Below are 57,231 nucleotides of genomic sequence, written 5' to 3' on the forward strand. Positions count from 1 at the left end.
CAAAGCAAAGCAAAGCAAAGCAAAGCAAAGCAAAGCAAAGCAAAGCAAAGCAAAGCAAAGCAAAGCAAAGCAAAGCAAAGCAAAGCAAAGCCAGGATCCTGCCCATAAAAAAACCCCGCACAAGGCGGGGTTCTTTTATGGGGTACAGCTAGGGGGTGAAGCTGGCTTACATCATGCCGCCCATACCACCCATGCCGCCCATGTCTGGCATACCGCCGCCAGCTGGTGCTTTGTCGTCCGGAGCGTCAGCGATCATGGCTTCGGTGGTGATCATCAGACTGGCGATAGAGGACGCAGCCTGCAGAGCAGAGCGAGTCACTTTAGCCGGGTCCAGGATGCCCATTTCGATCATGTCGCCGTATTCGCCGGTAGCAGCGTTGTAACCGAAGTTACCCGAACCCTGCTTGACCTTGTCGACTACAACGCTTGGCTCGTCACCGGAGTTGGCAACGATCTGACGCAGTGGAGCTTCTACAGCGCGACGCAGCAGAGCGATACCAACGTTCTGATCAGCGTTGTCGCCTTTCAGTTCGGCGATTGCTTGCAGGGAGCGAACCAGAGCCACGCCACCGCCAGGTACCACGCCTTCTTCAACGGCTGCACGAGTAGCGTGCAGGGCGTCTTCAACGCGGGCTTTCTTCTCTTTCATTTCAACTTCGGAACCAGCGCCGACTTTGATAACTGCAACGCCGCCGGACAGCTTGGCCAGACGCTCTTGCAGTTTCTCTTTGTCGTAGTCCGAAGTGGTGTCACCGATCTGCTGACGAATCTGCGAGATACGACCGTCGATGTCAGTGCGAACGCCAGCACCGTCGATGATGGTGGTGTTTTCTTTGTTCAGCACAACGCGCTTGGCATTACCCAGGTGTTCCAGGGTAGTGGTTTCCAGGCTCAGGCCGATTTCTTCGGAGATAACGGTACCGCCAGTCAGGACAGCGATGTCCTGCAGCATTGCCTTGCGACGGTCGCCGAAGCCTGGAGCCTTGACGGCTGCAACTTTGACGATGCCACGCATGTTGTTCACAACCAGAGTCGCCAGGGCTTCGCCTTCAACGTCTTCAGCAACGATCAACAGCGGACGGCCAGCTTTGGCCACTGCTTCCAGAACTGGCAGCATTTCGCGGATGTTCGAGATTTTCTTGTCGACCAGCAGGATCAGCGGGCTGTCCAGCTCGGCAACCATGGTGTCTGGCTTGTTGATGAAGTACGGGGACAGGTAGCCACGGTCGAACTGCATGCCTTCAACAACGGACAGTTCGTTTTCCAGACCAGTGCCTTCTTCAACGGTGATAACGCCGTCTTTGGTCACTTTTTCCATGGCTTCAGCAATGATGTCGCCGATGGAATTGTCGGAGTTCGCGGAGATAGTACCTACCTGAGCGATAGCCTTGGTGTCGGTGCAAGGCTTGGACAGTTTTTTCAGTTCAGCAACGATGGCGATGGTCGCCTTGTCGATGCCGCGCTTGAGGTCCATCGGGTTCATGCCAGCAGCGACGGCTTTCAGGCCTTCGTTGACGATAGCCTGAGCCAGAACGGTTGCAGTGGTAGTACCGTCACCAGCGTCATCGTTTGCACGGGAAGCAACGTCTTTGACCAGCTGCGCGCCCATGTTTTCGAAACGGTCTTTCAGTTCGATTTCTTTAGCAACCGAAACACCGTCTTTGGTGATCAGAGGAGCACCGAAGCTCTTCTCGATGATGACGTTACGGCCTTTTGGGCCCAGAGTTGCTTTTACTGCGTCAGCCAGGACGTTGACACCGGCGAGCATTTTTTTACGGCCAGAATCGCCGAATTTAACTTCTTTAGCAGCCATGATCGATCTTCCTTAAATACTTTGAGTAGTAACGGAAACTAGTGGGGTGACTCAGGCTTCGACGACCGCGAGAATTTCGTTCTCGCTCATCACCAGCAGGTCTTCGCCATCTACTTTCACAGTGTTGCTGCCGGAGTACGGGCCAAACACCACTTTGTCACCCACTTTCACGGCCAGCGCACGTACTTCGCCGTTGTCCAGCACGCGGCCGGTACCTACAGCAATGATCTCGCCACGGTTTGGCTTTTCAGCAGCCGAACCTGGCAGAACGATACCGCCAGCAGTTTTGGATTCTTCTTCGCTGCGACGGATTACGACGCGGTCATGCAGAGGACGAAGCTTCATTGTCGATCTCCTAATTATGGTTTTTGAACGGCCAGTGAAGACACCGGCGGGTTAAAACATCCGGCGCTGCCGGTTGCGGTTCGACGAGCGAACCGCAGAATACGGTCTGGCGAAATGGCCAGAAACCTTGCGGTGACCCATACATAAGGGCGGGCATGGTGATTACAAGGCCAGCCGTTGAATTTTTTTGTTGAAAGTTACCGCGTCATAAAACGCACGCGGCACCCTGAGGTGCCGCGCAGCGGGGCTATGGAGGCGATTATTTGTCGCGATGTTCGAACTCGCCTTCGATCACATCCGGCTCGCGAGTCGGAGGGTGGATCGCTCCCGGACGACCCGGATCGTTGCTCGCTGGCATGTCTTCTGCGAAGGCACGCTGACGGATAGCCTGTTCTTCAGCACGTTTGCGCATGGTGTTGACCAGCACCCGACGTGTAACAGGCAACAGGCAGATCACACCAAGAATGTCGCTGATGAAGCCCGGCAACAGAAGAAGCCCGCCACCGACGGCAATCATCAAGCCTTCAAGCATCTGCTGGGCAGGCAGTTCGCCACGCGACAGGCTTTCACGCGCGCGCATGGCAGTAGCAAACCCGGCAACCCGGATAACGAACAGGCCCAACAGCGAGGTTGCGACCACCATCAGGAATGTCGGAAAGAAGCCGATCGACATGCCCACCCGCACCAGAACGAACAGTTCCAGTACCGGAAAAAGAAGGAACAGCAGTAGAAAAACACGCATCAATTGAATTCCTCAACGCAAGAATGCCTTGCAGTAGACCCTACGTGACGTCATCAAAGCGTGAATTCAAGCCTCCTGACTATCACGAGTGGGCCATTTTTCCGCGTGAGCCAGCTGAACCAAGGCTTCGCGGACTTGTTTCGGTGTATTACAGGGCTCACTGAAAGCCAGCCAGTATAGGCTCTGACCGATGCGCAAGTGCATGCCTTCGCTGTCGATACCTGCCAACTGTGCCGTCTCACCTTGTGGCAGCCCCGTGAGCTGTACATAGTGCGCAATGGCATTGGCGTGATCAGCATTCATGTGCTCGACCATGCCGGCTTCAGCGGAGCCCGCAAACGGGTTCGCCAGCTCAACGTGATCCAGCCAGTGAATTGCACCGAAGCCGCCGATAAAACGATAGCGCACCGGCGCCAACACCCAGAAATCGAAGTCATGGGCGCTGTGATAGCTCTGCGACTCAGGAAAAAAACGGTAATAGCGCTGAGCAGCGCTCTCGATGGCGTCCGGTTCAACAAGCTTTTGGGCTTCAGCCATGACCGTCACGCGTCCAGTCGCCTGAACGTCGTCAGCTTCGCGCTCGCCCACCAACAGCGAGCATTTAGCGTCTTTGCCCAGGTTGTGGGTGTGCTGAGCGATGCGACTGATCAGAATCAGAGGTCGCCCCTGGTCATCAAGGCAATACGGTACCGAAGAACCAAAAGGGAAACCCGGCATGGATTTGGAGTGCGTGGACAGCACACCTCTGTATTCCTTGAGCAGCAGCTCCCGCGCTTGCTTGATAGCCTTCACACTCATCCAGTGACTCCTCGTAACGAACTCGTCGACGGTCGACGCACGTATAAATAAAGCTGAACAATAATCAGCAGTGATTGGGCACGTGCACGGCTTCGGAAGACAAGTTAAAAATTATTACGATCAGCTTTTTTGCAGCGCTTGGGGGGAGTTGCGTGTCGAGGCTGGCGTTGACGTGGGACCGGGTTTATTCGGGAAGAGCGTATTTCAAACAGGCTGAGGATATACCGGCCCTTTCGCGAATGAATTCGCTCCCACGGGGTTTGTAACGCACCCCACAATTTCTCTCCCGCCGAATAACGAATGCAGCGGGAGATACCTGAAAACAGGCTAGCCAGCCGTTTACCAGGTCACACCAAAGCCTGCGGTGTAGCGGGTTTTGTCCAGATCGCCATCGTCGGAGCCGCTGATAACGTTCTTCTCGGCTTTCAGGTTCAACGAAGCCCAGTCAGTGACTTTGTAACGCAGCCCGACTTCTGCATCGAGTGCGTAATCAGCAACGTTGCTCAACGGCCTGCCTAGCTCACCGTTGGTAAAGAATTCAACTTTTTTACCGATCAGGAAGCGGTTGTAGTCCCACGTACCCGCCACGGAGTAGAAGTTTTCCTTACCGCCGTTGGAGAACTCGTAATCAGTGCGGTTAAGCAGAGCGCCGAGCTTGAAAGCGCCCAACTCGTCATCCCAGAACTGGTAGCCAGGACCCGTACCCACAACACGCTGACGGCTCAGGTCTTCCACTTTGTCGCGCTTGTAGCTGATCCGGCCATCCCAGAAAAATTTCTCGGTCAGGAAGCGGTCGATGGAGTACTCGGCACTCCAGTTGTCGGTGCTGACCACATCATCCTGAGTTTCGCGGTTGTAATCGCCTTTGGCGTTATGCCGCCATTGACCATGCCGAGCCGAAGTCTTGAAGGCCAGGTTGTAGTCGTCGGTATCGTTCTCGGCCTTCTGGAAGTCCATTGCCAGATCGACATTGCCTTTCCATACCAGATCAGTGATGACCGGTTTGGGCTTGAGGATCTGCTGAATGCTGGCCAACTCGACGGTTTTTGGCGCTTCGCCGTTGGTCAGCGTGACTTTGCCGTCATCCGACGCTTTCAACGATTTGGCAATTTCACCCTGATACTGATCCTGCTTGACCATCAACTGCTGGTCACTCTCCAGGGTCTTGACCTGTTTCCAGTCCACAGGGATTGCGCCCCCATAGGAGGTCTCGATCAGCAGCTTGCCGCCGTCGAACAGCTTGATGGTACCGGTGATCTTGTCGCCGTTCTTCAACCAGACGGTGTCGGCGAGCAACGGAGTGGCGGCGATGGAGGCAGCGAGGAACAGCAGAGTTCTGGTCAGCATAAGCAACTAGGAGGCTCAGTTAGCGGAAAATCGGGCATCATCTGCGAAGATGACGTCAAGGCAATCGAAGACCGCCGCGGGCACAGAAAACACAGACCGTGGGATTTTTCTGTAGTTCAAAACCCGGACAGCCGCCCATCTATAAAAAGCTATAAACAGATCTATAAACAGGAGGGAAATGGTGACCAGCGAGCAACGGCACTGCGCGGACCCGACAGGTATGGACCCGGCCCAGGCGCGGCGTACTGCGCTGTACCTTACGCTCAATCAGGTACCGGAAGGAAAAGTTGTCACTTACGGGCAACTGGCTCAACTGGCAGGCCTGGGCCGCGCTGCTCGCTGGGTCGGAAGAACCCTGAGCCAGTTGCCAGACGGCAGTTCACTGCCGTGGCACCGGGTGATAGGCGCTGGTGGCAAGGTCAGCTTGTCGGTCGGAACGACCTCAGGCGACGAACAACGCGCCCGTTTACGCGCTGAAGGCGTCCTTGTGGAGAACAATCGGGTAGATATCCGGCGTCATGGCTGGCGTCCGATAGAGCACAGCGGTTAGAGTGCGCCCTTTGTTTTCGTAACCTGAGGCAGACTCCAGCCCATGCCCCGTAAAACCTGGCGCGCCGCGCTCGCCGCATATGCCAGCCCCTCGACGTTAGTGCTGTTGTTGCTCGGATTCGCTGCGGGCATGCCCTACATGTTGGTGTTCTCTACTCTGTCGGTCTGGTTGCGTGAAGCCGGTGTCGCCCGTGAAACCATCGGCTATGCCAGCCTGATCGGGCTCGCCTATGCCTTTAAATGGGTATGGTCACCCTTGCTCGACCAATGGCGCCTGCCGCTGCTGGGCAAGCTGGGTCGACGTCGTTCCTGGCTGGTCCTGTCGCAGAGTCTGGTAATCCTGGGCTTGATCGGCATGGGCTTCTGCGATCCGCAGCAGCACCTTTCATGGCTGATCGCAATTGCCGTCGTCGTAGCGTTTTCCTCAGCGACTCAAGACATCGCCATCGATGCTTATCGCCTGGAAATCGCCAACGACACTCAGCAAGCAGCCCTCGCGGCCAGCTACATGTCTGGCTACCGTGTTGCGGCGCTGCTAGCCACGGCGGGCGCGCTGTATTTCGCTGAAGGATTTGGGTCTACGGGCTTCGCCTACAAACACTCTGCATGGACAGGCACGTATGTGCTGTTCGGTCTGCTGATGCTGCCAGCCTTGATCACAACCCTGATCATGCGCGAGCCACCTGTGGCATTGCGCACTCAGCTGTCGGCGGCTCGCTACGGCTTTGCGCACCAACTGGCATCTGTTTTCGTCTTGATCGTGCTGTTGGTGTCGGTCCCGGCGATGTTCACCCAGCTCTACAACACAGACTTCGCCAGCGTGTTGTTTCAGAACTCCAGCTGGACTGACTTGCTGATGGAAGACCGCGCCTTCCTGCGCGCCATCCTCTATATCGTACTAACTGTCGCGTGCCTGTCTTCAATGGGCCGACGCGGCCTGGCGCCGGTACTGACGCCCATCAACGACTTCATCCTGCGCTATCGCTGGCAAGCATTTCTGTTGCTCGGACTGATCGCTACCTATCGCATGTCAGACACGGTCATGGGCGTAATGGCCAACGTGTTTTATATCGATCAGGGTTTTACCAAGGATCAGATCGCCAGTGTCAGCAAGATCTTTGGCCTGATCATGACGCTGCTGGGCGCGGGCTTTGGCGGGTTGCTGATCGTGCGTTTTGGCATCATGCCGATTCTGTTCATTGGCGGCCTGAGTTCAGCTGCCACCAACCTGCTATTCCTGATGCTGGCCGACATGGGACCGAACCTGAAGATGCTGGTGCTGACCATTTCGCTGGACAATTTCAGCTCTGGATTGGCGACTTCAGCGTTTGTGGCGTATCTATCCAGCCTGACCAACCTCAAGTTCTCGGCAACACAATATGCGCTGCTCAGCTCGATCATGCTTCTGCTGCCGCGTTTGTTGGGAGGCTATTCGGGGGTCGTCGTGGAGAAGTATGGCTATCACAACTTCTTCCTGATCACGGCGCTGTTGGGCGTGCCGACGCTGATCATGATCATCTTGCAGTGGAGCAAGGAGGCGCGCCAGGACAAGGCGGCTGAGGTGCTTGAGGCAGAGAAACCCTCGCAAGAACAACTTTAACGCTGCAACGCTGAATCTGTAGGAGCTGCCGAAGGCTGCGATGGCGGCGTGTCAGCCAGAATGCTTTCGCAGCCTTCGGCAGCTCCTACAAAGTCATATGTTAATTACTGCGGTGCCGGAGAATCCTGAACCACGCGAATCACTCTCTGCGGGAACGGGATATCGATATTGGCAGCACGCAGGCGGTCGCGGGCTTCAGCATTGAAGCGGTTCGACACATCGCCAAAATCGCCGGTCTTGACCCATACCCGCAACGAAACAGTGATCGAGCTATCACCCAGCGCAGCCACCACGGCCTGCGGCGCAGGATCCTGCAACACCCGAGGATCGTCTGCCATGTCCATCAGGACTTGCAGCGCCTGTTTAAGGTCAGCCTCGTAATCAACGCCCACATCAAAGGTGATCTTGCGGGTTGGCTGACGATTGGTGTTGGTGATAATCCCGTTGGACAGATTGCCGTTGGGCAGGATCACCGTCTTGTTGTCACCGGTGCGCACTACGGTATGGAATATCTGGATATTGTCTACAGTGCCGGCGATACCCTGGGCTTCGATCCAGTCACCAATGCGGAATGGGCGAAACAGCAGAATCAGTACGCCACCGGCGAAATTCGCCAGACTGCCTTGCAATGCAAGACCAATCGCCAGACCCGCAGCACCGATAGCAGCCACGAACGAGGTGGTTTCAATCCCGATCATCGACGCAACGCTGACGATCAGCAGAATCTTCAGAATGATGTTGGCCAGACTGCTGATAAAGCCCTGCAATGCGAGGTCCGCATTGCGCAGCGCCAATAGCGCGCCCACTTTGGTGGTCAGGCGGTTGATCAACCACCAACCGATGGTCAGGGTAACCAACGCCAACAGCACGCGGCTGCCGTATTGCATGATCATTGGAATCCAGGCCTGGGAGGCCTTTATCAGATGATCCATTTCGGCATTCAAATCCATATTTATCTCCTTGCGATTCGCGAAACTGGCGGCTGAAGCATTGGATCCGGCCCAATGCGCTCAGCCGCTTGCACTGGCCCCGCGTTCGGGGATAAGTGGCTCCCCCCGCGCAAAGGCCGAGTGATCAGTCACGGAAGTTATTGAACTGCAGCGGCATACCAAACTCATTGGCACGTAATACAGCCATGGCTTCTTGCAGGTCATCACGCTTCTTGCCGGTGACGCGTACTTGCTCACCTTGAATGGCAGCCTGAACCTTGAGCTTGGCGTCCTTAATGTGCGCGACGATTTTCTTCGCCAACTCTTTGTCGATGCCTTCTTTGAGCACCGCGTCCTGCTTCATCAACTTGCCGGATGCAAACGCGTCTTTGACCTCAAGGCATTTGACGTCGATCTTGCGTTTGACCAGGCAGAGCTTGAGGATTTCGATCATCGCTTCAAGCTGGAACTCAGCCTCGGCAGTCAGATTGACCGTCAGGTCCTTTTCCTTGAACTCGAACTCACCTTTACCTTTCAAGTCGTAGCGACGGTCCAGCTCTTTGATAGCGTTATCGACGGCATTAGTGACTTCGTGTTTATCCAGTTCGGACACTACGTCGAACGAGGGCATGTCATTTCTCCAATGGATGGCGTGTCGGAACGCCTGTCTTTGATGTGAATAAAACCCGGTTATTATAACGAGACTTTCCCGCGTTCACTGCGAGCCTTCCATGTCGACAGCCGTTTTCTCGCTCCTGCACAGTTTTCTTCGCTTCGCAGTGACTCGTTGATGAGCGTCGTCTGGCATGTGCTAGGGGCCGGAAGCCTGGGTAGCCTGTGGGCGGCGCGCCTGGCGAGGGCTGGTTTGCCCGTGCGTCTGCTACTGCGTGATGCCACGCGTCTGGCAGATTACGAGGCCAATGGCGCGACCCTGACGCTGGTTGAGCACGGTGTCGAAAGTCGGCTGGCGATCAGCGCACAGCTCGTCAGCAGCGCAGAACCTATCCAACGGCTGTTGCTGGCATGCAAGGCTTACGATACCGAGCAGGCAGTGGCTGCTCTGGCGCAGCGGCTGGTACCTGACGCGGAAATCATCCTGCTGCAAAACGGTTTGGGCAGTCAGGACGCGGTGGCCGCAAAAGTCCCTAAAGCCCGTTGCATCTGCGCCTCCAGTACCGAAGGAGCGTTTCGCGAACGCGACTGGCGAGTGGTGTTTGCCGGGCATGGTTACAACTGGCTGGGCGATCCTGCTGATCCTGGCCCTCCCGGCTGGTTGAGTGAACTGCAACAGGCCGGCATCCCCCATGAATGGACGCCAGAGATTCTCACCCGGCTATGGCGCAAGCTGGCCCTGAACTGCGCGATCAATCCACTGACGGTACTTTACGACTGCCGCAACGGCGACTTGACGCAGCATCACTGTGAAGTGGCGACGCTGTGCGAGGAGTTAAGCGAACTGCTCCAGTGTTGCGGCCAACCCGAAGCTGCCGTGGATTTACATCGCGATGTGCAACGAGTCATTCAGGCAACAGCAGCCAATTACTCATCAATGCATCAGGATGTCGTGCAACGACGCCGCACAGAAATCAGTTATCTGTTGGGTTACGCCTGCGCAGCGGCTGATCGGCATCATTGTTCTGTTCCACATTTGCAACAGCTCAAAAAACGACTGGTTCAGCACCTGACAATAAACGGCCTGCCCATAGATTAGGCTTCAGGCAAAGGCTCGCCCGGTTTGCTCAAGGGCCAGAGTGCGCGCTACCCTGAACATTCCTCATCCGTATGTGATTCGTCTCATGCCATTGCGCCAACGCCTGGAAAACCTGCCGGTCGGCCAGAAGCTACTGGCAGCCCTGCTGGTCTTGCTGACTACCGTCCTGCTGGTCGCCAATCTGACATTCATCGGTGCTGCCTATTACATCTCCCAGGAGGCCATGGCCCCTCAGGCACTGCAGACCATTGGCCGCCTGATCAGCAACCCGAACCTTGCCGAACAAGCGCTCAACTCTTCGACGAATGCCGAATCGTTGCTCAAGGAGCTGAAAAACTATGGCCCGCTGCGCGCTGCTGCGCTTTACGACACAAATGGCGAGCGCCTCGGCCAATTGCAGCAGGGCGAAAAGCTCAAATTGCCCGAGCGTTTCAAAGAGATCGAAGGCTGGCGCATCACGGAGTTTCGTAACACTCAGTTGATCCCGGTACCAAAAGCCGGGCAAGCTCCCGGCCACCTGCTGCTGGTAGCCAGTAGCGAATTACCCACCGCGTTCTACACCGGCACCCTGACTGCAAGCCTGGGCATTCTGATCTTCAGCGTGCTGCTCTGGCTGGTTATTGCCCGGCAGATTCGCCGGTTGATTACCGAACCCATTTATCAACTGGAAGAGCTGTCACGCCAGGTCACCCACGAAGAGAGTTATGCGTTGCGCGCCGCGCCGGGCAACAAGGATGAAATCGGCAGTCTCGCTGAAGCTTTCAACACCATGCTGTCGCGTATCGAGGCCCGGGAGCAGCAACTCAAACGAGCCCGGGATGACTCCCAGGAAGCTTACGATCAGGCTCAGGGGCTGGCCGAAGAAACCCGGAACACCAACCGCAAGCTGGAGCTTGAGGTGAAGGTGCGCAGCAAGATCGAGAAGAAGCTCACCGGCTTCCAGAACTATCTGAACAGCATTATTGACTCGATGCCCTCGGCGCTGATCGCGCTTGATGAGCAGCTCTACGTGACTCAATGGAATCAGGAGGCCAGCGCACTCTCCGGGACACCGCTGGATGAGGCACTCAATCAGCCGATCTTCCTGGCCTTCCCGCCGATGAAAACCTTTCTGCCGCAGCTCAAACAGACGGTAGAGCAGCACAGCGTCACCAAGATCGAGCGGGTGACCTGGATCAAGGATGAGGAACGCCGTCATTACGCGCTGACGTTCTATCCGTTGACCGGCGGCGCAGGCCAGGGCGTGGTGATCCGGGTGGACGACATCACCCAGCGTTTGTCGCTGGAGGAGATGATGGTGCAATCCGAGAAGATGCTTTCCGTCGGCGGCCTCGCCGCAGGTATGGCCCATGAGATCAACAATCCGCTGGGCGCCATTCTGCATAACGTCCAGAACATCCGGCGGCGCCTGTCCGTCGACTTGCAAAAAAATATCGAGCAGGCCGAAGCTGAAGGCATCGAACTGGAAACGGTGAATCGCTATCTGGTCAGCCGGGAAGTACCGCAGCTACTCGACGGGATCCAGCAGGCCGGAGCCCGCGCAGCAAAAATCGTCAGCCATATGCTCAGTTTCAGTCGCCTCAGCACTCGGCAGATGGCGCCCTGCGACCTTCCTGCATTGATTGATCAAGCCGTAGAGATCGCCAGCAATGACTTTGATCTGACGATCGGTTTCGACTTCAAGGGTCAAGCTATCATTCGTCAGTTCGACCCGGAACTGGGTCCGGTACCGGGGACCGCCAACGAGTTGGAGCAGGTGTTGCTGAATCTGCTCAAAAACGCCGCGCAGGCTATTCATCAGCGCCCCGAGGATGCCGAGCCGGGTCGGATCATCCTGCGTACAAAACTCAATCCCCCTTGGGCTGAGATTCAGGTCGAAGATAACGGCATTGGTATGTCTGAACAGGTGCGCAAGCGTACGTTCGAACCGTTCTTCACCACCAAGGAAATCGGTCAGGGCACCGGCCTTGGGCTCTCGGTCTCATATTTCATTATCACCAACAATCACAAAGGCCAGATGGAGGTGCACTCCTCTGTCGGCCAGGGCACTTGCTTCACCTTGCGCCTGCCTTTGGCAGGTAGCCAGGTGACCGTGCCTGAGGCGGTTATTTCACCGCTATGACGGAGCATTGAGAATGGGCTTTCGCTTGTCGAAAATTTACACACGCACGGGTGACACCGGCGAAACAGGCCTGGGTGATGGCCGACGCGTGCCGAAGGATCATCCCCGGGTCGAGGCTATCGGCGAAGTCGATACGCTGAACAGCCAGTTGGGATTGCTCCTCGCCGGGCTTGCCGAGCAGTTGTCGCACACCCCTGCTCTCGCTGAGGTCATCGACGTGCTTGCGCCTTGTCAGCATCGGTTGTTCGACTTGGGTGGTGAGCTGGCGATGCCGGTTTATCAGGCCCTGGATCAGGCAGAAATTGATCGTCTGGAAACGGCCATTGATCTGTGGAATGAAGAGTTGGGGCCGCTGGAGAATTTCATTCTGCCCGGAGGTTCGGCGCTGATCGCCCAAGCCCATGTATGCCGCAGCCTTGCCCGCAGCGCCGAGCGCCGCTGTCAGCATCTGAATGCGGTGGAACCACTGGCCGGAGTTGGGCTGGCGTACATCAATCGGTTGTCGGATTTGTTATTCGTCGCGGCCAGACTGATTGCCAAGCGGCAGGGTATTGCGGAGATATTGTGGGAGGCGGCGAAAAAGCCTCAGGTTTGATGCAAAACCCTGTGGGAGCGGTGCTTGCCCGCGAAATCTTTGCTCGGGTGTATCAGGCACACCGAGTTATCGTTCTTCGCGGGCAAGCCTCGCTCCCACATAGACCGCGCTATTCCGTCGACCGGCGGGTCCTACGTGGGAGCATTACTCCCCCGGCCAGAACGCTCTGATCCCCGCCACGCCTTGTGCGCCGCTCTCCCAGGCTTGTTGCTGATCGTCCGGGCCAACGCCACCCAGCAGATACACCGGCTTGCTAAAGCCTGCAATCAGCTCCCGGGCCTGCTCCCAACCCAGTGGCTGAGCGTCAGGATGAGTCTGAGTGGGCTGGACCGGTGACAAGGTCACGAAATCAACGTCCATCAGTTCGGCCAGGGCCAGCTCTTCAGCATTGTGGCAGGAAGCTGCCAGCCAGCGATCCTTCGGAAACGGGCGCCCGTTCGGGGCGAGTTTGCGCAGTTGCGCCGAAGTCAGGTGCCAGCCCGCTGCCGGAAAGTCGCCCAGCCACTCCAGCGGCCCCTTGAGCATCAACTGCGCCTTGCCGGCACACAAACCCACGGCGTCCACTGCAAGATCGCGGTACTGCGGATCATAGCCATTCGGCGCACGTAGCTGGACCAGCTTGATACCGCCAGCAATCGCCTTTTGCATGCCGCGAAGCAGCTGCGGAGTTTCCAGTTCACCGGGGGTAATCAGGTATTCGCCGGGCAAACGCGCCGCCGCAACAATAGGCTGATTGGCAGCCGGGAATTCATAACTCGCCAGTTCTCGATTGGACACCCAGGCCAACGGCTGCCCTTCGACGCCGTGAGGTTCACCGGTAAACGCCGACACCTCCCAGACATCCAGCAAGACTTGCTTGTCCGGATAGTCATGCTGAATCTTGATCAGCGGCCTTGCCTGGGTGACGGCGATGTTCAGTTCTTCCTGTAGTTCGCGAGCAAGCGCTGCCTCGACGGCCTCTCCCGGCTCGACCTTTCCTCCAGGAAACTCCCACAAACCGCCCTGATGCTGTGTGTCGGCACGCCGGGCGATAAGAATTCTGCCGTCAACGCCGCGGATCACCGCCGCAGCTACATGAATACGTTTCACCCTTCGACTTCCTCTAAAGCAGCCTTCTGCCAACGCTGGAACAATGGCCATTGGTAGATGGTTTCGATGTACGCCAGCGCTTCGGCTGGCAGTTCGACCCGATAAGCGCGCAGGCGGATCACCACGGGGGCGAAGAATGCGTCAGCAGCGCTGACCTTGCCGAACAGAAACGGCCCGCTTTCAGTCGCGACAGCACGGCATTCAGCCCAGAGCTGAACGATACGTTCGATGTCACCCTGTGTATCCACAGGAATGACTTCCAGCGCTTCGTCGCGGCGCAAATCCATAGGCATGCTTGAACGCAAGGCAGTAAAGCCGCTGTGCATCTGCGCACATGCCGAACGGGCCTGAGCACGCGCAGCTGTATCGCTTGGCCACAAACCTGCGTCGGGAAATTGTTCGGCAAGGTATTCAATAATTGCCAACGAGTCGGCAATTGCACCGTGTTGGGTTTTCAGCAGCGGGACTTTGCCGGTTGGCGAGTGCTCGAGAATCAGCTGGCGGGTGTTGTTCTGATTCAGGCGAATCAGTTGTTCGGTGTATGGCGCCCCCGTCATGTAGAGCGCCAGTGCCGGGCGCAGAGACCAGGAGGAAAAGCGTTTGTCGCCGATGATCAGGTGCAGGGTCATTTCAGGTGTCCTTGCTTGGATGAATAGCTATACAGACTGCGTAGCCGCGCCCTTATCAAACAACATACATTTTCTGAGTTGATACCTATCCTGTAGGAGCTCACCGAGGTTACGAGGCCAGCGATGGCGGAGTGTCAGGCAAACCGCTATCGCTGGCCTCGTAACCTCAGTGAGCTCCTACAGTCCAATGTTGCCGCGACAAAGCGCGGTGTCATGGCCGCCGAGGCCGTACCTGCAGAAACACCGCACCATCATCGTGAAACAACTTACGTGCGGTATTCCGCGTTGATCTTCACGTACTCATGGGACAGGTCGGTGGTCCAGATAGTCTCGCTGCAATCACCACGGCCCAGCTCAATGCGAATAGTGATTTCAGCTTCAGCCATTACCGCCGAACCTTGCTCTTCAGTGTAGGTAGTCGCGCGGCAGCCCTTGCTGGCGATACAGACGGAACCGAGGTAAACGTCGATCTTGCTCACGTCCAGATCCGGTACGCCAGCACGGCCTACAGCCGCCAGAATACGACCCCAGTTCGGGTCGGAGGCGAACAGCGCGGTTTTGATCAATGGCGAGTGAGCCACTGCATAGCCGACGTCCAGACATTCCTGATGATTGCCACCGCCGTTGACTTCAACGGTCACGAACTTGGTAGCGCCTTCGCCGTCGCGCACGATGGCCTGAGCCACTTCCATACACACGTCGAATACGGCTGTTTTCAACGCATCGAACAGCGGACCTTTGGCCTCGGTCACTTCCGGCAGATTGGCCTGGCCGGTTGCGATCAGCATGCAGCAGTCGTTTGTCGAAGTGTCGCCATCAATAGTGATGCGGTTGAACGACTTGTTGGCGCCGTCACGAATCAGGTCCTGCAGGACACTTTGCGAAACTTTAGCGTCGGTAGCGATATAGCCCAGCATGGTTGCCATGTTCGGGCGAATCATGCCCGCGCCCTTACTGATGCCGGTCACAGTGACGGTCACGCCGTCGATCTGGAACTGACGGCTGGCGCCTTTTGGCAACGTGTCGGTGGTCATGATGCCGGTTGCCGCAGCAGCCCAGTTATCCACAGACAGGTCGTCCAGAGCGGCTTGCAATGCGCCCTCGATCTTTTCCACAGGTAGCGGCTCGCCAATCACGCCGGTCGAGTACGGCAGCACGGCATTGGCGTCGACGCCGGTCAGCTCGGCGAGCTTGGCGCAAGTGCGCGCAGCATTGACCAGTCCTGGCTCGCCGGTGCCGGCATTGGCGTTACCGGTATTGGTCAGCAAATAACGGACAGGGCCGTTTACACGCTGCTTTGCGAGGATCACCGGTGCCGCGCAGAACGCGTTGAGGGTGAAGACACCGGCGACACTGGAGCCTTCTGCGCAGCGCATGACCACGACGTCCTTGCGGCCCGGACGTTTGATGCCGGCAGATGAAATGCCCAGTTCAAAACCTGGAACCGGGTGCAATGTCGGCAAAGGACCAAGACCAACAGCCATGAGGTGCGCTCCTTGAAAGATATCTGTGCCGCCCGCATCGGTACGGCAATCGATTGAAAAACGCCGCGACAGGTAAGCCGGTCGCGGCGTTAATACTTTTTGTTGCTCAAAACACGCTACGGGTTCAAATCAGTATCAGTTGATTTGACCGTGGCAGTGTTTGTACTTCTTGCCCGAACCACACCAGCACAGCTCGTTGCGACCCTGCTTCTGGTCATTACGGACCGGTATGGAGGCGACATCAACACCCTCTTCAACCAGAGCTTCCGGCTGCTCAAGGCCTGGCGCTTCAGCATGTTCGAACTGCATGCGCTGCGCCAGCTCTTCGGCTTCGCGACGCAGACGAGCTTCTTCCTCGGCCGGATCTTCGCGGCGTACCTGAACGTGTGACAACACACGGATGGTATCGCGCTTGATCGAATCCAGAAGCTCCTGAAACAGGGTGAAGGACTCGCGCTTGTATTCCTGCTTCGGGTTCTTCTGAGCGTAGCCACGCAGGTGAATACCGTGACGCAGGTGATCCATGGTCGACAGGTGGTCTTTCCACAGATCGTCCAGAACGCGCAGCAGAATCTGTTTCTCGAAGGTGCGCAACGCATCGGCGCTGGCTTGCTCTTCTTTCTCGTTATACGCGCCCAGCAGCTCTTCGAGCAGCTTCACACGCAGCGTGTCTTCGTGCAGGTGATCGTCTTCATCAAGCCATTGCTGAATCGGCAGCTTCACACCGAAATCGCTTTCCAGAGCGGCTTCCAGACCTGGAACGTCCCACTGTTCCGGCATCGACTGCGGCGGAATGTGCTGACTGATCAGGCTGTTGAGCACGTCTTCACGGAACTCGGCGATAGTGTCACCAATGTTGGTAGCGGCCAGCAGGCTGTTACGCATGTGGTAGATCACTTTACGCTGCTCGTTGGATACGTCATCGAACTCGAGCAATTGCTTACGAATATCGAAGTTACGCCCTTCAACCTTGCGCTGTGCCTTCTCGATCGCGTTGGTCACCATGCGGTGTTCAATCGCTTCACCGGACTGCATGCCCAGCGCTTTCATGAAGTTCTTCACCCGATCAGAGGCGAAGATACGCATCAGGCTATCTTCCAGCGACAGGTAGAAGCGGCTCGAACCGGTGTCGCCCTGACGACCGGCACGGCCACGCAGCTGGTTGTCGATACGACGCGATTCATGACGCTCGGAAGCGATAACGTGCAGACCACCTGCTTCGATCACTTGCTGATGGCGTTTCTGCCAATCGGCCTTGATCTGTGCGATTTGCTCCGGGCTCGGGTTTTCCAGCGCAGCAACTTCAACTTCCCAGTTACCGCCCAACAGGATGTCGGTACCACGACCGGCCATGTTGGTAGCAATGGTCAGCGCGCCAGGACGACCTGCCTGAGCAATAATTTCAGCTTCTTTTTCGTGGAACTTGGCGTTCAGAACCTTGTGTTCGATACCTTCCTGATTAAGCAGCTTGGACATGTGCTCGGAAGTTTCGATGGTCGCAGTACCTACCAGCACCGGGCGATTCTCGGCCAGACAGGCCTTGATGTCGGTCACGATGGCCGCGTACTTCTCTTCCGCGGTCAGGTATACGAGGTCGTTGAAGTCTTTACGCGCCAACGGCTTGTTTGGCGGAATGACCATAACCGACAAGGTATAGATCTGGTGGAATTCGAACGCTTCGGTGTCCGCTGTACCGGTCATGCCGGACAGCTTGTTGTACAGACGGAAGTAGTTCTGGAAGGTAGTCGACGCCAGGGTCTGGCTTTCGGCCTGAATATTCAGGTTTTCCTTCGCTTCGATGGCCTGGTGCAGGCCTTCGGACAGGCGGCGACCCGGCATTGTACGACCGGTGTGCTCGTCGACCAGCAGAATCTGGCCGTCCTGAACGATGTACTCGACGTTGCGATGGAACAGCGTGTGCGCACGCAAACCAGCATAGACGTGAGTCAGCAGACCCAGGTTGTGTGCCGAATACAGGCTCTCGCCTTCAGCCAGCATGCCAACTTCAGTCAGCATCTCTTCGATGAACTGGTGACCGGCTTCGTTCAGTTCAACCTGACGGGTTTTCTCGTCAACGGTGTAGTGACCGGCTTTGGTCACCTCGCCTTCCACTTCCTCGATGTGCTGCACAAGGCGCGGGATCAGGCGGTTGATTTCGGTGTAGAGCTTGGAGCTGTCTTCAGCCTGACCGGAGATGATCAGCGGAGTACGTGCTTCGTCGATGAGGATCGAGTCCACTTCGTCGATCACGGCAAAATTGAGTTCGCGCTGGAACTTGTCGTCCATGCTGAACGCCATGTTGTCGCGCAGATAGTCGAAACCGAACTCGTTGTTGGTGCCGTAGGTGATGTCCGACGCGTAAGCCGCACGCTTTTCTTCAGGCGGCTGGAAAGGCGTGACGATGCCGACGCTCAGACCGAGAAACTCATACAGCGGACGCATCCAGTTGGCGTCACGACGAGCCAGGTAATCGTTGACCGTTACCACGTGCACGCCCTTCCCGGACAGCGCATTGAGGTAAACCGCCAGCGTACCCACCAGGGTTTTACCTTCACCGGTACGCATCTCGGCAATCATGCCTTCGTGCAGAGTCATGCCGCCAATCAACTGAACGTCGAAGTGGCGCATACCCATGACGCGCTTACCCGCTTCACGCGCGACCGCGAAAGCTTCAGGAAGCAGCTTATCGAGGGTCTCACCTTTGGCTAAGCGGGCCTTGAACTCTTCGGTCTTGGCACGTAGTTGCTCGTCCGAAAGGGCCACCATTTGCTCTTCGAAGGCATTGACGACTTGTACCGTCTTGAGCATGCGCTTCACTTCACGCTCGTTCTTGCTTCCAAAAAGTTTTTTTAACAAAGGCGCAAACATATCGACAGGATCTTCCAGACATAGGAATGGAGGGCGGCCCCGTGAGTCGCCCGTGCAGCCCTCATGGCCGCATGCGAACGAGCATTCTACCCGGAAACGATGGTGAGGAAAGTGGCGTTATTCCACGATGCTGGCACAGCGCTGTGACGGGGCAGTTTGTAGATAGGGTCATTTCCTGAGAGTTCAACCCGTCAAGAGCAGAAGTTAACCGTTGATTTTGCGCACAAATCTCCCAAACCCGCTTGAAACAAGGGCTGGCGGGCGCTTTCTGATAACATGACAAACTTGTCATCCAGGGTTTTCACTCATGGCGTTCCGTCCACTCCCCGCTCGGGCACCTGCTGTACTGCTACGTGAAGCGAAACCTCTTAAAGGTATTTTTCATCATGCGCAGCGTTTGGGGCACTTGCAGCGGCTACTCGAAAGCCAGCTGCAACCGGCTGCGCGCGAACATTGTCATGTCGCTTCCTGGCGCGAAGGCAGCCTGCTGTTGATTGTGACGGACGGTCATTGGGCGACCCGTTTGCGCTATCAGCAGAAGCGTCTCCAACGGCAACTGACCGCATTCGACGAATTCGCCAATCTGACTCGCATTGTCTTCAAGGTGCAGCCACCCACCTCCCCTCAGGGCGCGACGGGCCACACGATGGATTTGTCCACCGCGGCAGCCGAGAGCATTCAAGCGACGGCTGACGGCATCACTGATCCCGGGTTACGCGCCGCATTGGAACGCCTGGCGAGTCACGCCAAGCCCAAGGCCTGAGCAGAAACCGACTGACTGGCGCAACCACAAGTTTTGGCTACTGCTTCGCGTCGAGAAACTCCATCAGCACCTTCAGCATCTCCTGCGGGGCTTCCTCCTGAGGATAATGTCCCGCGCCGCTGATAACACGGGCTGTCACATTGGCCGCAACCGGGTCCAGCATCGCTTTGAGTCCACTGCCTCTTGCGAACTCACCACCCACGGTCAACACGGGCATTTTCAGCGGAACAGCCGCATGTTTTTTATTCTGCTCGATCGTTTCAGGGATGGCGCGGTAATAGGCGAACCCGGCCCGCATGGCCCCAGGTTTGGAATAAGCGCGGACATACTCTTCGGTTGCCAGATCGCTCGGCCTGTAAGCAAAGCTGTTGAATAGCCACTCCAGGTAAATACGTTCCTTACCCTCAATCAGCGCTTCTGGCAGATCCACAAGTTGATTAAAAGCGAAGTGCCAGGAGCGTAGCGGATCAAGCCCAGGAATGCCCGCTTCAGAGAGAACAATGCGGGAGATGGCATCAGGATAGTTAGCCGCCATCGAGTAACCGATCCACATCCCGACATCATGCCCGACAACCTGATAGGTCGAATGCCCGAGCTGTTGCATCAGCTCATGCAAATCGCGCCCCACATTATCCGTATCGTATCCGGCCACGGGCCTGTTCGAGTCGCCCAATCCTCGCGGATCAACGGCAATCACCGTGAATTTATCGGCCAGAGCAGGCATGATTTTATGCCACGTGTACGCAGTTTGCGGCCACCCGGGTATCAACAGAAGTGCGGGGCCCTTGCCACCGGCGACATAGTGCAGGCGCGTTTTATCCCCGTTGACGACAGCGTAGCCATCTCGGAAATTGCAGGTTTCACAGGTTGCCAACTTCGAAGCGGCATTTGCCGCGGCTTCACTAATAGGCAGCGCCCCGGACAACAGGCCGATGCCCAAAGACAGTGAAAGTGTAGTCAGCAATGAACTCCCTTTCGGGATTGAAAATTCCATGATTTGTCTCCGTGCGGACAAGCAACTCAAAGGAGTATCGAAAAGCAGAAAATCTGCTGATACCCGGCGAGCGACTTTGAACGAAGGCCTCAGGAATTAATGTGAGAAACCGCCTTCCTGCACGTAGGACACTTCCTAAAGAATAGCTCAATGGCGCTTTGGACCAAGCGCAGTGAGGAAGTATTGGTCGGCTAAGGACAGTTACCGTCACGCGGTATCACCTTCAGGAATCCAGCTGTATTCCTGATGGCACACGTGAAGCGGCAAATGAAGAATAAAAAAAGGCCGCCCGAGGGCAGCCTTCAAAAACAACAAAAAGGAAGGAGAGTAAAGCTGACCTTACACTGCCGCTACAGGGCGCATGTAAGAGATCGGTGCAGTACTGGCATCTTCGAAAGTCACAACTTCCCACGCGTCTGTTTCGGCGATCAATTTACGCAGAAGACGGTTGTTCAGTGCATGCCCCGACTTGAAGCCAATGAACTCACCTATCAGGCTGTTGCCCAGCAGGTAGAGGTCACCAATTGCATCAAGAATCTTGTGTTTGACGAATTCGTCCTCGTAACGCAAGCCGTCTTCGTTCAGTACGCCATCCTTGTCCACCACGATGGCGTTTTCCACACTGCCGCCGAGTGCGAGATTGTGCTTGCGCAGGTACTCGATATCACTCATGAACCCGAAGGTCCGGGCACGGCTGACTTCCTTCACGAAGGAAGTGCTGGAAAAGTCCACGCTTGCACTTTGGGTGCGGTCGCGGAAGACCGGGTGATCGAAATCGATCTCGAAACTGACTTTGAACCCTTCGAAAGGCACGAAAGTAGCGCGTTTACCGCCCTCCTCCAGTGTCACTTCCCGCAGGATCCGGATGAATTTCTTCGGCGCGTCCTGTTCTTCCAGGCCAGCCGATTGAATCAGGAATACGAAGGGACCCGCGCTGCCATCCATGATCGGAACTTCGGAGGCAGAGAGTTCAACGTAAGCGTTATCGATGCCCAGGCCAGCCATGGCCGAGAGCAAATGTTCTACGGTGTCGACTTTGACATCACCGCTGACCAGCGTGGTCGACAGAGTGGTGTCACCGACATTTTCCGCGCGGGCAGCAATATGCACGACGGGGTCGAGGTCAGCACGTACGAACACGATACCGGTATCCACAGGTGCAGGCTTGAGGGTCAGGTAAACCTTCTCCCCGGAGTGCAGACCGACACCTGTGGCACGGATAATATTTTTCAGGGTGCGTTGTTTAATCATGGCATTGGCCGCTTCAGCGCAAGTTGCGAACTGGTATCAACAAAGGCTGGCGATGATAGCAGACCCGGCCTTTGCTGAACACCAATCACCCTAATACCCCTGATACATTTCATCAATCAGCCTGACGACGCAGGAAAGCCGGGATATCCAGGTAATCCAGATCGTCATTCGGACTCATTTTTGCGGCTGTAGCGCCTGCGTGAGCCTGATTGCGCATCACGGTAGGACGATCCAGGTCGCGGTAGTTGACCGACGGGGCTTCCTGACGAGCAGCAGCAGGCTGAGCCTGAGACGGCTGGGCAGTTTGCAGGGTGTTGTCGATAACCTTGACCGGCTTCTCGATTTTCGCGCCCAGACCAGTGGCAACCACAGTCACGTGCAGCTCGTCGCGCATGTCCGGATCGATAACAGTACCGACCTTGACCATTGCGTGCTCGGAAGCGAACGCTTCAATGATGCTACCTACGTCCGAGTACTCACCCAGAGACAGGTCAGGACCGGCGGTGATGTTGACCAGGATGCCGCGAGCGCCCTGCAGGTTAACGTCTTCGAGCAGCGGGTTACGAATGGCTGCTTCGGTCGCTTCACGTGCACGGTTCGGACCGCTGGCGCAGCCAGTGCCCATCATCGCCATGCCCATTTCGCTCATCACGGTACGCACGTCGGCGAAGTCGACGTTGATCATGCCCGGACGTTTGATGATGTCGGAGATACCGCGAACAGCACCGGCCAGAACATCGTCTGCCTTGGCGAAAGCCGACAGCAGGCTGGCGTCTTTACCGAGGATGGTCAGCAGCTTCTCGTTAGGAATGGTGATCAACGAGTCAACGCTTTCAGACAGCATGCGGATGCCTTCATCGGCGATCTGCATACGCTTGCGACCTTCGAACGGGAACGGACGAGTCACCACCGCTACGGTGAGGATGCCCATTTCCTTGGCCACTTCAGCAATGATCGGAGCTGCACCGGTACCGGTACCGCCGCCCATGCCAGTGGTAATGAAAACCATGTTGGTGCCCTGCAGAACTTCTGCAATGCGCTCACGATCTTCCAGAGCAGCCTGACGGCCAACTTCAGGGTTGGCGCCAGCGCCAAGACCTTTGGTAACGCCAGTACCCAGTTGCAGGATGGTACGCGCGCCGATGTTTTTCAGCGCTTGAGCATCAGTGTTGGCGCAGATGAATTCCACACCTTCGATGTTGCTCTTGACCATGTGATTAACGGCGTTGCCGCCACCACCACCCACACCGATAACTTTGATTACCGGGCTTTGCGGGACGTTGTCTACGAGTTCGAACATTTTCCCTCTCCTTTCATTCTCTAGTTTTTTTGCCTGGTGCCCACTGCTGCCATTACTGCTTTGAGGCTTAGAAGTTGCCTTGCACCCAGCGCTTGAAGCGTTCAAGCACTGGAGCTTTAGGCTCATCTCCATAGCCGCTACTGCTACTACTGATCCCGGACAAAGAGAAACCGTCAGACTGCTTTTGCAGCCCGTACAGCAACAAGCCGACACCGGTGGAATAAATCGGGTTACGCACGACATCTGCGAGCCCTTTAACGCTATGCGGCACACCCAGGCGCACCGGCATATGGAAGATTTCCTCGGCCAGTTCGACCGCGCCTTCCATTTTCGAGGTACCGCCGGTCAGCACGATGCCGGCCGGGATAAGATCTTCGTAACCACTGCGACGCAGTTCCGCCTGAATCAGGGTGAACAGTTCGTCGTAGCGAGGCTCGACCACTTCGGCCAGGGCCTGACGCGACAGTTCGCGAGGTGGACGGTCACCAACGCTTGGCACTTTGATCGTCTCACCTGCACCGGCCAGTTTGGCCAAGGCACAGGCATAGCGAATCTTGATCTCTTCGGCGTATTGCGTCGGGGTACGCAAGGCCATGGCGATATCGTTGGTCACTTGATCACCGGCAATCGGGATCACCGCGGTGTGGCGAATCGCGCCTTCGGTGAAGATCGCGATGTCGGTCGTGCCGCCACCAATATCCACCAGGCAGACGCCCAGCTCTTTTTCGTCATCGGTGAGGACCGAGTACGCCGAAGCCAGTTGCTCAAGAATGATGTCGTCAATTTCCAGACCGCAGCGACGCACGCACTTCTCGATGTTCTGCGCAGCGTTCACGGCGCAGGTCACCACATGCACCTTGGCTTCCAGACGTACGCCCGACATGCCCAGTGGCTCACGAACGCCTTCCTGGTTATCGATCACGTAATCCTGCGGCAAGGTGTGCAATACGCGCTGGTCAGCCGGAATAGCGACAGCCTGAGCGGCGTCGAGTACGCGCTCCAGGTCCGCCGAGCTGACCTCACGGTCGCGAATCGCGACGATACCGTGGGAATTGAGGCTGCGAATGTGGTTGCCTGCCACCCCGACGAACGCCGAGTGAATACGGCAGCCCGCCATCAACTGGGCCTCCTCCACTGCGCGCTGGATCGACTGAACGGTGGATTCGATATTCACCACCACGCCCTTCTTCAGGCCGCGGGATGGATGAGTACCGATACCGACGATTTCCAGCGTGCCATCGGCCGCGACTTCGCCTACCAGCGCCACCACCTTGGAGGTGCCGATATCCAAGCCAACGATCATTTTGCCGCTTTGCACGTTTGCCATGGTCCTGCCTCTTGTCAATTCTTCGCGACGGCGGGTTTGTCCGTCGGAGGCGCTGTCTGCTCGCGCCACCCGACGGCAAGGCCGTTGGAGTAGCGCAGGTCGATGCGCGCAATATTCGTGATCTGTTCTTTAAGCGTTTTGTCGTAAATGGCGATAAAACGGCGCATTTTTTCTACAAGGCGATCGCGTCCCAGCAACAATTCGATACCGGGACCCGCACTGCCCGCGCCCGTGGTCAAAAACCAGCTCCCACGTTCACGTAATTCCAGCCGAGCGATGGAGAACCCCATTGGGCGCAACATCTGACTCAACACCTGATACTGCTGCATCACTTGCTGCTGAGCCCGCTGCGGGCCAAACAATTGCGGCAAGTGTTCGTAATTGGCCAGCTCGCGTGGTGTAAATGCTTCGCCCTGATTGTTGAGCAAAGCTTCATCGCCCCAGCGCGCCACTGGCAATTGTTCTTCCAGGCGGATCACAACCTGATCCGGCCATACACGTCGTACTTCTGCGTGGGCAATCCACGGCATCTTTTCCAGCTCGCTGCGCATAGCAGCGAGATCGATGGTGAAGAAGCTCGCCGCTACATAAGGCGCGATCCGCTGCTGCACCGCTTGCTGGCTGATATAGCTCAGGTCGCCCTGAACATTGATCTTGGTGATCGGCCGGTCGGCGTAGGGCAGCAACCGCTGCGCGCCCTCATAAACGCCATAACCCAACGCAACCATCAGTACCAACCAGCCCAGCTTTTTAAAGAAACCGCCCACCTTGGCTTTCGGCAAACGTGCCGACAGCGGCTCTTTGGCAACCATGCGACTGGCACCACGCGGCACCGGCTTGCGGCCGGTTGCTGGAGGCTGATGACGCGCCGTCGCGTTCATGACTTACCCCCGCACCTGGACGCTGTCAGCCAGAATGGCCAACACCAGTTGCTGAAAATCCAGCCCCGCCGCGCGGGCCGCCATCGGCACCAGGCTGTGATCGGTCATGCCCGGCACTGTGTTCACTTCCAGCAGCCAGAACTTGCCGTTGGCATCCTGCATCACATCGGTACGCGCCCAGCCGGTAACGCCAACTGCTTCGCAAGCGCGAGCGGTCAGTTGCTTGAGTTCCTGTTCCTTGGTGTCATCGAGCCCGCACGGAATCCGATACTGGGTATCGTCAGCCAGGTACTTGGCGTCGTAGTCGTAAAAACTGTGAGGAGTGCCCAGGCCGATGGGAGGCAACACCTGGCCACGCAGCGATGCGATGGTGAACTCCGGACCTTGAATCCATTGTTCAACCAAAACTTGCGAATCGTAGGTACTGGCGGCTTTCCACGCGACGATCAATTCTTCGACGCTGGTCACCTTGGCCATACCGATACTGGAACCTTCATGAGCCGGTTTGACGATCAAAGGCAGGCCCAGTTCCGCAGCCGCAGAAATACAATCCGATTCACTGCCAAGCACCGCGTGCAAAGGCGTTGGCAGGCCAAGACTCTGCCAGACCTGCTTGGTCCGCAGCTTGTCCATCGCCAGCGCTGAAGCCAGTACGCCGCTGCCGGTGTACGGGATTTCCAGACACTCCAGCAGGCCTTGCATGGTGCCGTCTTCGCCACCGCGTCCGTGCAAAACAATGAACGCCCGATCAATCTTTTCACTGACCAGACGCTGCAGGAAATCGTCACCGACATCAATGCCGAATGCATCGACACCGGCGCTCTGCAACGCTTGCAACACCGCTTGCCCTGACTTCAATGAAACCGGCCGCTCAGCGCTCTTGCCGCCGAACAGCACGGCAACGCGGCCGAAGGATTTCGGCTCCAGCGTCGAGAGCAGGGACGATTGCAGTGGCGCAGTCATTTCAGCTTCCCTTCGGTAGGCGCGATGACTGCACCCGCGAACAACGGGCTTCTCAGCAGCTGTGGAGCCAGCCCGCCGATATCACCGGCGCCCTGGCAAAGCAGGATGTCGCCCGCACGCAGCAAAGGTTTCACCAACGGCGCCAGCTCGACGCCGCGCTCGATGTAGATAGGGTCCAGTTGGCCACGCTGACGAATGCTGTGGCACAAGTTGCGGCTGTCCGCACCCGGGATCGGCTCTTCGCCTGCCGGATAGACTTCCATCAGCAGCAGCACATTGGCCTCGGCCAGTACCTGCACGAAATCGTCGTAGAGATCGCGAGTTCGGCTAAAGCGGTGTGGCTGATAAACCATGACAAGACGACGGTCCGGCCAGCCACCGCGGACCGCATTGATCACCGCTGCAACTTCACGCGGATGGTGACCGTAGTCATCCACCAGCATGACGTTGCCGCCTTCAACTGGCAGCTCGCCGTACACCTGGAAGCGTCGACCGACGCCCTGGAAGCCCGACAGGCCTTGGACAATGGCTTCGTCACTGACGCCTTCATCCGTCGCAATGGCAATGGTCGCCAGCGAATTGAGTACGTTGTGGTTGCCCGGCATGTTCACCGATACGTCCAGCGGCTCGCGGTCGCGACGCAATACAGTGAAAAACGTCAGCATGCCTTCCTGGCGCACATTGATAGCGCGCACATCAGCCGTTTCGGTGAAACCATAAGTCACGGTTGGACGTTTGACCTGCGGCAGGATTTCCCGCACCACCGGGTCATCGATACACACCACCGCCAAGCCGTAGAAAGGCAGGTTATGCAGGAACTCGACGAAGGTTTTCTTCAGTTTGTTGAAGTCACCTTCGTAGGTCGCCATGTGATCGGCGTCGATGTTGGTGACGACGGCAACCAGTGGCTGCAGGTGCAGGAAGCTGGCATCGCTTTCGTCGGCTTCGGCGATAAGGTAACGGCTAGTGCCCAACTGCGCATTGGTACCGGCAGCGTTCAGACGACCGCCGATCACGAACGTCGGGTCCAGGCCACCGGCCGCGAACACCGAAGCGATCAGGCTGGTGGTGGTGGTTTTGCCATGCGTACCGGCAACGGCGATGCCGTGGCGATAACGCATCAGCTCGGCCAGCATCTCGGCACGCGGCACCACCGGAATACGACGCTCAAGAGCAGTCGCCACTTCCGGGTTGGAGGTGTTCACGGCACTGGAAACCACCAGCACATCAGCGCCAACAGTATTTTCTGCGCGGTGGCCGATGAAGATATGCGCACCAAACGATTCCAGACGCTCGGTCACCGGGGAAGCCTTCAGGTCGGAACCAGAAACTTCATAACCCAGGTTCAGTAGCACCTCGGCAATCCCGCACATGCCCACGCCGCCGATACCGACGAAGTGGATGCGACGGATGCGGCGCATTTCCGGCTGTGGCATCGCGCGTTGATTCTCAACCATGAGCCACCTCCAGACAGATATCTACAACGGTATTGGTCGCATCAGGCTTGGCCAGCCGGCGGGCGGTACGAGCCATCGTGTTGAGTTGTTCGGGTTGCATCAAAACCTCTTTCAGACGCGCCGCCATATCGGCTGCGTCAGTTGTCGCTTGTGGCATGACGAAAGCGGCGCCTTCGTGAGCCAGATAGTCGGCGTTACGGGACTGGTGATCGTCGATCGCATGGGGCAACGGCACCAACAGCGAGGGCAGTCCGGCCGCCGCCAATTCACTGATGGTCAATGCGCCTGCGCGGCAGACCACCAGGTCGGCCCAGCCATACGCTTGGGCCATGTCTTTGATGAACGGGGCGACCTGCGCCTCGACACCGGCAGTGCGATAACGCTCAGCGGTGACTTCATCGTGATTCTTGCCAGCCTGATGAAAGACCTCAGGCCGAAACTCGGCAGGCACCAGCGAAAGCGCCTCCGGCAATAATTTGTTCAGCGGCTCGGCTCCCAGACTGCCGCCCAGCACCAGCAAGCGAGCCTTGCGCCCGGCCAGCGCCTGACGCGGAGTTTCCAGGAACAGCTCGGTACGCACCGGGTTACCCGTAGTGCGGCGTTTTTCCGAAGCAGCAAAGGTGTTCGGAAAAGCTTCACACACCCGACTCGCGAACGAGGCCAGACTGCGATTGGCAGTACCGGCAACAGCGTTCTGCTCATGAATGATCAAAGGGACTTTGCCCAGCTTCGCGGCAAGGCCGCCTGGACCGGTGACATAACCACCGAAACCCACCACGCAAACCGGCTTCAACTCGCGCACGATTTTGCGGGCCTGCATCAAGGCTTTGAGCAACATCAGCGGTGCCTTGAGCAAGGACAGGCGGCCCTTGCCTCGCAAACCGGTGACATTGATGAGGTGCAAGGCGAATCCAGCCTGCGGCACCAGTTCGTTTTCAATGCCGCGTGGCGTACCGAGCCAGTGAACCTTGTAGCCGCGAGCCTGAAACTCTCGCGCGCACGCCAGGGCCGGGAACACGTGCCCACCGGTGCCGCCAGCCATGATCAGCACATTAGCGTCCATGGTTGGGCTCCTCGGCGAAGTCACTTTCATTGAACTCGGCTTCTTCGCTGCCCATGTTGTTGCGCGACTCCCACTCGATCCGCAGCAGCAGACCCAGGCTTGCGCAGCAGATCACCAACGAGCTGCCGCCGTAACTAAGGAACGGCAAGGTCAGACCTTTGGTTGGCAACAGGCCGACGTTCACACCGATATTGATCAGGAACTGACCGATCCACAGGAAAGCCAGACCGTAGGCCACGTAGGCACCGAAGAATTGCTTGGCGCGCTCGGCCCACATGCCGATGTACATCGCGCGAATACTGACGAATACGAACAGCGCTACGGTCAGCAGCGAGCCCACAACGCCCAACTCTTCGGCGAGTACCGAGAACACAAAGTCAGTGTGGGCCTCTGGCAGATAGAACTGCTTCTGTACGCTGTTGCCCAGACCAACGCCCAGCCATTCACCACGGCCGAAGGCGATCAATGCCTGGGTCAACTGATAGCCGGAACCGAACTGATCAGACCACGGGTCGGTGAAGGTAATCAGACGCGCCATCCGATACGGTTGCGCTTGCACCAGCACGAACACTGCGCCGACCGCCAGAGCTACCATCAAGCTGAAGCGGAACAGACCCACACCACCAAGGAACAGCATGGCCGCCGCAGCGCCCATCATCACGACGGTGGCACCGAAGTCAGGCTCCATGAGCAGCAGACCGGCCATTGGCAGCAGGACGATGAATGGCTTGAAGAAGCCCATCCAGCTTTCGCGAACTTCCTGCTGGCGGCGAATCAGGTAACCGGCGAGGAAAATCACCACGAAGACTTTGGCGATTTCCGAAGGCTGTACGTTGAACATGCCGAAGCCGATCCAGCGCATCGAGCCGTTCACCTCACGGCCAATACCCGGTACCAGCACCATGACCAACAGACCAAATGCGCCCAATAGCATCATCCAGCCCAGACGCTGCCAGGTGGCGACCGGAATCATCATGGTCAAGCCACAAGCGAAGATGCCGATGATCATGTAGATCAAATGGCGAGTCATCATATAGAGCGTGTTGCCGGAGTTCACCGCAGCCACTTCAGAGGAAGCGGAGGTGATCATCACTAGGCCCAGGCCCAACAAAGCCAGGCAGCCAGCCAGCATAGGAAAATCAAGGTCGATACCACGACCACTGATTATCGGGGACGGGAATGGCTTGATTACGCCGAAAATCATGACAAGTCCCCCACGGCTTGCGCGAACAGACGACCGCGCTCTTCGTAGTTTTTGAACATGTCGAAACTGGCGCACGCCGGAGACAGCAGTACCGCGTCACCCGACTGTGCGATCTCGGCGCAACGCAATACAGCGTCGTCCAGAGTTGCAACGCGGACCAGTGTTACATCGTCACCCAGAGCCTGGGCAATGAGCTCGGCATCACGGCCGATCAGTACCACCGCGCGGCAGTTGGCAGCGACAGGTGCACGCAGGCCGCTGAAGTCGGCGCCCTTGCCGTCACCGCCGGCGATCAACACCAGCTTGCCTTCGATATCAGCACCAAGGCCTTCGATCGCGGCCAGTGCAGCACCGACGTTGGTGGCCTTGGAGTCGTCGTAATAGCTCACGCCATTGCGCTCACGCAGCCATTGGCAACGATGCTCCAGGCCGCCGAAGCTACGCAGGCTGGAAAGCATGGCGTCCATCGGTAAACCGACAGCATGGCCCAGCGCGAGCGCAGCCAGGGCGTTGGCCTGGTTATGAGCGCCACGGATTTTCAATTCACGTACAGGCATCAGGTTTTCGAATTGGAAAGCGAGGTATTTCTCGCCGTCTTCTTCGCGCAATCCGAAGCCATGGAAATCGGGCTTGTTCAGACCAAAGGTCCAGCACGGCAGACCTTCACCAATCAACGGCCGGGTCAGAACGTCCTGACGGTTGACGACTACCTGACGAGCCCCACGGAATACCCGGTGCTTGGCCAAATGATAGGCAGGCAAGCCGCTATAACGGTCCATGTGGTCTTCACTGATGTTCAACACGGTCGCCACTTCTGCGCCGAGTTGATCGGTGGTTTCCAACTGGAAGCTGGAGAGTTCCATGACATAAAGTTCGATGTCATCGTTGAGCAGATCCAGCGCAGGCGTCCCTAGATTGCCGCCAACAGCAACGCGCTTGCCCGCTGCCGCAGCCATCTCACCAACCAGCGTGGTCACGGTGCTTTTGGCGTTGGAGCCAGTGATGGCAATGATTGGGGCCTTGGCATTACGGGCGAACAGTTCGATGTCGCCGGACAGCTTCACGCCTCGGGCAGCGGCCTGCTGCAATGCCGGGGTAGCGAGCGCAAGACCGGGGCTCACGTACAACTCGTCCGCACGGCACAGGAATTCGACGTCCAGTTCGCCACAACGCACATCCACCTGCGGATAATCGCGACGCAGTGTCGCCAGTTCCGGTGGATTTTCCCGCGTATCAGCGACGGCAAACGACACGCCCCGGCTCGCCAGAAAGCGAACCAGGGACATGCCGCTCTTGCCGAGGCCGACAATGATGCGGAAATGGTCTGAAGCGATAAGAGACACTCGTTCTACCTCAGTTTCAGCGTGGCAAGACCGATCAACACGAGAATCACGGTGATGATCCAGAAACGGACAATCACACGCGGCTCGGGCCAGCCTTTGAGTTCAAAGTGGTGGTGGATCGGCGCCATGCGAAAAACGCGGCGGCCGGTCAACTTAAAGGATGCAACCTGAATGACGACTGACAGGGTTTCCATCACAAACACACCGCCCATGATGAACAGAACGATTTCCTGACGAACGATGACCGCAATGGTGCCCAGCGCTGCACCCAATGCCAGTGCGCCGACGTCACCCATGAAGACCTGGGCCGGATAGGTGTTGAACCATAGAAACCCAAGCCCGGCACCGATCAACGCACCGCAGAACACAATGAGTTCGCCTGCGCCCGGTACATAGGGGATCAGCAGGTACTCAGCGAACTTCACGTTGCCGGACAGGTAGCAGAAGATACCCAGCGCACCGCCCACCAGTACGGTTGGCAGAATGGCCAGGCCGTCGAGGCCATCGGTCAGGTTGACTGCGTTACTGGAGCCGACGATCACGAAATAGGTCAGCACGATGAAGCCGATGCCCAGCGCAATACTGGCGTCTTTGAACATCGGAATGATCAGTGTGGTTTCTACGGCCGAAGGCGCGGTCACATACAGGAAGATCGCTGCGCAAAGACCAAACACCGACTGCCAGAAATACTTCCAGCGACTCGGCAGGCCTTTCGAGTTCTTTTCGATGACTTTGCGGTAATCGTCCACCCAGCCGATACCACCAAACAACAGTGTCACCAGCAGCACCACCCACACATAGCGATTGCTCAGGTCAGCCCAGAGCAACGTGCTGATGCCAATGGACGACAGGATCAACGCCCCGCCCATGGTCGGCGTACCGGATTTGGACAGGTGAGACTGCGGCCCGTCGTTACGCACGGACTGACCGATCTGGCGCATCTGCAATGCACGGATCATCCAGGGCCCCAGGCACAGCGACAGCGACAATGCAGTAAGCACGCCGAGGATCCCGCGCAGGGTCAGGTATTGGAAGACCGCGAAGCCTTTGTGGAACTGTTGCAGAAACTCGGCCAGCAGCAGCAGCATTAATGTGTCTCCAGGCTAGAACCGCATAGGGCGGCAACGACGTTTTCCATCGCAGCGCTCCGCGAGCCCTTGATCAATATTGTGGTTTGAGGATTCTGCTCGGCGCCCAGCGCAGCGATCAGGTCAGTCTGATTGGCAAAATGGCGCGCATGCTCGCCGAAGGCCTTGACTGCGTGGGCCATCAACGGACCAACGGCGTATAGCGCCGACACTTTGCCCGCGGCATAAGCCCCGACATCGCGATGACCTTGTTCGGCCCAGTCGCCCAGCTCGCCAATGTCGCCGAGGACCAGCACGGTGCGGCCAGGGAAACCGGTGAGGATGTCTACGGCAGCATTGATTGAGCTTGGGTTGGCGTTGTAGGAGTCATCAATAACGCGCACACCATGGAGACCCAACTGCGCAACTGTGCGGCCTTTGACAGGCTGGACAGCGTTGAGCCCGGAAACGATACCGGCCAGATCAACGCCCATGGCATGACCAGCAGCCGCAGCAGCCAACGCATTGGCCACGTTATGCACGCCCAGCAGATTGAGTTGGACCGGAGCCGAGCCCAGCGGGCTCTTCAAGATAAAGCCGGGGCAACCCCGAGCATCGAGAGTCAGCTCCTGCGCATGGAAGTCGGCGCTCTGATCCGCAATCGCGAAGCTCACGATGCGGCGATCACCTGCACGGGCTGCCCAGATCGGGAAAGCCTTGTCGTCTTTGTTAAGAACAGCGACGCCAAAGCTGTCGAGTCCTTCGAGAATCTCGCCTTTGGCTTCAACTATTTTGTCAGGTCCGCCGAATTCGCCGACGTGAGCAGTACCCGCGTTGGTAATCAGCGCCACGTGAGGCTTGGTCAGACTGACAGTGAAGGCGATTTCGCCTACACGAGACGCACCCATTTCAATCACGGCAGCCGAGTATTCAGGCGCCAGTTCAAGAAGGGTAAGAGGCACGCCCAGTTCATTGTTCAGATTGCCACGGGTAGCCAGGACCGGCCCCTTGGTGCGCATGACGCTGGCGAGCATCTCTTTGACAGTAGTCTTGCCGCTGGAACCGGTAATCGCTGCCACCGGCTTATCGACGAAAGCATTGCGGTTGAGCGCACCCAGTTGGGCAAGCGCCTTGCGGGTATCGAGTACCACCAGTTGCGGCAGCACAGCATCCGGAATTTCGCGCTCGACCAATGCCGCTACAGCGCCTTTGGCTGCAACTTGATTCAGGTAATCATGGCCATCAAAACGCGGGCCTGTCAGGGCTACAAACAGCTGACCGAGCCTGATAGCGCGGCTGTCGATACTCACGCCATCGAACGTGCGATCGTCACCCACAAGACGTGCATCAAGCACAGTGGTCAATTCACTGAGAGATAACGGCCTAAGCATGGGTTACCTCCCACGCGGCCAACGCCTTGGCAGCTTCTTCCAGATCGGAAAATGGCTGGCGCTCGCCGTTGATTTCCTGATAGTCCTCGTGACCTTTGCCAGCGAGCACAATCACATCGCTGGCCGCAGCGCCGGCAATAATCTCGGCAATCGCCTGACCGCGACCTTCTACAAAACGGATATTTTGTGCTGCGCTGAAACCCTGACGAATATCATCGAAGATTTGCGCGGGGGCCTCGGTACGCGGGTTGTCGTCGGTGACAAGCACGCTGTCGGCCAGGCGCTCGACGACCTCGGCCATCAACGGACGCTTGCCGCGGTCACGATCGCCGCCACAGCCAAACAGGCACGATAAACGCCCCTTGGCATGAGGACGCAGCGCAGTCAGTACTTTTTCAAGCGCGTCAGGGGTGTGGGCGTAATCGACCACCACCAGCGGCTTCTCACCACCGCCCAGACGCTGCATACGCCCTACCGGGCCTTCCAGCTTCGGCAGCACCTTGAGGATTTCGTCCAGCGCATAGTCCAGGCCCAGCAATGCGCCAACGGCAGCCAGTACATTGCTCAGGTTGAAACGGCCCAAGAGGCTACTGCGCAACAAGTGCTGACCTTGCGGTGTAACCAGAGTGGCGCGCACGCCTTCGTCGTCGAATTTCGCATCGCGGCAATACAGATAAGCGCTGGAGTCTTCCAGGCTGTAGGTGATCAGCCGGGACTCGCGCTTTTCAGCTGCCAGAGTGCGACCGAACTCATCATCGATGTTGATCACCCGGCAACGCAGGTCGGACCAGGCGAACAGCTTGGCTTTCGCCGCGCCGTAAGCTTCCATGGTGCCGTGGTAGTCCAGGTGGTCACGGGACAGATTGGTCAGTACCGCGACATCAAAGGCCAGAGCCGTTGCTCGGCCCTGATCCAGACCATGGGACGAAACTTCGATTGCGACTGCGCGTGCACCGGCCTTTTTCAGGTCAGACAGTGTTGCCTGCACCGCGATAGGGTCCGGAGTGGTGTGCCGACCGCTCTGCAATGAGCCGTAGAAGCCGGTACCCAACGTCCCGACAATGCCGCAATGCTGACCCAACAAGTCCAGCGCCTGCGCGACCAACTGGGTCACGCTGGTTTTGCCGTTGGTGCCCGTCACGCCAACCATATTCAGGCTGCGGCTCGGGTCACCATAAAAACGCCCGGCAATATCCGACAACTGAGCAGCAAGGCCTCTGACCGGAATCATCGGTACATCAGTAAGCGGCAATACTTTCGCGCCTTCAACTTCATAGGCCACCGCTGCGGCACCATGCGCCAAAGCGTCGGTGATGTGATCGCGACCGTCAAAGCGGCCGCCGGGAACGGCGAGAAACAAATCGCCGCCGCGCACTTTACGGCTGTCCAGCGTCAACTCGCGAATCTGCAGATCGCTGGAAGCATGGGCAAAAATCTTGTTCAGGCTGGACGACATCAACCACGCCCTCCTTTAACGACGGGTGCTGCATTGACCTGCTCCGGCGGAATCGGAGCCAGGTTGTCAGGCGTCACGTTCATCAGGCGCAATGTGCCGGACATGACCTTGCTGAAAACAGGAGCAGAAACCAGGCCGCCGTAGTAGCCGCCTTTGCTTGGCTCATCAATCACGACAACCACGGCATAACGCGGGTTGCTCATCGGACCGAAGCCAGCAAACAGCGAGCGGTAGGAGTTCTCTGCGTAACCCTTGGTGCCGACTGAGGTTTTACGCGCCGTACCACTCTTGCCAGCGACGTGATAGGAGGGAACGCGGGCACGATAAACGCCGCGTGAGTCTTCGATCACAGCCTGCAACATGGTCTGCAAGGTCTTGGCCGTCGCTTCCGGAATGGCCTGAGTCGCGACGGGAGGGTTGTCACTTTTCAAGATAGTCAGCGGCACGATGCGGCCATTGTTGGCAATGGCGGCGTAGGCATGAACCAGCTGCAAAGCCGTCACCGACAGGCCGTACCCGTAAGATAGCGTTGCAGTTTCAGCCTTGCGCCACTCACGGTAGTTCGGCAAGTTACCCACACGTTCACCGGGGAAGCCCAACCCTGTGTACTGGCCCAGACCTACACGCTGCATGGCCTGGAAGATCGCTTCGCCGCCCACATCGAACGCGACTTTACTCATGCCGACGTTACTGGAGTTGATCAGAATTCCAGTCAGATCGAGGACCGGCCCTTCGGTCTTGGTAACGTCACGGATCGTGTATTTACCGATCTGCAAGGTGCCTGGATAAACCTCGACCTTGTCAGTCGGTTTCCAGCGGCCACTGTCCAGCGCGGCGGTCATGGAGATCGGTTTCATGGTCGAGCCTGGCTCGAACACGTCAATGATCGCCCGGTTACGCATCGCTGCCGGAACCATAGTGCGGCGATTATTCGGGTTATAGGTTGGCGAGTTGACCATCGCCAGCACCTCACCGGTTTTGACGTCCATGATCACCATGCTGCCTGCTTTGGCTTCGTTCTCGACGATTGCGTTACGCAGTTCGCGAGTGGCCAGATATTGCAGGCGTAGATCAATAGACAAAGCCAAGGTCTTTCCAGCCTTGGCGTTTTTGGTGACCTGAACGTCTTTGATGAGTCGTCCGCGCCTGTCCTTGATGACCTGTCTTCTGCCGGGCACACCAGCAAGCCAGTCGTCGTAGGCAAGTTCGACACCTTCGCGACCGTGATCATCCAGGTCGGTGAAGCCGACCATATGTGCAGTGACATCGCCTGCCGGGTAGAAACGGCGGAATTCTTCGATGCCGTAGACGCCGGGCACTTTCAAATCCAGAACAGCCTGACCATGCTCAGGCGTCAGGCCACGAACCAGATAGATGAATTCCTTACCGGCTTGCGAGTCGAGTCGCTCGGCAAGAGCCTTGGGGTCTTGCCCCAACGCCGTGGCCAGAACCGCCCACTTGCTCTTGTCCTGCTGCATTTCTTTCGGGTTGGCCCACAGCGTGGTTACTGGAGTGCTGACAGCCAGAGGCTCACCGTTACGGTCCGTTATCAGACCGCGATGCGCCGGAATTGGAATATGTCGAAGACTGCGCGCGTCACCCTGTTCCTTCAGGAAGGTGTGATCGATCACTTGCAGGTCGATGATGCGCCAGCAGATAGCAGCTACCAGTGCCAGCAGTAAGCCGACGACTACGCGGAAGCGCCATGGGTAAAGTGCGCCGTCGAGCTTCATCATGGCGCCACCATCCGGACTTCAGCTGCGCTGGGGATGCGCATCTTCAGTTGTTCAGTGGCCAGGGTTTCGATACGGCTATGTGCTGTCCAGGTGCTCTGCTCAAGAATCAGACGACCCCATTCAGCCTGCGCCTTGTCACGCACGCTCAGCTCGGAGTACAGCGAGTTGAGCAACTGACGATTCCAGTGCGCGCTGTATGACACGCCAATCGCCGAAACAAGGACAGCAACAAACAGCAGCAGCATGAAGAAGCTGCCACCTGGCAAAGGCTTGAGGAACAAGCGGCTCACCTGAGCTTCTCCGCTACACGCATGACGGCACTGCGCGAACGCGGATTGGCTTTGGTTTCTTCGTCCGAAGCGAACTGGGCTTTGCCGATAAGCCTGATTTTGGGCTCGAAGGCCTTGTACTGGATCGGCAGGTTACGCGGCATATTGTCCGCCTCACCCTTGACGAGTTTGCGCATGAACAATTTGACGATGCGATCTTCCAGCGAGTGAAAGCTGATAACGACCAGACGACCACCGACTTCCAGCGCATCAAGTGCGGCCTCAAGACCGGTTTCCAGATCGCCCAGCTCGTTGTTGACGTGAATGCGCAGCCCCTGGAAAGCACGGGTCGCAGGATTCTTGCCTTTTTCCCAAGCAGGATTGGCTACCTTGAGGACTTCAGCCAGATCGGCAGTTCGCTCGAACGGCTGTACTTCGCGGCGCGCAACGACGGCGCCCGCCATGCGCTTGGCGAAACGCTCTTCACCGTATTCCTTGAATACCCGGGCAATTTCTTCGACTGGCGCAGTGGCGATGAACTCGGCAGCACTGATGCCTCGTGTCGGGTCCATGCGCATATCCAGCGGGCCGTCATTCATGAAACTGAAGCCGCGCTCGGGATCATCCAGCTGAGGTGAAGAGACGCCCAGATCCAGCAGGATTCCGCTGACCTTGCCTGCAACCCCGCGTGCTTGAGCCTCCGAGCCCAACTCGGCGAAGCTACGCTGCACAATGACAAAGCGGCCGTCTTCGGCCGCTAGCGCTTGCCCGGTGGCAATTGCTTGAGGATCCTTGTCAAATCCTAGCAATCGGCCATCAGGGCCAAGCTTCTGTAACACCAGTCGACTATGCCCGCCGCGCCCGAACGTGCCGTCCATATAGCAGCCATCAGCGCGCACCGCGAGAGCCTCTACGGCTTCGTCGAGCAGTACGGTGATGTGGGTAAAGCCGCTAGTCATAGTCACAGGATCAGATCACGTAATTCATCAGGCATCGCGCCAGGTTGTTGAATGGCCGCCAGATCCGCATCAGCAAGAGCGTTCCAGGCGTCCTCGTCCCACAGTTGAAACTTATTAAGCTGGCCCACCAGCATCACGCGCTTATCCAACTTGGCATATTCGCGAAGACGCGGCGGCACCAGAAAGCGCCCGCTGCCATCCAGCTCCAGATCAACCGCGTTACCGATCAGCAAACGCTGCAAGCGACGGTTTTCTTCGCGGAAAGTCGCAAGCTCACGCAATTTCGCCTCGATCAGCTCCCATTCGGAGAGCGGATAAAGGCACAAGCAAGGGTCAACGGCGTCAATGGTCACGATCAATTGGCCGGCGCTACGCGAATCCAACTCGTCACGGTACCGGCTCGGCATAGCGAGACGGCCCTTTGCATCGAGATTGATTGCGTTTGCACCACGAAACACAGGCGCTTTCTCCGAATTCTAACTTTTTGCGTTAAAAAAACCCACTTCACGCCACTTTCTGCCACTTGCGCACACTATAGGAACCCGCCCACCACACCGTCAAGGCACGGTCTTAAGGAAAACCCTTACAGAACTGGGATTTAGGTGCGATATCGGACGGTTAGCGCGAATTTCAGGAGGGGTCTTACGGAAAAATCCGACACAGCACAAAAGGCTGCGCAGCGAACTTAAAGTGATTTATGAGGTTTAAGATTTTTTTGATATTACGAGGGGTGTAATGCTGCTGAAACGAGAGGGGATAAAAAGGTGGAGAGTCGATCTGTAAGCCGGGTTCTGTCGAGGACAGTCATTCCTCTACGACGGCCATCACTGGACGTCTTTAGCAACCTACCCGGTTCCAGCGCGGGCCACGCCTAGGAACCCTATTTGGTCTTGCTCCGAGTGGGGTTTACCTTGACCACGAACTGTTGCCAGACGTGCGGTGCGCTCTTACCGCACCTTTTCACCCTTACCGGCGCCGAAGCGCTTAGGCGGTTATTTTCTGTGGCACTTTCCGTAGGCTCACGCCTCCCAGGCGTTACCTGGCACTCCGCCCTATGGAGCCCGGACTTTCCTCCCCCCCTTAATTGCGAACAAGTAAGAGGCAGCGACTGTCCAATCGACTCTCCGCCGACAAGGTTAGCGGCACAGCCCACTCAGAACAAGCTTTAAAACGTCGCAGAGCTGCGCCGCAGGGATTTATTCGCCCTTTTGCTTGTCTAGCGCCACCTGATAAAGCAGATTCTTACGCACCCCGGTAATTTCCGCCGCCAGCGCAGCAGCGCGCTTGAGTGGCATCTCATTGAGGAGCAGGTCCAGAACACGTCGAGCTTCACTGCCAATAACGTCTTCGTCCTCAGGCTCAGTCCAGCCCGCAACCAACACTACGCATTCACCACGCTGTTGATTGCTGTCGCTTTCTACAAACGCCCGCAGCTCTGCCAATGGCAAACCTTTGAGCGTTTCAAATGTTTTGGTCAGTTCGCGAGCCAGCAGTGCGGGACGCTGCCCACCAAATACCAACTCAAGATCCTGCAGACATTCAAGAATCCGATGCGGTGCTTCATAAAAAATCAGCGTGCGCGGCTCTTCCTTCAGCAACTCCAGTCGAGCGCGACGCCCCACTGCCTTGGCAGGCAGGAAGCCCTCAAAGATAAACCGGTCAGACGGCAGCCCTGCCGCCGATAACGCGGCGATCAATGCGCAAGCACCCGGTACAGGCACAACAGCGATACCAGCAGCACGCGCCTGCCGAACCAGGTGATAGCCCGGGTCAGAAATCAGCGGCGTTCCCGCATCCGATATCAGCGCGACGTTATCGCCCGCCAGCAAGCGGGTGATAAAACGACTGCCTTCCTCACGTTCGTTATGCTCATGACACGCGGCCAACGGAGTAGAAATACCAAAATGCTGCATCAATCGTGAAGAGTGACGCGTATCCTCGGCAGCGATCAGCGCCACCTCGCGCAACACCTTCAACGCCCGCACGCTCATGTCATCCAGATTGCCGATTGGCGTGGCCACTACATAAAGCGAGCCCGCGGCGGAATTCAAAGCAACTGGAGCAGTCAAAGCGCAGACCTCATGATTTGTTACCCTTTAAGGGCGAAGGTCATCATTGTACAGACTACAACCGCGACCAATGCCCCACAGACCTATGGAAGACCTGAAAAAAGGGAGGAAAAGTCATGATGGGCACCCGACACCTGTCAGCGCAACACTCTCATATGGACCGTATCGCCACGTTTAATCGGGCACTGCCTGCCATATCACAGCTTTAAATGTTAACGACGTCGCACCCATGCCAGTGCTTGGGTACAATTCCCCGCTAATTTGCTCGAGTATCAGGAACATACACATGATCGCTTGCCTGCGGCTGTTCTCTGCCCTCTGCCTTGCTGCCCTGTTGGCGGCTTGTGCCAGCTCGCCTTCGTCCAGCCTTGGCGAACTTCCACGCACCCCTGACGCCAGCATCGAGCAATTGCTCGACCAGGCGGCCAGCGCAAAAACGCCGGATCAGGCAGCCCTGCTCCGACTCAGCGCTGCGGACATGGCCAATCGGCAGAACAATCCTGGCCGCGCGGCGCAAATCCTTGCGCAAGTGCAGATTGAATTGCTCAAGCCGGGCCAACAGGTCTTTGCCGCTACCCTCGATGCCGAATTGGCGATGGGGCGTAATCAGCCAAAAGCCGCACTGACCGCGCTCAGCCACCCAAGCCTGCAGCGTCTGGGTGAACTGTCTGTCGAACAGCAGATCCGCACCCACACGGTCCGTGCCCGCGCACTCGAAGCCGATGGTCAGGTTCTTCCTGCAATCAGCGAACGTGTCTTTGTCGGCCCGCTACTTCAGGGGAGCGACCTGAGCGCCAACAACGACGCGATCTGGAAACTGGTCGCGACGCTGCCTCCAGAGCAATTGCAAAGCACCGCAACCGACGATTTGGGCGGCTGGCTGAGCCTGGCGCGCAGCATCAAAGGTGCTGGCACCCTTGAGCAACAACAAGCCGCTATTGATACGTGGAAAGCACAGAACCCTAAACATCCTGCTGCCATCCAGCTGCCTGCGACACTGGCGCAACTGCGTGCGCTGACCAGCGAGCCGCTCACCAAAATCGCCCTGCTGCTGCCTCAGGAAGGCCCGCTCGCCGCCGTTGCCAAAGCACTGCGCGAAGGTTTCATGGCCGCTCACTATCAAGCGCAGCAGGCGGGTCAGAACCCTCCTGCAATTCAGGTCTTCGACAGCTCTCGTCTGACCTCGATGGATGAGTTCTATCGCCAGGCTCAAGCAGCCGGTGTGCAACTGGTCGTGGGCCCGCTGGAAAAACCACTGGTCAAGCAACTCAGCAGCCGCCCGCAATTGCCTATCACCACCCTCGCGTTGAACTACAGCGACTCAGGCCCTGAAGGCCCACAGCAACTGTTCCAGTTCGGCCTTTCCGCGGAAGACGAGGCCCGTGAAGTTGCTCGCCGCGCCTGGGCTGACGGCAAACGCAGCGCGGTTGCCATGGTGCCCAAAGGCGAATGGGGTGATCGGGTCCTCGACGCTTTCCGCCAGAGCTGGCAAGCCAAAGGCGGCAAGTTGATTGCCGCAGAACACGTCGACCAGCCTGTTGCCCTGGCGCAGCAAGTTGCCGACCTGTTCCAGCTGCGCAATAGCGAAGGCCGTGCACAACGCCTGCAGAGCACCGTAGGCACGCAAGTTGCCGCGCAGCCAACGCGTCGCCAGGACATTGACTTCATGTTCCTTGCCGCCACACCACAACAGGCTCAGCAGATCAAACCGACCATGGTCTTCCAGTACGCTGGTGATGTTCCGGTCTATGCCACTTCGCACCTGTTCACCAACAGCAACGATCACGCGCAGTACATGGATCTGAATGGCGTGCGCTTCTGCGAAACCCCTTGGCTGCTTGAAGCCAATGATCCGCTGCGTCAGCAAGTCATCGCCCAATGGCCTCAAGCCTCCGGCAGTCTGGGTCGCCTTTATGCAATGGGCGTCGACGCCTATCGTCTGGCACCGCGCCTTGGCCAACTCAAAACCATGCCTGAAAGCCGCATCGATGGCCTGTCCGGTAGCCTGAGCGTCAACCCGGCTCGCCGTGTGGAACGCCAACTGCCCTGGGCTGAATTCGTTGACGGTAAAATCCAGCGTCTTCCGGATACCGCTCCGTAGATGTCCGGCAACACCCGTCAAATCGCAGGGCGCGAGGCTGAAGCCTGCGCCCTGCGGCATTTACAGCAGCAGGGATTGCAGCTGATCGCACAGAACTGGTTATGCAAACGCGGCGAGCTTGATCTGGTCATGCTCGACGGGGATACAGTAGTATTCGTCGAGGTTCGCTACCGCCGCCATTCAACATGGGGCGGAGCTCTGGAAAGTGTTGATTTTCGCAAGCAGCAAAAGCTGGTTCTGGCGGCACAATTGTTCCTGCAGAACGAAACACAATGGGCAGATGCTGCATGCCGCTTCGACGTCGTCGCTATTGAAGGTGATCCGCTTGACGGCCCACCCTTGAACTGGATAAAGCATGCATTCGAATGCTGATCCCCACGGCATACGGACGATGCAGGCAGACCGCAGCACCGTAATGCCGTTTCATGCCACACGCCACCCAATACAGATTTCGCTTTTCGCTTTGCGGGCTGCACAGCAATGCGCCAGGAGCCTCCGAGCTCAGCGCACCCGGTCAGCCGCGATACGTTCTAATTAAGGTCACCCAGATGGACATGCAATCCCGAATTCGCCAGCTTTTTCAGGCCAGCATCGATACCAAGCAGCAGGCGATGGAAGTCCTCGCACCCTACATCGAGCAAGCCAGCCAGGTCATGGTCAATGCACTGCTCAACGAGGGCAAAATGCTCGCTTGCGGCAACGGCGGTTCGGCTGGTGATGCACAGCACTTCTCATCGGAGCTGCTTAACCGCTTCGAACGTGAGCGCCCTAGCCTGCCAGCCATTGCACTGACCACTGACAGCTCGACGATCACGTCGATTGCCAATGACTACAGCTACAACGAGATCTTCTCCAAGCAGATCCGTGCGCTGGGCCAACCGGGCGATGTGCTGCTGGCAATCTCCACCAGCGGGAACTCTGCAAACATAATTCAAGCGATCCAGGCCGCACATGATCGCGAAATGATTGTCGTAGCATTGACGGGACGCGACGGCGGCGGCATGGCCTCGCTGCTTTTACCAGAGGACGTGGAAATCCGCGTACCGGCGAAAGTCACCGCACGAATTCAAGAAGTCCATCTGCTGGCGATTCATTGCTTGTGCGATTTGATCGACAGCCAACTGTTCGGGAGTGAAGAATGACCGTTAATCGTCTCAGCCTGCTGGCACTGACCCTGTGCGTAAGCCTCAGCGGATGTAGCTCGGTGCTGACTGCCACACGCGACAACCCGATCGAAGATGATCGCGGCACGCGCACATTCGGCAGCAAAATCGATGACTCACTGATCGAAACCAAGGCAGCCGTGAATATCGCTAAGGCGAGCCCTGATCTGGACCAGAACTCGCACATCGTCGTCACCAGCTACAACGGCATCGTGCTGCTGGCCGGTCAGACACCCCGCGCAGACCTTAAAGCCCTGGCCGAAAAAGAAGCCAGCGGTGTCCAACGGGTGAAGAAGGTCAACAACGAGCTGCAAGTCATGGCGCCTTCGTCATTGCTGGCCCGTAACAATGACGCCTGGCTGACCACCAAAATCAAAAGCCAGATGCTGACAGACAGCGCCATTCCTGGCTCGCGCATCAAAGTCGTTACCGAAAACGGCATCGTCTTTCTGCTCGGCCTGGTAACCCAGCAGGAAGCCACTCGCGCGACCAACCTCGTACAGAGCGTGTCTGGCGTGCAGAAGATCGTGAAGTTGTTCGAGTACATCGACTGACACCAGCCATCCTGCACACATGAAAAAGGCGACCCTGAGGTCGCCTTTTTTTGTGCACGAGACGTTTACTTCACCACTTTCAGACTCGGCCGACCGCTTGGACGCGGCGGTTCGGTGCCCGGTGGCGGAAGATCATCGTCCGGATCAACACTGTCATCATCCTCGAAAGGAGGCTCCAGCTCGAAAACCATACCCTGACCATTCTCCCGGGCATAAATACCCAGAATTGCCCCTACAGGGACGTACAGGGTATGCGGAACGCCGCCGAAGCGACCTTCAAAACTGACAGCGTCGTTGTCCATGTGCAAATGACGCACAGCAGACGGAGAAACGTTCAGGACAATCTGCCCATCATTGGCAAACCCTTGCGGGACCTGCACGGATGGGCATTCCGCATTAACCAGCATATGCGGGGTGCAATCGTTATCGACGATCCACTCATAGAGAGCACGAATCAGATAAGGGCGACTGGAGTTCATCAACGGCTCCTTAGGCCTTAGCGCATGTCACGTTCGGCAGCAGACAGGCTTGCCTGGAATGCCTCACGCGCAAATTGGCGCTCCATATAATCAAGCAACGGCTTGGCAGGCCGCGGCAACTCGATACCCAAGACAGGCAAACGCCAGAGTATGGGCAATAGACAGCAGTCAACCAGACTTTGCTCGTCACTGAGGAAAAAAGCTTTCTCGGCAAAGAGTGGTGAAACGCCGGTGAGGCTTTCACGCAGCTCTTTGCGGGCCACTACACGAGCCGACTCCTTGCTGCGCGGATCCAGAATCAGGTCCACCTGAGCACACCAGTCTCGCTGAATCCGATGGATCAGCAAACGACTGTTGGCACGCGCCACTGGGTAAACCGGCAGCAACGGTGGATGCGGATAACGCTCATCCAGATATTCCATCACCACCGTCGACTCGTACAACGCCAGATCACGATCAACCAGGGTTGGCACGCTGCCGTATGGATTCACCTCGATCAACTTCGCCGGATGAGTCCCCGACACAACATCAATGATCTCGGCGCTGACACCTTTCTCGGCGAGCACAATGCGCACGCGGTGGGAATAGTGGTCGGCGGGGTCGGAGTAACAGGCCAACCGATTGGTCACGCCCATGGCGGTCCTCCTCGCTTGTTGAATTTATCGAAATACACAAAAACGGAAACGCCCTCGGACGCCTCCGACAACAACCGCATTGAGGCAGTGGTCATCGCGGGCGACAAGATAGCTCATTTACGCACAGTAAATTCTGCAATCTTGCCGTCACAATCACTTTTGCCCTGCATTTGTCGCCTAAAGAGGCGCCCGAAGGCGCAGGTGTTACATCAGCGTTACAACAATCAGTGAACGTCCTTCCAGTATTCGCGCTTGAGCAAGTAGGCAAAGACAAAGAAGAAAGCCAGATACAGCAACACGTACGTACCTATACGCTGATGCTGCAGCTTCACCGGGTTAGCCGAATAAGCGAGGAAGGTCACCAGATTCTTGATCTTCTCGTCGAACTGGGCCTCAGTCAGGGTGCCTGTATTCGGAACGATGGTCAGTTGATCGCAGGCTTCATGTGTCAACGGCGCACCGGTCAAAGGGTCGTACTGCTTCTTACCCTCATCCACCAGCTGAATCTGTTTGCATCCGATGACCTGGCGACCTTGCAGGCCAACCAGCACATTCGGCATGCCCACGTTCGGGAAGACCGTGTTATTCACGCCCCATGGACGCGCCTTGTCCTCATAGAACGAGCGCAGATAGCCGTATAGCCAATCCGTGCCGCGAACCCGTGCCACCAGCGTCAAGTCTGGCGGAGCAGCGCCAAACCAGGCCTTGGCGTCTGCAGACTGCATACCGATGTTCATGTGGTCGCCGATCTTGGCCCCCGTGAACACCAGCTTTTCCAGCATTAACTCGTGCGGTATACCCAAGTCATCTGCAACGCGCTCGTAACGCTGGAATTTAGCGCTGTGACAGCCCATGCAATAGTTGGCGAATGTCCGCGCACCGTCCTGCATAGCGGCCTGATCAGACACATCGATGTCGACGCTTTCCAGCTCGGGACCACCATGCTCCGCAGCAATAGACAGCATCGGCAGAGCCGCAAGAATCAGTACAGCCAATAGCTTTTTCATCAGCCAGTCACCCTTTCTGGAACCGGTTTGGTCTTCTCGAGCCGGGTGTAAAACGGCATCAGAATGAAGTAGGCGAAGTACAGGAACGTACACACCTGCGACAGCAACGTGCGCCCAGGCGTAGGCGCAAGAACGCCCAGCACACCAAGAATCACGAAGGACACACAAAACACCAGTAACCAGATTTTGCTCAGCCAGCCTTTGTAGCGCATCGATTTGACAGGGCTTCGGTCCAGCCAGGGCAGTACAAACAACACAGCAATCGCAGCCCCCATGGCCATCACCCCCATCAGCTTGTCGGGGATGGCACGCAAGATTGCGTAGAACGGCGTGAAGTACCAGACCGGCGCAATATGCTCAGGCGTCTTGAAGGCGTTCGCTACCTCGAAGTTAGGTTTTTCGAGGAAGTAGCCACCCATTTCAGGGAAGAAGAACACAATGAAGCAAAACACGAAAAGGAACACCACGACGCCCACGATATCCTTGACCGTGTAGTAAGGATGGAAAGGAATGCCGTCCAGCGGAATGCCGTTTTCATCTTTGTGCTTCTTGATATCCACCCCGTCAGGGTTATTCGACCCCACCTCATGCAGCGCGAGAATGTGCAGCACGACCAGCCCCAGAACAACGATGGGCAGTGCAACCACGTGCAGCGCAAAGAAGCGGTTCAGGGTAATACCGGAGATCAGGTAGTCGCCGCGAATCCATTGCGTGAGGTCATCACCAATGACCGGAATGGCGCCGAATAGCGAGATGATCACCTGCGCGCCCCAGTAGGACATCTGCCCCCAAGGCAGCAAATACCCCATGAATGCCTCAGCCATCAGCGCCAGGTAGATCAGCATGCCGAAGATCCACACCAGCTCACGGGGCTTTTGATAAGAACCATAAAGCAGGCCGCGGAACATGTGCATGTAAACGACAATGAAGAATGCCGAAGCACCGGTGGAGTGCAGCAAGCGCAAAATCGAACCGTATTCGACATCGCGCATGATGCCTTCAACAGAGGCGAACGCCTCTTCTGCTGACGGCGTGTAGCTCATCGTGAGCCAGACACCGGTCAGGATCTGATTGACCAGCACTAGCAGGGCAAGAGAGCCGAAGAAGTAGAAGAAGTTGAAGTTTTTTGGCGCGTAATACTTGCTGAGATGGTCTTCCCACATTTTTGTGGCGGGAAAACGAGCATCAATCCAATCCATGAACTTGCTCATCACGCGTTCTCCTGATCGACGCCAATGACAATAATATTGTCCGACTCATAGGAATGCGGCGGCACTGGCAGATTCAAAGGTGCAGGTTGAGCTTTATAGACGCGGCCAGCGAGGTCGTAATGTGAGCCGTGACACGGACAGAAATAACCACCAACCCAATCCTTGCCCAGATCGGCTGGCGCTACTTCAGGACGGAAAGTCGGAGAACACCCCAAGTGGGTGCAGATACCGATCAACAGCAGTATTTCGGGCTTGATTGATCGTACAACGGGGTCAACGTAAGTGGGCTGAACCGAACTCCTGGATTCGGGATCTGATAGCTGGCCTGTAATCTTGCCAAGATTGCCCAATATCTCTTCGGTACGACGAACGATGAAGACCGGTTGACCGCGCCACTCAGCAATCATCTGCTGTCCTGCTTCGATCTTGCTGATATTCACCTTGACCGGTGCGCCTGCGGCTTTCGCCTTGGCACTGGGGAACCATGACCCTACGAACGGGACCGCAGCCCCCACCGCTCCTGCTGCACCAACCACAGATGTGGCTGCCACGAGGAAGCGACGCCGGCCTGCATTCACGCCGTCATTGCTCATTCCGTCCTCTCCCATCAGCTATGTGGCCTGTTCGATCAGGCGTCTAATTTGAAAATTTAAGTATCTAAATTTTGCCGAATGGTAAATAGAAACCCTTCAAACTACAAGGGCATTACTTTTCCCGAAAAGCCGAAGGCCTTGTAATCCGGGGCCTGCGCGGAATGAGTCACGTTGTCACATGTATAATAGACGCCCACAAAAAAACGCCCAGCTCCGTGAGGAGGCTGGGCGTTCTTTTTGAACGAAGTGCGAATTAACGCTTCGAGTACTGCGGACGCTTACGCGCTTTACGCAGACCGACTTTCTTACGTTCAACTTCACGGGCGTCGCGAGTAACGAAGCCAGCTTTGCGCAGAGCGCCACGCAGGGTTTCGTCGTACTGCATCAGAGCGCGAGTGATACCGTGGCGGATTGCGCCAGCTTGACCACTTACACCACCGCCGATCACGGTGACGTAGATATCGAACTTCTCAACAGTTTCAGTCAGTTCCAGCGGCTGACGAACTACCATGCGGGCAGTTTCGCGACCGAAGAAATTGTCCAGCGAACGGTTGTTGATGGAGATGTTGCCGGTACCTGGACGCAGGAAAACGCGTGCGGTAGCGGTCTTGCGACGGCCAGTGCCGTAATTTTGAGTCGCCGACATAATCAACTATTCCGTTAAAACTTCAGTTCTTGGGGCTGCTGAGCAGTATGAGGGTGTGCAGTGCCCGCATAGACTTTCAGCTTACGGTACATGTCGCGACCCAGCGGGTTCTTAGGCAGCATGCCTTTAACCGCGGTCTCGAGCACACGCTCAGGAGCTTTGGCGATCAGCTTTTCGAAGTTGATCGACTTGATCCCGCCCGGAAAACCGGAGTGAGAGTAGTAGATTTTGTCGGTGGTTTTAGCACCGGTAACACGGATTTGCTCAGCGTTGATAACAACGATGTAGTCACCAGTGTCAACGTGCGGAGTGTATTCCGCTTTGTGCTTGCCACGCAGACGGCTAGCGATTTCTGTAGCCAGACGACCGAGGGTCTGACCAGCAGCATCGACTACGAACCATTCGCGCTTAACTGTTTCCGGTTTAGCAGTATAAGTTTTCATTATTTAGCCTCAGGGGCCGCCCTGATAAATTGAGACGGCGGATCTTACTGAATAGATCGTACTTTGACAAGCAGCATGTCAAAGGCAGCCGAGATACAGACGCTGCCGAGGGCTCGGGTCGGCGCATCTGTGGTACGGCAAAGATTTTCTCCGGCGGATGGAGCATCACTTCCACCGCAAAGAGCGCGGGATTATGCGGATTGCGAAATAAATTTCAACCTGCTTTTATGGTTCTCTTACCTGAGGAGAAGCAAATGGACTATCGCCAACTTGGCAGAACCGACCTGAAAGTCAGTGCAATCTGCCTCGGCACCATGACCTGGGGCGAGCAAAACAGCCAGCCTGAAGCCTTTGCCCAGATCGAACGCGCCAAAGAGGCCGGTATCAACTTTCTTGATACCGCCGAGATGTACCCGGTTCCGCCGACAGCAGAAACCTATTCCGCCACCGAAACCATCATCGGCAACTGGTTCAAGCAACAAGGTGACCGCGCCGACTGGATTCTGGCCAGCAAGATTGCCGGCCCAGGCAATGCCATCACCCATATCAGGGGTGGCAGCCTCAAGCACAATCGCGAGCATATAGTGGCGGCGCTCGACGCCAGCCTGGCCCGCCTGCAGACCGACTACCTCGACCTTTATCAGTTGCACTGGCCTGAGCGCAGCACCAACTTCTTCGGCAAACTGGGCTACACCCATAAAGAAGAAGACTTCACCCCGCTTGAAGAAACTCTTGAAGCGCTGGACGAACAGGTCAAGGCGGGCAAGATTCGCCACATCGGCCTGTCCAACGAGACGCCATGGGGCACCATGAAGTTTCTGCAACTGGCCGAAAGCCGTGGCTGGCCGCGGGCAGTGTCGATCCAGAACCCCTACAACCTGCTCAACCGCAGCTTTGAAGTGGGTCTGGCTGAAGTGGCCATTCGCGAACAGTGCGGGCTGCTGGCTTACTCGCCACTGGCGTTCGGCATGCTTTCAGGCAAATACGAGGGCGGTGCTCGCCCGGCCAAAGGTCGCCTGAGCCTTTACAGTCGTTTCACCCGCTACTTCAACCCGCAATCGGAAGCGGCTTGCAGCCGCTACGTTGCACTGGCTCGCGAGCATGGTCTGGAACCTACGCAGATGGCCCTCGCTTTCGTGACCCGCCAACCGTTCGTAACCAGCAACATCATTGGCGCCACCACTCTCGAGCAACTGGATAGCAATATCGCCAGCTTCGACCTGGAATTGTCCGACGAGGTGCTGGCCGGTATCGAGGCTATTCACAAGGATCACCCGAATCCCGCGCCGTAACACACAGTAGGCTTAGCGCTATATGGACCCGTGGGAGCGAATTCATTCGCGAAAGCGATCGTACATATGATGGGAATGCATCGAATGTATCGGCCCCTTCGCGAATGAATTCGCTCCCACAGGCTTAACTCCTCTGACTCTTACAAATTCCGGGCAATGATTTCTTTCATGATTTCATTGGTCCCCGCATAAATCCGCTGCACTCGGGCATCAGCCCACGCACGTGCAATCGGGTATTCCCACATAAATCCGTAACCGCCATGCAACTGCACGCATTCGTCGAGCACCTTGCACTGCAGGTCGGTCGCCCAGTACTTGGCCATCGCGGCAGTCGGCACATCCAGCTTGCCCTGTAGGTGCAGCTCCAGACAGCGATCAATGAAAACCCTGCCGATCTGAATCTCGGTGGCGATTTCAGCCAGCTTGAAGCGCGTGTTCTGGAAGTCGGCAATCGCCTTGCCGAAGGCCTTGCGTTCGCGGGTGTAATCCAGCGTCCATTGCAGCGCGGCTTCTGCTGAGGAAACGGCTCCGATGGCAACCGTCAGCCGCTCCTGAGGCAACTCCTGCATCAGGTAGGCAAAGCCCATACCCGCCTGCCCCAACAAGTTTTCCCTGGGAACACGCACGTCCTGAAAGAACAGCTCCGACGTGTCCTGAGCCTTCATTCCCACCTTCTCCAGCCGCTTGCCTTTAGCAAACCCGGGCGTACTGGCTTCCACCAGAAACAGACTGGTGCCCTTGGCCCCGGCAGACGGATCGGTCTTGGCGACGACAATCACAAGGTCAGCCAGATAACCGTTGGTGATGAAAGTCTTGGAGCCATTGATCACGTATTCGTCGCCATCCCGCACGGCGGTGGTTTTAACACCCTGTAAGTCTGACCCTGCACCTGGCTCGGTCATCGCGATCGCAGTGACCAACTCCCCCGAAACCAGCTTGGGCAGATACTTGAACTTCAATGCCTCACTGCCGTAATGCAGGATGTAAGGCGCAACGATATCCGAATGCAGGGAAAAGCCGATGCCCGTCAAACCTAGCCGACCGATTTCCTCGATTACCACGGTGCTGAACAGGAAATCTGCCGCCATGCCGCCGTACTCTTCAGGCAGGTGCGAGCACAACATGCCCTGCTCTCCCGCCTTGTTCCACAGCTGACGGTCGATGCAGCCCTGCTTCTCCCATTGCCCGTGAAAGGGCGCAGCTTCTTGTTCGAGGAATTTGCGGACGCTCTCGCGGAACAACTCATGCTCTGAACTGAATAAAGTTCTGGGGATCATTCGGCACCTGCCTGGCTGGGGAAGCCGGATCGTAAAGCCGGGATTGGCTTGCAGAGCCTATGCCCGCCACCGGCAAGAGGACACTGGACACACCCGCCAAAAAATAAGACGATCCAGCCGCTATCTGACTAATCTCCCATATAAGAACAACAGAATATGTCGACTCACGCCTCCGCGCCCTTGCGGCGCGTCAGCATCCTGGCCATTGACGGGGTGTTCGCTTCTACATTGATGCAAGCCAAGGATTTCTTTCACCTAGCAGCCCTGCGTTACAGCAAACAACTGGGCCAGGGCAGAGTTCCTGCGTTCGAAACGCGACTGGTCAGCCCCGACGGCAAGCCGGTGCGCAGCTTCAGCGACGTCGTACTGCCGGTCGACGGGGACCTCGACCAGAGTGACGTCATAGTAATCCCGGCATTCTGGGATAACTTCGACGCCCTTCGCTTGCGATATCCGCAAGTCATTCCGTGGTTACGTGAACAGCATGCCAATGGCGCAGTGCTATGCGGCGAAGCCAGCGGCGTTTTCTGGCTGGCTGAGTCCGGCCTGCTGGACGGTAAGGAAGCTACAACCTATTGGCGATTCTTCAACGACTTTGGTGAGCGTTTTCCGAAGGTTCTGTTGAATCAGGAGAAACACCTCACAGACGCCGATAATCTGTACTGCGCAGGCGGCACTACCTCAGCGTGTGACCTGTACATTTATCTGATTGAGCGCTTCTGCGGTGCCAATGTCGCGCAAGCCGTTGCCCGCGACATTCTGTATGAAGTACAGCGTAACTATGCGCCCGGCCGTATGGGCTTCGGCGGGCAAAAACTGCATCAGGACGTCGTGATTCTGCAGATTCAGCATTGGCTGGAAGAGCATTTCGCCGACAAGTTCCGCTTCGAAGATGTCGCCCGCAATCACGGCATGAGCATCCGCAACTTCATGCGCCGCTTCCAGACAGCCACCGGCGACAAGCCGTTACACTACCTGCAGCGTCTACGCATCGAAACCGCCAAAGGCCTGCTGTCAGGTACACGCAAGAGCATCAAGACCATCAGCTACGAAGTAGGCTACGACGACGCCAGCTTCTTCGCCCGCCTGTTTCGTCAACACACGGAGTTGTCGCCAAATCAGTATCGCCAGCAGTTTCAGCAGGCTGCTTAACGGTTATAACCAAGGAGCGAGCTTGCTCGCGATAGCGCTGTGTCAGTTGCATATTCACATGCAGACACAACGCTATCGCGAGCAAGCTCACTCCTACAGGACTAATGCACCCGTTAGAAGAGGATAATGGCGCTACCTCCCCAAAGGCTGACCGTATATGGCCAGCCTCTGGCGGTGAGTTATGAGCGAGTTGATTCAGTAAGCCTGGAAAACAACATCGGGGTTTGCAGGACGACCACGCTATAGATGAAGGCTGCCGCAATCGTTTCCCAGCCTTTCAAGTTGCACCACAAGCCAATAGCCACGAAACCTGCCGTAGCGAAAAGTGGAAGTTGCAAAATCACTACAATGAAAATCCTCGGCAATCTAAGTATTCGCCACCTTGCTATCCATATTGCAAGCACATACAAGATCACCGTCACAAACATCCAGGCTGACGCAATAACAAAGAGTGCGAATAGGGGCGGCATCGCATCCCCATCCTCAGGCCCAAGCTCGAGCCCCACTTTTATCACGTGGAAAGCTGCCATAATCGAAGCTGCACAGTACTCAGCCCCGATGATAAGCGCTGTCCAGAAAAATGATTTGCCCTTCATTATGATTACGCGCAATTTGCCACTCCGCTTGCTCACAATGCCCCCAGAAAACATGGATCGTTAACGGATATTTGACCAAACTTTTAATTATGCCAGTAGAAAGCCGCCCCAGACCAATAAATATAATCTGCAGGAGGAATACAATTAGACAACGACCATCATACTTGTAAGCCCTATCCTTGATAGCCTGCAGGAAATATCCCAGACGGGATAAAATCAAGCCGTAAAAAAGCCCACATCATGTGGGCTTTTTTTCAACACAGAAAGAAACTTCAGTTAATCAGTTAGCTGATAGAGCGCAACAAACCAAGCACACTCCATTCACATCCGCCCCTACTCGCCTAGCGAGTTCTAAGAGTGAATCGATCAGCGAGTGTCCAAAAGTCTGGAGATCAGCACTGGGGTCTGTAGCACGATCAGACTAGCAATACACGCAGCAGCGACAGCTTCTAGCGAGGCCAGATTTACCCAAAGCACTACCGCGAGCAGCACGGCTGTTAACAATACAGGAAACTGTAGGGCAACTACTATTCCAATTAGCAACCGCTTAGGAATTCTCCATCGCACCACCCATATTCCGAGCAGGTATAAAACCAGCGCCCCACCCCCAACGAAAGCGATGGCAATCATCTCGAAAAAGGACGATGGAAGCTCACCCATCTCACCATATAATTTAAAGCTTAACTTTAAATAATGAAACAGGGTCAGAACCATAGCGGCAACATATTCGACACCGATAATCATCGCAGCTCGAGAAAACGCTCTAGTCAATCCAGCTCGATCCTTGCCACTCATTAAAGCTGCCCACTCGCTGAAACTGAAATCTCTCCCGGTAAGCGAATTGTGAAAGGCTCTCTTATCAACGGTCTAAGCATCGCAGTTCCGAGTTCTGCCATTCCACTGCGATGAGTAGAACTATTAGCATCAAAAAGATCATCAAAAGCTTTCAACGTCCCGTTATTTAAAATCCAGGCACCGGATTGACTCTTTTGAAGTTCGCCCTGCGCTCTCAACGTGATATATCCCAATGCGCCACCCGTAGAATACGAGTCATCATAAGTATTATGTGATACCCGCTGATCAATTGTTGAATTACCGACTGGAGCTTGCCTGACGGCGTCCATAAAAGCCTGCTTGCTCGATAGGTCGACAGAAATACCCGTCCGATTAAGCGGGAAATCCATGGGCTCGCCACTACCGAACATCGCGTGTGTTAAAGCATGAATCGCCGTCAAATAGTCTCCGGAAAGCTGTCGATTACCCGGCGGATAAGGCATTGTGTCGTGAGGGTTATACAAAAATGGCACTGCGGTGTTACAGGCCTGATCATAGGCTGCTAATAGTGGTTGACCTTGTGCATGCAACAGATCCGCATAAGCAAGAATGCGCATTTCAGTCAATACGTTAATGTGCAATCCGCCAGAAGAATTCATCAGAGCCTGAAACGTCCCCCGCCAGTTCGGACTGCAATAGCCGTCACGCTTTTGTATCATCTGCCAGTTAAGCGGGTTGTTGACTCTATAAGGAAACTCCTCCCCCGATGGGCTATACCCACCACTGGTCAGACCGTAAGGATCGCCCCTCTGGGGACGCGCTCGTATAAAGGATGGAGGTAATTCAGTTGGCATTTTTAAATCCTTCGTAGTTTTAGTATTGAAATATCAGAAAAAAGCTCAAGTACCCCTTAAGCCATCTACCAATCAATCAATAGAATCCACGGAAGAAATACAATTAAACAACGCCGACTACGCTTGTAGAATTCATCCTCAATAATTGCAGGAAATATCCTACCTATAAAATAATGATCAAAAAAAAGCCCACATCATGTGGGCTTTGATCAATCATCCTGGCTATTACGGCTTATGCGCTCTGGACAGGAACTCATGGGACTGCATTTCGAGCAACCGGCTCAAGGTCCGCTGGAACTCGAAGTTCAAACGGCCGCCGGTATACAGGTCTTTCAACTCGACTTCGGCCGAGATGATCAACTTGACGTTACGGTCGTAGAATTCGTCGACCATGTTGATAAAACGTCGGGCGATGTCGTCGGTGGTGACGCTCATCTGCTCTACGCCACTGAGCAACACAGCGTGGTAGATCTTGCCCAGTTCGATGTAATCGTTCTGGCTGCGTGGGCCGTCGCACAGTTCACGGAAGTCGAACCAGGCCACGTCATCACAAGTACGCAGGGCACGGATTTCACGATTCTCGACCATCAATACGTCATTCTCGATGGTCTGCGCGCAATCCGGCGTCAGCGCCTTGAAGCTCTTGCGCAGACTTTCCTGTGCAGCTTCATCCAGCGGGAAGTGGAACAGCTCAGCCTGCTCAAGGTGACGCAGGCGATAGTCCACGCCGCTGTCGACGTTGACGATTTCGGTGTTCTGCTTGATCAGCGCAATGGCCGGCAGGAAGCGCGCGCGTTGCAGGCCGTCCTTGTACAAACCGTCCGGCACGATGTTCGAGGTCGCAACCAGCGTCACACCGTTTCTGAACAGCTCTTCCATCAGGGTGCCGAGGATCATGGCGTCGGTGATGTCCGACACGAAAAACTCATCGAAACAGATCACCCGCGCCTCATCGGAAAAGCGCCTGGCGATGATGGTCAGCGGGTTTTTCTCGCCCTTGAGGGTCCGCATCTCTTCGTGCACGCGCTTCATGAAGCGGTGGAAGTGAGTCCGAACCTTCTGCTCGAACGGCAGGGCTTCGAAGAAGGTATCAACCAGGTACGTCTTGCCCCGGCCTACCCCGCCCCAGAAGTACAAGCCCTTGACCGGCGCCTGTTCCTTCTTGCCGAACAGCTTGCCGAACATGCCCGGCTTGCTCTGATTGGCGGCCACCAGATCGTCATACAGACGCTGCAGATGACGCACAGCAGTTTCCTGCGCCGCATCATGGAAGAAATCAGGGCGTTTCAGATCAGCTTGGTATCGTTCTAGAGGGGTCATATTCGCTAACAAGGCAACAAAAACGGGCCGTCACTGTAGCGACGGCCCGACAGATTGGCAATCAATCCTGTTGTGGTGCGAGTGCCGACTTGAGGCTTTCTATGGCGGCGTCACGAGCAGCGGCGTCAGTGAATGCCGGACTGTCCGCCACACATTGGCCATCAAGCCACAGGGTGAAGCTGTCAGCCTCGGCCCGCACATCCAGTTCACCGCCCTGCTGCAATTGCTTGCTCACCGCACCTGCGGCTTTGCCATCGGCAAAATTGCGCGACAACAGCAGTTGCTCGCCATCCGCAGCCAGCAGGCGGAAGCGGAAACTTCCATCGTCTTCACGGAAGCTGACAAAGCGTGCGCCCTTGGCGGCTTTCTTCTTGCCCGTCTCGGCGACCTGAACGCCGCTACGGAAAGAGCGCAGCCCCACCGCTTCACGCAGTTCGCCGAGGAACGGCGTAGCGACCTTGCGAGCCTTCGCCGCGCCGGCCAATAGAATGTCCTCCAGGTCAGCAGGACGCTCGATCAAGCGATGGTAGTTCTCACGGGCCTCACCCAACTGCTGGTCCAGCAGCGTGAACAGACGATTTTTCGCCTCGCCCCAACCCAGACCTTGAAGCAACTCGGAACGGAACTCAGCGTTCTGCTCAGGCGTGGCAAACGCCGAATACAGGGTGAACAGGTGCGAGTTGTCTGGGTCCTTGGCTTCGCCTGGCGCTTTCGAGTCGGTGATGATGCGCGAGATTGCGTCTTTCATCTCTTTAGCGCTGCTGAACAACGGGATGGTGTTGTCGTAGCTCTTCGACATTTTGCGCCCGTCGAGACCCGGCAGCGTGGCGACGCTTTCTTCGATCAGCGCCTCAGGCATGACAAAGAACTCTTTGCCCTGGCCAAACAGGTGGTTGAAGCGCTGGCCAATGTCGCGCGCCATTTCGACGTGCTGGATCTGGTCACGGCCCACCGGCACCTTATGTGCGTTGAACATCAGGATGTCGGCAGCCATCAACACCGGGTAGCTGTACAAGCCCA

General features: G+C 56.7%; 54 protein-coding genes and 1 other RNA gene (1 of these 55 only partly in view). 12 read left to right on the forward strand and 43 right to left on the reverse strand.

What is annotated here, in order from left to right; all coding sequences use genetic code 11:
• Positions 1 to 166: 166 nt before the first annotated feature.
• From groL to AUC61_RS05500, 5 genes are all read right to left on the reverse strand, one after another.
• Complete coding sequence (groL, locus tag AUC61_RS05480) at positions 167 to 1,813, reverse strand: chaperonin GroEL (RefSeq protein WP_122662666.1); 1,647 nt, start codon at positions 1,811 to 1,813, stop codon at positions 167 to 169.
• Between the two features lie 51 nt (positions 1,814 to 1,864).
• A complete protein-coding gene (locus AUC61_RS05485) occupies positions 1,865 to 2,158 on the reverse strand; it encodes a co-chaperone GroES (RefSeq protein WP_087264828.1) in 294 nt (97 codons plus the stop codon).
• A 259-nt stretch (positions 2,159 to 2,417) separates the two neighbouring features.
• A complete protein-coding gene (locus AUC61_RS05490; RefSeq protein ID WP_122662668.1) occupies positions 2,418 to 2,900 on the reverse strand; it encodes an FxsA family protein in 483 nt (160 codons plus the stop codon).
• A 66-nt stretch (positions 2,901 to 2,966) separates the two neighbouring features.
• Positions 2,967 to 3,698, reverse strand: coding sequence for a HugZ family pyridoxamine 5'-phosphate oxidase (locus AUC61_RS05495; RefSeq protein ID WP_243244849.1), 732 nt, complete (start codon positions 3,696 to 3,698; stop codon positions 2,967 to 2,969).
• Positions 3,699 to 4,037: 339 nt separating this feature from the next.
• Complete coding sequence (locus tag AUC61_RS05500; protein WP_243244851.1) at positions 4,038 to 5,045, reverse strand: DUF481 domain-containing protein; 1,008 nt, start codon at positions 5,043 to 5,045, stop codon at positions 4,038 to 4,040.
• Positions 5,046 to 5,265: 220 nt separating this feature from the next.
• On the opposite strand from AUC61_RS05500, the gene AUC61_RS05505 reads away from it, so the two are divergent.
• The gene (locus tag AUC61_RS05505; RefSeq protein WP_243245308.1) at positions 5,266 to 5,595 is read left to right on the forward strand and encodes an MGMT family protein; all 330 of its coding nucleotides are present in this window, start codon (positions 5,266 to 5,268) and stop codon (positions 5,593 to 5,595) included.
• Positions 5,596 to 5,637: 42 nt separating this feature from the next.
• Positions 5,638 to 7,194, forward strand: coding sequence for an AmpG family muropeptide MFS transporter (locus tag AUC61_RS05510; protein WP_243244853.1), 1,557 nt, complete (start codon positions 5,638 to 5,640; stop codon positions 7,192 to 7,194).
• A gap of 104 nt (positions 7,195 to 7,298) precedes the next feature.
• On the opposite strand, the gene AUC61_RS05515 is transcribed toward AUC61_RS05510, so the two are convergent.
• Together AUC61_RS05515 and AUC61_RS05520 are read right to left on the reverse strand one after the other, a co-directional pair.
• Positions 7,299 to 8,144 carry a mechanosensitive ion channel family protein gene (locus tag AUC61_RS05515; protein ID WP_243244856.1) on the reverse strand — a complete coding sequence of 282 codons (846 nt, stop codon included), beginning with the start codon at positions 8,142 to 8,144 and terminating at the stop codon, positions 7,299 to 7,301.
• 124 nt (positions 8,145 to 8,268) lie between these two features.
• On the reverse strand, positions 8,269 to 8,754 hold the full coding sequence (locus AUC61_RS05520) for a YajQ family cyclic di-GMP-binding protein (protein ID WP_122662678.1): 486 nt from the start codon (positions 8,752 to 8,754) through the stop codon (positions 8,269 to 8,271).
• Positions 8,755 to 8,913: 159 nt separating this feature from the next.
• On the opposite strand from AUC61_RS05520, the gene AUC61_RS05525 reads away from it, so the two are divergent.
• The 3 genes from AUC61_RS05525 (at position 8,914) to AUC61_RS05535 (ending at position 12,551) form a co-directional block, all read left to right on the forward strand.
• The gene (locus AUC61_RS05525) at positions 8,914 to 9,834 is read left to right on the forward strand and encodes a putative 2-dehydropantoate 2-reductase (protein WP_243244857.1); all 921 of its coding nucleotides are present in this window, start codon (positions 8,914 to 8,916) and stop codon (positions 9,832 to 9,834) included.
• 85 nt (positions 9,835 to 9,919) lie between these two features.
• Positions 9,920 to 11,956, forward strand: coding sequence for a sensor histidine kinase (locus AUC61_RS05530; protein WP_243245309.1), 2,037 nt, complete (start codon positions 9,920 to 9,922; stop codon positions 11,954 to 11,956).
• A gap of 13 nt (positions 11,957 to 11,969) precedes the next feature.
• On the forward strand, positions 11,970 to 12,551 hold the full coding sequence (locus tag AUC61_RS05535; protein ID WP_243244858.1) for a cob(I)yrinic acid a,c-diamide adenosyltransferase: 582 nt from the start codon (positions 11,970 to 11,972) through the stop codon (positions 12,549 to 12,551).
• A 144-nt stretch (positions 12,552 to 12,695) separates the two neighbouring features.
• Here the strand turns inward: AUC61_RS05535 and AUC61_RS05540 are convergent, their stop codons facing one another.
• The 4 genes from AUC61_RS05540 to secA form a co-directional block, all read right to left on the reverse strand.
• Positions 12,696 to 13,640, reverse strand: a complete 945-nt coding sequence (locus AUC61_RS05540) for a Nudix family hydrolase (protein WP_243244860.1) — start codon at positions 13,638 to 13,640, stop codon at positions 12,696 to 12,698.
• The gene (locus AUC61_RS05545; RefSeq protein WP_243244862.1) at positions 13,637 to 14,269 is read right to left on the reverse strand and encodes a glutathione S-transferase family protein; all 633 of its coding nucleotides are present in this window, start codon (positions 14,267 to 14,269) and stop codon (positions 13,637 to 13,639) included. Before AUC61_RS05545 ends, AUC61_RS05540 begins: the two co-directional genes overlap by 4 nt.
• Before the next feature lie 266 nt (positions 14,270 to 14,535).
• A complete protein-coding gene (gene argJ, locus AUC61_RS05550) occupies positions 14,536 to 15,753 on the reverse strand; it encodes a bifunctional glutamate N-acetyltransferase/amino-acid acetyltransferase ArgJ (RefSeq protein WP_243244864.1) in 1,218 nt (405 codons plus the stop codon).
• A 135-nt stretch (positions 15,754 to 15,888) separates the two neighbouring features.
• A complete protein-coding gene (secA, locus tag AUC61_RS05555) occupies positions 15,889 to 18,621 on the reverse strand; it encodes a preprotein translocase subunit SecA (RefSeq protein WP_243244865.1) in 2,733 nt (910 codons plus the stop codon).
• A gap of 307 nt (positions 18,622 to 18,928) precedes the next feature.
• Here secA and AUC61_RS05560 point away from each other — a divergent pair, with 307 nt between their 5' ends.
• A complete protein-coding gene (locus AUC61_RS05560) occupies positions 18,929 to 19,384 on the forward strand; it encodes a DUF721 domain-containing protein (protein WP_243244866.1) in 456 nt (151 codons plus the stop codon).
• A gap of 37 nt (positions 19,385 to 19,421) precedes the next feature.
• Here AUC61_RS05560 and AUC61_RS05565 read toward each other — a convergent pair whose 3' ends face one another.
• From AUC61_RS05565 to rsmI, 19 genes are all read right to left on the reverse strand, one after another.
• Positions 19,422 to 20,378, reverse strand: coding sequence for an alpha/beta fold hydrolase (locus AUC61_RS05565; protein ID WP_243244868.1), 957 nt, complete (start codon positions 20,376 to 20,378; stop codon positions 19,422 to 19,424).
• A gap of 339 nt (positions 20,379 to 20,717) precedes the next feature.
• Positions 20,718 to 21,629: a UDP-3-O-acyl-N-acetylglucosamine deacetylase gene (gene lpxC, locus AUC61_RS05570; RefSeq protein ID WP_027900249.1), complete on the reverse strand. Its 912-nt coding sequence runs from the start codon at positions 21,627 to 21,629 to the stop codon at positions 20,718 to 20,720.
• 112 nt (positions 21,630 to 21,741) lie between these two features.
• Entirely contained in the window at positions 21,742 to 22,929 is a 1,188-nt protein-coding gene (gene ftsZ, locus AUC61_RS05575) for a cell division protein FtsZ (protein ID WP_027900248.1), read from the reverse strand.
• 67 nt (positions 22,930 to 22,996) lie between these two features.
• The gene (ftsA, locus tag AUC61_RS05580) at positions 22,997 to 24,256 is read right to left on the reverse strand and encodes a cell division protein FtsA (protein ID WP_027900247.1); all 1,260 of its coding nucleotides are present in this window, start codon (positions 24,254 to 24,256) and stop codon (positions 22,997 to 22,999) included.
• A gap of 14 nt (positions 24,257 to 24,270) precedes the next feature.
• Complete coding sequence (locus AUC61_RS05585) at positions 24,271 to 25,137, reverse strand: cell division protein FtsQ/DivIB (protein ID WP_243244870.1); 867 nt, start codon at positions 25,135 to 25,137, stop codon at positions 24,271 to 24,273.
• Positions 25,138 to 25,140: 3 nt separating this feature from the next.
• Entirely contained in the window at positions 25,141 to 26,100 is a 960-nt protein-coding gene (locus tag AUC61_RS05590) for a D-alanine--D-alanine ligase (protein WP_243244871.1), read from the reverse strand.
• Positions 26,097 to 27,557 carry a UDP-N-acetylmuramate--L-alanine ligase gene (gene murC / locus AUC61_RS05595; RefSeq protein WP_122662698.1) on the reverse strand — a complete coding sequence of 487 codons (1,461 nt, stop codon included), beginning with the start codon at positions 27,555 to 27,557 and terminating at the stop codon, positions 26,097 to 26,099. Before murC ends, AUC61_RS05590 begins: the two co-directional genes overlap by 4 nt.
• Positions 27,550 to 28,620, reverse strand: a complete 1,071-nt coding sequence (gene murG / locus AUC61_RS05600; protein WP_243244873.1) for an undecaprenyldiphospho-muramoylpentapeptide beta-N-acetylglucosaminyltransferase — start codon at positions 28,618 to 28,620, stop codon at positions 27,550 to 27,552. The genes murC and murG overlap by 8 nt, the downstream gene beginning before the upstream one ends.
• Positions 28,610 to 29,824: a putative lipid II flippase FtsW gene (gene ftsW, locus AUC61_RS05605; protein WP_087264848.1), complete on the reverse strand. Its 1,215-nt coding sequence runs from the start codon at positions 29,822 to 29,824 to the stop codon at positions 28,610 to 28,612. The genes murG and ftsW overlap by 11 nt, the downstream gene beginning before the upstream one ends.
• On the reverse strand, positions 29,821 to 31,167 hold the full coding sequence (murD, locus tag AUC61_RS05610; RefSeq protein ID WP_243244874.1) for a UDP-N-acetylmuramoyl-L-alanine--D-glutamate ligase: 1,347 nt from the start codon (positions 31,165 to 31,167) through the stop codon (positions 29,821 to 29,823). Before murD ends, ftsW begins: the two co-directional genes overlap by 4 nt.
• 5 nt (positions 31,168 to 31,172) lie before the next feature.
• Entirely contained in the window at positions 31,173 to 32,255 is a 1,083-nt protein-coding gene (gene mraY / locus AUC61_RS05615) for a phospho-N-acetylmuramoyl-pentapeptide-transferase (RefSeq protein ID WP_027900240.1), read from the reverse strand.
• On the reverse strand, positions 32,255 to 33,625 hold the full coding sequence (locus tag AUC61_RS05620; RefSeq protein ID WP_243244876.1) for a UDP-N-acetylmuramoyl-tripeptide--D-alanyl-D-alanine ligase: 1,371 nt from the start codon (positions 33,623 to 33,625) through the stop codon (positions 32,255 to 32,257). Before AUC61_RS05620 ends, mraY begins: the two co-directional genes overlap by 1 nt.
• On the reverse strand, positions 33,618 to 35,081 hold the full coding sequence (locus tag AUC61_RS05625) for a UDP-N-acetylmuramoyl-L-alanyl-D-glutamate--2,6-diaminopimelate ligase (RefSeq protein ID WP_243244878.1): 1,464 nt from the start codon (positions 35,079 to 35,081) through the stop codon (positions 33,618 to 33,620). Before AUC61_RS05625 ends, AUC61_RS05620 begins: the two co-directional genes overlap by 8 nt.
• Positions 35,081 to 36,817, reverse strand: a complete 1,737-nt coding sequence (locus AUC61_RS05630) for a peptidoglycan D,D-transpeptidase FtsI family protein (RefSeq protein WP_243244880.1) — start codon at positions 36,815 to 36,817, stop codon at positions 35,081 to 35,083. The genes AUC61_RS05625 and AUC61_RS05630 overlap by 1 nt, the downstream gene beginning before the upstream one ends.
• Positions 36,814 to 37,107 (reverse strand): cell division protein FtsL, encoded by a 294-nt coding sequence (gene ftsL / locus AUC61_RS05635; protein WP_122662710.1) that lies wholly within the window; start codon positions 37,105 to 37,107, stop codon positions 36,814 to 36,816. Before ftsL ends, AUC61_RS05630 begins: the two co-directional genes overlap by 4 nt.
• Positions 37,104 to 38,045, reverse strand: coding sequence for a 16S rRNA (cytosine(1402)-N(4))-methyltransferase RsmH (gene rsmH / locus AUC61_RS05640; RefSeq protein ID WP_243245310.1), 942 nt, complete (start codon positions 38,043 to 38,045; stop codon positions 37,104 to 37,106). The genes ftsL and rsmH overlap by 4 nt, the downstream gene beginning before the upstream one ends.
• A gap of 2 nt (positions 38,046 to 38,047) precedes the next feature.
• A complete protein-coding gene (mraZ, locus tag AUC61_RS05645) occupies positions 38,048 to 38,503 on the reverse strand; it encodes a division/cell wall cluster transcriptional repressor MraZ (protein ID WP_004881513.1) in 456 nt (151 codons plus the stop codon).
• A gap of 306 nt (positions 38,504 to 38,809) precedes the next feature.
• Positions 38,810 to 39,169, reverse strand: an RNA gene (rnpB, locus tag AUC61_RS05650) — RNase P RNA component class A.
• Between the two features lie 72 nt (positions 39,170 to 39,241).
• Entirely contained in the window at positions 39,242 to 40,114 is an 873-nt protein-coding gene (gene rsmI, locus AUC61_RS05655) for a 16S rRNA (cytidine(1402)-2'-O)-methyltransferase (protein WP_279290925.1), read from the reverse strand.
• Between the two features lie 286 nt (positions 40,115 to 40,400).
• On the opposite strand from rsmI, the gene AUC61_RS05660 reads away from it, so the two are divergent.
• From AUC61_RS05660 to AUC61_RS05675, 4 genes are all read left to right on the forward strand, one after another.
• Positions 40,401 to 42,215: a penicillin-binding protein activator gene (locus tag AUC61_RS05660; protein WP_243244882.1), complete on the forward strand. Its 1,815-nt coding sequence runs from the start codon at positions 40,401 to 40,403 to the stop codon at positions 42,213 to 42,215.
• On the forward strand, positions 42,216 to 42,587 hold the full coding sequence (locus tag AUC61_RS05665) for a YraN family protein (protein WP_243244884.1): 372 nt from the start codon (positions 42,216 to 42,218) through the stop codon (positions 42,585 to 42,587).
• Between the two features lie 176 nt (positions 42,588 to 42,763).
• Positions 42,764 to 43,357, forward strand: a complete 594-nt coding sequence (locus AUC61_RS05670) for a phosphoheptose isomerase (protein ID WP_243244886.1) — start codon at positions 42,764 to 42,766, stop codon at positions 43,355 to 43,357.
• On the forward strand, positions 43,354 to 43,932 hold the full coding sequence (locus tag AUC61_RS05675; protein WP_122662725.1) for a BON domain-containing protein: 579 nt from the start codon (positions 43,354 to 43,356) through the stop codon (positions 43,930 to 43,932). The genes AUC61_RS05670 and AUC61_RS05675 overlap by 4 nt, the downstream gene beginning before the upstream one ends.
• A gap of 65 nt (positions 43,933 to 43,997) precedes the next feature.
• On the opposite strand, the gene AUC61_RS05680 is transcribed toward AUC61_RS05675, so the two are convergent.
• From AUC61_RS05680 to rplM, 7 genes are all read right to left on the reverse strand, one after another.
• On the reverse strand, positions 43,998 to 44,411 hold the full coding sequence (locus tag AUC61_RS05680) for a ClpXP protease specificity-enhancing factor (protein WP_243244888.1): 414 nt from the start codon (positions 44,409 to 44,411) through the stop codon (positions 43,998 to 44,000).
• A gap of 17 nt (positions 44,412 to 44,428) precedes the next feature.
• Positions 44,429 to 45,046 carry a glutathione S-transferase N-terminal domain-containing protein gene (locus tag AUC61_RS05685; protein ID WP_122662729.1) on the reverse strand — a complete coding sequence of 206 codons (618 nt, stop codon included), beginning with the start codon at positions 45,044 to 45,046 and terminating at the stop codon, positions 44,429 to 44,431.
• Positions 45,047 to 45,270: 224 nt separating this feature from the next.
• A complete protein-coding gene (locus AUC61_RS05690) occupies positions 45,271 to 46,053 on the reverse strand; it encodes a cytochrome c1 (protein WP_243244890.1) in 783 nt (260 codons plus the stop codon).
• Positions 46,053 to 47,264, reverse strand: a complete 1,212-nt coding sequence (locus AUC61_RS05695; protein WP_243244893.1) for a cytochrome b — start codon at positions 47,262 to 47,264, stop codon at positions 46,053 to 46,055. Before AUC61_RS05695 ends, AUC61_RS05690 begins: the two co-directional genes overlap by 1 nt.
• Positions 47,264 to 47,857, reverse strand: a complete 594-nt coding sequence (petA, locus tag AUC61_RS05700) for a ubiquinol-cytochrome c reductase iron-sulfur subunit (RefSeq protein WP_243244895.1) — start codon at positions 47,855 to 47,857, stop codon at positions 47,264 to 47,266. Before petA ends, AUC61_RS05695 begins: the two co-directional genes overlap by 1 nt.
• Before the next feature lie 253 nt (positions 47,858 to 48,110).
• Entirely contained in the window at positions 48,111 to 48,503 is a 393-nt protein-coding gene (gene rpsI / locus AUC61_RS05705) for a 30S ribosomal protein S9 (protein WP_002555064.1), read from the reverse strand.
• A 14-nt stretch (positions 48,504 to 48,517) separates the two neighbouring features.
• On the reverse strand, positions 48,518 to 48,946 hold the full coding sequence (gene rplM / locus AUC61_RS05710; RefSeq protein WP_027900224.1) for a 50S ribosomal protein L13: 429 nt from the start codon (positions 48,944 to 48,946) through the stop codon (positions 48,518 to 48,520).
• A 254-nt stretch (positions 48,947 to 49,200) separates the two neighbouring features.
• Here rplM and AUC61_RS05715 point away from each other — a divergent pair, with 254 nt between their 5' ends.
• Positions 49,201 to 50,238: an NADP(H)-dependent aldo-keto reductase gene (locus AUC61_RS05715; protein ID WP_243244896.1), complete on the forward strand. Its 1,038-nt coding sequence runs from the start codon at positions 49,201 to 49,203 to the stop codon at positions 50,236 to 50,238.
• A gap of 140 nt (positions 50,239 to 50,378) precedes the next feature.
• Here the strand turns inward: AUC61_RS05715 and AUC61_RS05720 are convergent, their stop codons facing one another.
• Complete coding sequence (locus AUC61_RS05720) at positions 50,379 to 51,515, reverse strand: acyl-CoA dehydrogenase family protein (protein WP_243244898.1); 1,137 nt, start codon at positions 51,513 to 51,515, stop codon at positions 50,379 to 50,381.
• Between the two features lie 231 nt (positions 51,516 to 51,746).
• Here AUC61_RS05720 and AUC61_RS05725 point away from each other — a divergent pair, with 231 nt between their 5' ends.
• The gene (locus tag AUC61_RS05725; protein WP_243245312.1) at positions 51,747 to 52,667 is read left to right on the forward strand and encodes a GlxA family transcriptional regulator; all 921 of its coding nucleotides are present in this window, start codon (positions 51,747 to 51,749) and stop codon (positions 52,665 to 52,667) included.
• 179 nt (positions 52,668 to 52,846) lie between these two features.
• Here the strand turns inward: AUC61_RS05725 and AUC61_RS05730 are convergent, their stop codons facing one another.
• From AUC61_RS05730 to AUC61_RS05750, 5 genes are all read right to left on the reverse strand, one after another.
• Complete coding sequence (locus AUC61_RS05730; RefSeq protein WP_243244901.1) at positions 52,847 to 53,278, reverse strand: hypothetical protein; 432 nt, start codon at positions 53,276 to 53,278, stop codon at positions 52,847 to 52,849.
• Positions 53,279 to 53,629: 351 nt separating this feature from the next.
• Positions 53,630 to 54,007: a hypothetical protein gene (locus AUC61_RS05735; protein ID WP_243244903.1), complete on the reverse strand. Its 378-nt coding sequence runs from the start codon at positions 54,005 to 54,007 to the stop codon at positions 53,630 to 53,632.
• A gap of 50 nt (positions 54,008 to 54,057) precedes the next feature.
• A complete protein-coding gene (locus tag AUC61_RS05740) occupies positions 54,058 to 54,891 on the reverse strand; it encodes a lipid II-degrading bacteriocin (RefSeq protein ID WP_243244904.1) in 834 nt (277 codons plus the stop codon).
• Positions 54,892 to 55,116: 225 nt separating this feature from the next.
• Entirely contained in the window at positions 55,117 to 56,211 is a 1,095-nt protein-coding gene (gene zapE / locus AUC61_RS05745; protein ID WP_243244906.1) for a cell division protein ZapE, read from the reverse strand.
• A gap of 61 nt (positions 56,212 to 56,272) precedes the next feature.
• On the reverse strand, positions 56,273 to 57,231 hold the 3' portion of the coding sequence (locus AUC61_RS05750; protein WP_243244907.1) for a tryptophan--tRNA ligase. The gene runs 391 nt beyond the window's last position; only the last 959 of its 1,350 coding nucleotides appear in the window; its start codon lies off the right edge, out of view; the stop codon is at positions 56,273 to 56,275.

Source organism: Pseudomonas maioricensis (assembly GCF_022790535.1).
Taxonomy (GTDB): domain Bacteria; phylum Pseudomonadota; class Gammaproteobacteria; order Pseudomonadales; family Pseudomonadaceae; genus Aquipseudomonas; species Aquipseudomonas maioricensis.

Excerpts from the sequence above, each read along its gene's own strand:
- AUC61_RS05590 (WP_243244871.1), bottom strand. The coding sequence starts at position 26,100 with ATGACTGCGCCACTGCAATCGTCCCTGCTCTCGACGCTGGAGCCGAAA.
- secA (WP_243244865.1), bottom strand. The coding sequence starts at position 18,621 with ATGTTTGCGCCTTTGTTAAAAAAACTTTTTGGAAGCAAGAACGAGCGT.
- zapE (WP_243244906.1), bottom strand. The coding sequence starts at position 56,211 with ATGACCCCTCTAGAACGATACCAAGCTGATCTGAAACGCCCTGATTTC.
- AUC61_RS05530 (WP_243245309.1), top strand. The coding sequence starts at position 9,920 with ATGCCATTGCGCCAACGCCTGGAAAACCTGCCGGTCGGCCAGAAGCTA.
- AUC61_RS05535 (WP_243244858.1), top strand. The coding sequence starts at position 11,970 with ATGGGCTTTCGCTTGTCGAAAATTTACACACGCACGGGTGACACCGGC.
- AUC61_RS05665 (WP_243244884.1), top strand. The coding sequence starts at position 42,216 with ATGTCCGGCAACACCCGTCAAATCGCAGGGCGCGAGGCTGAAGCCTGC.
- AUC61_RS05545 (WP_243244862.1), bottom strand. The coding sequence starts at position 14,269 with ATGACCCTGCACCTGATCATCGGCGACAAACGCTTTTCCTCCTGGTCT.
- AUC61_RS05680 (WP_243244888.1), bottom strand. The coding sequence starts at position 44,411 with ATGAACTCCAGTCGCCCTTATCTGATTCGTGCTCTCTATGAGTGGATC.
- AUC61_RS05675 (WP_122662725.1), top strand. The coding sequence starts at position 43,354 with ATGACCGTTAATCGTCTCAGCCTGCTGGCACTGACCCTGTGCGTAAGC.
- AUC61_RS05670 (WP_243244886.1), top strand. The coding sequence starts at position 42,764 with ATGGACATGCAATCCCGAATTCGCCAGCTTTTTCAGGCCAGCATCGAT.
- AUC61_RS05525 (WP_243244857.1), top strand. The coding sequence starts at position 8,914 with ATGAGCGTCGTCTGGCATGTGCTAGGGGCCGGAAGCCTGGGTAGCCTG.
- AUC61_RS05520 (WP_122662678.1), bottom strand. The coding sequence starts at position 8,754 with ATGCCCTCGTTCGACGTAGTGTCCGAACTGGATAAACACGAAGTCACT.
- AUC61_RS05485 (WP_087264828.1), bottom strand. The coding sequence starts at position 2,158 with ATGAAGCTTCGTCCTCTGCATGACCGCGTCGTAATCCGTCGCAGCGAA.
- AUC61_RS05720 (WP_243244898.1), bottom strand. The coding sequence starts at position 51,515 with ATGATCCCCAGAACTTTATTCAGTTCAGAGCATGAGTTGTTCCGCGAG.
- argJ (WP_243244864.1), bottom strand. The coding sequence starts at position 15,753 with ATGGCTGTTGGTCTTGGTCCTTTGCCGACATTGCACCCGGTTCCAGGT.
- mraY (WP_027900240.1), bottom strand. The coding sequence starts at position 32,255 with ATGCTGCTGCTGCTGGCCGAGTTTCTGCAACAGTTCCACAAAGGCTTC.
- rsmH (WP_243245310.1), bottom strand. The coding sequence starts at position 38,045 with ATGACTAGCGGCTTTACCCACATCACCGTACTGCTCGACGAAGCCGTA.
- murG (WP_243244873.1), bottom strand. The coding sequence starts at position 28,620 with ATGGACGCTAATGTGCTGATCATGGCTGGCGGCACCGGTGGGCACGTG.
- ftsW (WP_087264848.1), bottom strand. The coding sequence starts at position 29,824 with ATGATTTTCGGCGTAATCAAGCCATTCCCGTCCCCGATAATCAGTGGT.
- AUC61_RS05660 (WP_243244882.1), top strand. The coding sequence starts at position 40,401 with ATGATCGCTTGCCTGCGGCTGTTCTCTGCCCTCTGCCTTGCTGCCCTG.
- AUC61_RS05515 (WP_243244856.1), bottom strand. The coding sequence starts at position 8,144 with ATGGATTTGAATGCCGAAATGGATCATCTGATAAAGGCCTCCCAGGCC.
- AUC61_RS05685 (WP_122662729.1), bottom strand. The coding sequence starts at position 45,046 with ATGGGCGTGACCAATCGGTTGGCCTGTTACTCCGACCCCGCCGACCAC.
- AUC61_RS05725 (WP_243245312.1), top strand. The coding sequence starts at position 51,747 with ATGCAAGCCAAGGATTTCTTTCACCTAGCAGCCCTGCGTTACAGCAAA.
- AUC61_RS05715 (WP_243244896.1), top strand. The coding sequence starts at position 49,201 with ATGGACTATCGCCAACTTGGCAGAACCGACCTGAAAGTCAGTGCAATC.
- AUC61_RS05625 (WP_243244878.1), bottom strand. The coding sequence starts at position 35,081 with ATGTCGTCCAGCCTGAACAAGATTTTTGCCCATGCTTCCAGCGATCTG.
- AUC61_RS05490 (WP_122662668.1), bottom strand. The coding sequence starts at position 2,900 with ATGCGTGTTTTTCTACTGCTGTTCCTTCTTTTTCCGGTACTGGAACTG.
- AUC61_RS05505 (WP_243245308.1), top strand. The coding sequence starts at position 5,266 with ATGGACCCGGCCCAGGCGCGGCGTACTGCGCTGTACCTTACGCTCAAT.
- AUC61_RS05565 (WP_243244868.1), bottom strand. The coding sequence starts at position 20,378 with ATGGAATTTTCAATCCCGAAAGGGAGTTCATTGCTGACTACACTTTCA.
- AUC61_RS05560 (WP_243244866.1), top strand. The coding sequence starts at position 18,929 with ATGGCGTTCCGTCCACTCCCCGCTCGGGCACCTGCTGTACTGCTACGT.
- AUC61_RS05510 (WP_243244853.1), top strand. The coding sequence starts at position 5,638 with ATGCCCCGTAAAACCTGGCGCGCCGCGCTCGCCGCATATGCCAGCCCC.
- ftsA (WP_027900247.1), bottom strand. The coding sequence starts at position 24,256 with ATGGCAAACGTGCAAAGCGGCAAAATGATCGTTGGCTTGGATATCGGC.
- AUC61_RS05495 (WP_243244849.1), bottom strand. The coding sequence starts at position 3,698 with ATGAGTGTGAAGGCTATCAAGCAAGCGCGGGAGCTGCTGCTCAAGGAA.
- AUC61_RS05690 (WP_243244890.1), bottom strand. The coding sequence starts at position 46,053 with ATGAAAAAGCTATTGGCTGTACTGATTCTTGCGGCTCTGCCGATGCTG.
- rpsI (WP_002555064.1), bottom strand. The coding sequence starts at position 48,503 with ATGTCGGCGACTCAAAATTACGGCACTGGCCGTCGCAAGACCGCTACC.
- ftsZ (WP_027900248.1), bottom strand. The coding sequence starts at position 22,929 with ATGTTCGAACTCGTAGACAACGTCCCGCAAAGCCCGGTAATCAAAGTT.
- AUC61_RS05740 (WP_243244904.1), bottom strand. The coding sequence starts at position 54,891 with ATGCCAACTGAATTACCTCCATCCTTTATACGAGCGCGTCCCCAGAGG.
- murC (WP_122662698.1), bottom strand. The coding sequence starts at position 27,557 with ATGGTTGAGAATCAACGCGCGATGCCACAGCCGGAAATGCGCCGCATC.
- AUC61_RS05500 (WP_243244851.1), bottom strand. The coding sequence starts at position 5,045 with ATGCTGACCAGAACTCTGCTGTTCCTCGCTGCCTCCATCGCCGCCACT.
- AUC61_RS05630 (WP_243244880.1), bottom strand. The coding sequence starts at position 36,817 with ATGATGAAGCTCGACGGCGCACTTTACCCATGGCGCTTCCGCGTAGTC.
- lpxC (WP_027900249.1), bottom strand. The coding sequence starts at position 21,629 with ATGATTAAACAACGCACCCTGAAAAATATTATCCGTGCCACAGGTGTC.
- petA (WP_243244895.1), bottom strand. The coding sequence starts at position 47,857 with ATGAGCAATGACGGCGTGAATGCAGGCCGGCGTCGCTTCCTCGTGGCA.
- AUC61_RS05695 (WP_243244893.1), bottom strand. The coding sequence starts at position 47,264 with ATGAGCAAGTTCATGGATTGGATTGATGCTCGTTTTCCCGCCACAAAA.
- AUC61_RS05620 (WP_243244876.1), bottom strand. The coding sequence starts at position 33,625 with ATGCTTAGGCCGTTATCTCTCAGTGAATTGACCACTGTGCTTGATGCA.
- rplM (WP_027900224.1), bottom strand. The coding sequence starts at position 48,946 with ATGAAAACTTATACTGCTAAACCGGAAACAGTTAAGCGCGAATGGTTC.
- AUC61_RS05585 (WP_243244870.1), bottom strand. The coding sequence starts at position 25,137 with ATGAACGCGACGGCGCGTCATCAGCCTCCAGCAACCGGCCGCAAGCCG.
- groL (WP_122662666.1), bottom strand. The coding sequence starts at position 1,813 with ATGGCTGCTAAAGAAGTTAAATTCGGCGATTCTGGCCGTAAAAAAATG.
- AUC61_RS05735 (WP_243244903.1), bottom strand. The coding sequence starts at position 54,007 with ATGATTATCGGTGTCGAATATGTTGCCGCTATGGTTCTGACCCTGTTT.